The sequence below is a fragment of the Actinomycetospora chibensis genome, from assembly GCF_028737215.1.
Classification (GTDB): Bacteria; Actinomycetota; Actinomycetes; order Mycobacteriales; family Pseudonocardiaceae; genus Actinomycetospora; species Actinomycetospora chibensis.
Window position 1 is genome coordinate 111871 of record NZ_JAQZAM010000001.1, and the last position, 57671, is coordinate 169541.

A 57671-nucleotide genomic window follows, 5' to 3' on the forward strand; every position below is an offset into this window, starting at 1 on the left:
CGCATGGTGCGCGGCCGCGGAGTCGGAGAGGTGGTCGATCATCAGCGGGGCGTCGGTGAGCTGCTCGCGGACCTCGGGGCGCTTGTCGTCGAGCACGCGCAGCGGGTTGATCCGCGCCCGCTCGCGGGTGGCCTCGTCGAGGTCGAGCTTCTCGAGGAACCGCGTGAGCTCCTGGCGGTACTGCGGCCGCGTGGTGGCGTCCCCGAGGCTCGTGATCTCCAGGCGGTAGCGGCGCAGGCCCAGCGCGCGGAAGCCGGCGTCGGCGACGGCGAGGACCTCGGCGTCCAGGGCCGGGTCGTCGACGCCGATGGCCTCGACCCCGACCTGCTGGAGCTGGCGGAACCGCCCGGCCTGCGGGCGCTCGTAGCGGAAGAACGGCCCGGTGTAGCGCAGCTTCACCGGCAGCCCGCCGCGGTCGAGGCCGTGCTCGATCACGGACCGGACGACGCCCGCGGTGCCCTCGGGGCGGAGGGTCACCGAGCGTCCGCCGCGGTCGTCGAAGGAGTACATCTCCTTGCTGACGACGTCGGTGGACTCGCCGACGCCGCGCGCGTAGAGCGCGGTGTCCTCGAAGACCGGCAGCTCGATGTGGGCGTAGCCGGCGCGGTCGGCCTCGCGGACGAGGGTGTCGCGGACGCTCGTGAACTCCGGACCGACGTACTCGGGGACGCCCTTGGGCGCGCTGAAGCCCCCGGGCGGGACGGCCGCGGTCACAGGTGGCGCCCGGGCGCGTTCGTGAGGCCCTGCACGAAGGGGTTGCTGTCGCGCTCCCGGCCGACCGTCGTCATCGGCCCGTGGCCGGGCAGCACGGCGGTGTCGTCCGGCAGCATGAGGATCTTGTCGCGGAGCGAGGCCATCATCTCCTCGGTCGATCCCCCGGGCAGGTCGGTGCGCCCGATGCTGCCCTGGAACAGGGTGTCCCCCGCGATGAGGAACGGGCGGTCGTCCTCGGTGGCCGACCGGAAGACCACCGACCCGCGGGTGTGACCCGGAGTGTGGTCGACGGTGAGGCGCAGGCCGGCGAGCTCGAGATCGGCGCCGTCGGCGAGGACCTCGACCGAGCGCGGCTCGCGGAACTCCAGGCCCGGGTACATCTGCGCGAGCTGCGCGCCCATGGGCCCGACGGCCTTGAACGGGTCGGCCAGCATGAAGCGGTCCTCGGGGTGGATCCACGCCGGGATGTCGTCGCCGTCGCAGACCGGCGTCACCGACCACATGTGGTCCATGTGGCCGTGGGTGAGCAGCACGGCCACCGGGGTCAGCCTGTGGCGCGCGATCACCTCGCGCAGCCCGTCCTCGGCGTCCTGTCCGGGGTCGACCACGATGCAGGATTCCCCGGGGGCGGGCGCGACCACGTAGCAGTTGGTCTCGAACACCCCGGCCGCAAAGGCCTCGACCAGCACGTCCTCGTCCTCCTCGGACAGATCGGTTCGATTCCCCACCCTAGTCGAGCCCACACTCCGGGCCCGTCGGCGCGGTTCCTACGATGTCCGCCGTGCCGACGAACGAACAGCGCCGGAAGGCCGCCAAGAAGAAGCTGGAGCGTCAGCTCGAGCGACGCGCGGAGCGGGCGAGGCGACGTCGGCAACGCCTGACCATCATCTCGGTGGTCGCGGTCGTGGCGGTGGTCGCCGTGGCGGCGGGAATCTACTTCGTCGTGACCGCCGAGGATGACCCGGCGCCGGCGGCCGCGCCGTCGACCTGCACGTACAACCCATCGGAGCCGGCGGCCAAGCCCAACACCCCGCCCGACGCCAACCCTCCGACCACCGGCACCGTCGACGTCACCCTGGAGACCTCGCAGGGTGCGATCCCGATGACGCTCGACCGCGCGTCGGCACCTTGCGCGGTCAACGCGGTGGTCAGCCTCGCCTCGCAGGGCTTCTACGACGACACGCCCTGCCCGCGCCTGGTGACCAGCCAGGGTCTCCAGGTGCTCCAGTGCGGCGACCCGACCGGCTCCGGCTCGGGCGGCCCGGGCTACCAGTACGCCGAGGAGCCCCCGGCGGGGCTGCCGCCGTTCCCGGGCGCCGAGGGCCAGGCCTCGACCTACGCCCGCGGCCTCGTCGCGATGGCGAAGAGCTCGCAGCCGGGCTCGACGGGCAGCCAGTTCTTCCTCGTCTACGGCGACTCGGCCCTGCCGCCGGAGTACTCGGTGGTCGGGCGGATCGCGACACCCGGGCTCGCGGTGCTCGACCGCGTCGGCGCGGGCGGGGACGACGGCTCGAACCAGGCCGGCGGCGGCGCGCCGCGCATCCCGGTGCAGATCCAGCGCGCGGTCGTCGCGGCGCCGTCGGCGCCCTGACGCAGATGTCAGCGGCGTGGCGCCGCAGACGTTGAGTGTCCGAATTCAAGGGAGCACGCCGATAGGGCCACGCACTCGGCCGGAGTGGTCGCCCGAGACATCCGATTCGTCCAAGCCGCGGAGGCGAGCCTCGCCCTAGCGTTCCCGCATGGATGACGACGCTGTCGCGGGCGAGATCGTCGCGCTCGCCCGGGAATGGAACACGGCGATCGTGTCGAACGACGCCGACCGCATCGCCGAGTTCATGACCGACGACTGGGTGATCGTCTCGTGGACCGGGGTCACGGGACGGGACGACTTCCTCGGGTTCGTGCGCTCCGGCACGCTCGGGCACACGCGGATGGAGCCCGCGAGCGAGCCCCGGGTGCGCGTCCACGGGGACGTCGCGACCCTCGTCGTCCGCGTCGTGAGCACCGCCCAGTACGGCGGCGCGGACATCGACGCCGACGAGTGGACGTCGGACGTCTTCGTCCGCACCGACGGCCGCTGGCGCTGCGCGCTGACGCACATCACCCCAGTCGGCACGGCCACCTGAGTCGCGAGTGATCGAAGTACCGATACGGACACTCAACGTCTGCGACGGCACTTCGCTGACAGTTCGGCTACGCCGTCAGGGGCAGCGCGCCGGGGTGCAGGGGGGCGGGGAGGTCGGTGCTGCCCTCGAGGTAGCGGTCGACGGCCGCGGCGGCCGAGCGCCCCTCGGCGATCGCCCACACGATCAGCGACGCACCGCGGTGGGCGTCGCCGCAGACGAACACGCCCGGCGCGTCCGTCTGCCAGTCCGAGCCGCAGCCGACCGCGCCCTTGGGGTTGCGCTCGATCCCGAGGGCGGGCAGGAGCGCCCGGTCGTCGGGGCCCGTGAAGCCGATGGAGAACAGCACGAGGTCGCACGGCATCTCGTGCACCTCCTCCGAGGTCGGCACGACCTCCCGGCGCCCCTCGGCGTCCCGGCGCACCTCGACCGACGAGAGCTCGACCGCCCGGACGTGGCCGCGCTCGTCGCCCACGAAGCGGCGCACCGCGGTGGCGAACAGGCGCTCGCCGCCCTCCTCCAGCGCCGGCGGCGTCCGGAAGACGTAGGGCCAGGTCGGCCACGGCGACGACGAGTCCTGCCGGGTCTTGGGCGGCGGGGGGTACTGGTCGAGCTGGTGGACGGCCAGCGCGCCCTGGCGGGTTGCCGTGCCGTAGCAGTCCGCCCCCGTGTCGCCGCCGCCGATGATGACGACGTTCTTGCCGCGCGCGTTGATCGGCGACGGGCCGTCGCCCTCGCACTCCCGGTTGGCGGGCACCAGGTAGTCCATCGCCAGGTGCACGCCGTCGAGGTCGCGACCCTCGATCGTGCGGTCGTCGCGGCCCTCGAGTGCGCCGACGGCGAGCACCACGGCGTCGTGCTCGGCCTGCAGCCGCTCCACGGGCAGCGCCGCGGTCCCGACCTCGCAGTTCGTCACGAACCGGGTGCCCTCGGCGCGCATCTGGTCGAGCCGGCGGTCGAGCTCCCACTTCTCGAACTTGAACTCCGGGATGCCGTAGCGCATGAGCCCGCCGATGCGGTCGTCGCGCTCGAAGACGGTGACGTCGTGCCCGGCGCGCGTGAGCTGCTGGGCCGCGGCGAGCCCCGCGGGTCCCGACCCGACGACGGCGACGCGGCGCCCGGTGCGGTTGCTCGGCATCTGCGGGACCACGTGCCCGTCGGCCCAGCCGTTCTCGGCGATCGACCACTCGACGCGCTTGATCGCCACCGGACCCGGCTGGCTCGTGATCGACAGGACGCAGGCCGCCTCGCACGGCGCGGGGCACAGTGCCCCGGTGAACTCCGGGAAGTTGTTCGTGGCGTGCAGGCGCTCGCTCGCGCGGTCCCACTCGCCCCGCCGGACGAAGTCGTTCCACTCGGGGATGAGGTTGCCCAGCGGGCAGCCGGCGCCGCCGGAGTGGCAGAACGGGATGCCGCAGTCCATGCACCGCGCGGCCTGGGTCTGCGTGCCCTCACGCGTCGCCGCGTCGGTCAGCGGCGCGTAGAGCTCGCGCCAGTCGGTACGCCGCTCCTCGATCGGACGCTTGGGGTTGTCCTCACGGGAGTACGTGAGGAACCCGCGTGGGTCAGCCACCGGCCGCCACCTCCATGATCACCTCGTGGGGGTCGCGCCCCTCGGTCTGGGCCCGCTGGGTCGCGTCGAGGACGCGCTGGAAGTCGTCGGGCATCACCTTGGTGAACCGCGGGACCGCCGCCGCCCAGTCGTCGAGCAGCGCGGCCGCCCGCGGCGACCCGGTGAGGTCGCGGTGGCGTTCGACGACGCCGCGCAGCCAGTCCGCGTCCTCGTCGTCCACCTCGAGCAACGACACCATCTCCGGGTTCACCCGCACCTCGGGCAGGTCGAGCACGAAGGCGATGCCCCCGGACATCCCGGCGCCGAGGTTGCGGCCCGTCGTGCCGAGCACGACGACGCGGCCGCCGGTCATGTACTCGCACGCGTGGTCGCCGGTGCCCTCGACCACGGCGAGCGCGCCCGAGTTCCGGACGCAGAACCGCTCGCCGACCTGGCCGCGCAGGAACACCTCTCCCCCGGTGGCGCCGTAGGCGATGACGTTGCCGGCGATCACGTGCGTCTCGTCGACGGTCCCGGCGAACGGCGCGTCGTCCGAGGGCCGCACGATCACGCGCCCCCCGGACAGGCCCTTGGCCAGGTAGTCGTTGCTGTCGCCGACGAGGTCCAGCGTCATCCCGGGCGGCAGGAACGCCCCGAACGACTGCCCGGCGGACCCGGTGAACTCGACGTGGACCGTGTCGTCGGGCAGGCCGGCGTCGCCGTAGCGACGGGTGATCTCGGCGCCGGTCAGGGTCCCGACGGTGCGGTTGACGTTGCGGACCGGCATCTCGAGGCGCACCGGCGTCGCGTCGGACAGGGCGCCCTCGGCGAGCTGCATCAGGGTGCGGTCCAGCGCCCGGTCCAGCCCGTGGTCCTGGGCCCGTGTGCGGACGCGGTCGGTGGGCGCGCCCTCGGGCACGTCGGGGACGGTGAACAGCGGCGTCAGGTCGATGCCCCGGGCCTTCCAGTTGTCCACCGCCTCGGCGGCGTCGATCAGCTCGGCGTGCCCGATGGCCTCGTCCATGGTGCGGAAACCGAGCTCGGCGAGGTACTCGCGGACCTCCTCGGCGATGAACCAGAAGAAGTTCTCCACGAACTCCGGCTTGCCCGTGTAGCGCTTGCGCAGCTCCGGGTTCTGGGTCGCGACGCCCACCGGGCAGGTGTCGAGGTGGCAGACGCGCATCATGATGCAGCCGTTGACGATCAGCGGCGCCGTCGAGAACCCGTACTCCTCGGCCCCGAGCAGGGCGCCCACGATGACGTCGCGCCCGGTCTTCATCTGGCCGTCGACCTGGACGGTGATGCGGTCGCGCAGGCCGTTGATCATGAGCGTCTGCTGGGTGTCGGCCAGGCCGACCTCCCACGGCGCCCCGGCGTGCTTGAGCGAGGTCAGCGGCGCCGCCCCCGTACCGCCCTCCCACCCGGAGATCAGCACGACGTCGGAGTGCGCCTTCGCCACGCCCGCGGCCACCGTGCCGACGCCGACGGACGCCACCAGCTTGACGTGGATCCGCGCGTGCTCGTTGGCGTTCTTGAGGTCGTGGATGAGCTGCTTGAGGTCCTCGATGGAGTAGATGTCGTGGTGCGGCGGCGGCGAGATCAGGCCGACGCCGGGCGTGGAGTACCGCACCTCGGCGATCCAGGGGTAGACCTTCTGCCCCGCGAGCTGGCCGCCCTCACCGGGCTTCGCGCCCTGGGCCATCTTGATCTGGATGTCGGTGCAGTTGACGAGGTACTCGCTGGTCACGCCGAACCGGCCGGACGCCACCTGCTTGATCGCCGAGCGCTTCGACGGGTCGTGGAGCCGGACCGGGTCCTCCCCGCCCTCGCCGGTGTTCGACTTGCCACCGATGTTGTTCATCGCGATCGCGAGGTCGGTGTGCGCCTCCGCCGAGATCGACCCGTAGGACATGGCGCCGGTGGCGAAGCGCTTGACGATCTCGGTGGCCGGCTCGACCTCGTCGAGGGGGATCGGCGTGCGGTCCTCGGTGCGCAACCGGAACATCCCGCGCAGCGCGCCGCCGGAGGAGATCAGCCGGTTGACCTCGGCGGTGTAGCGCTGGAACACGTCCCACTGCTTGGTCCGCGTGGAGTGCTGCAGCAGGAACACCGTCTCGGGGCTGAACAGGTGCAGCTCGCCCTCGCGGCGGTAGGCGTACTCGCCGCCGACGTCGAGGGCGCGGTAGGCCCGCTCCCCCGGGTTCTCCGGGTACGCCTGGCGGTGGCGCTCCGCGGTCTCGCGGGCGACGACGTCGAGCCCGCCGCCCCCGAGCTTCGAGGACGTGCCGGTGAAGAACTCGTCGACGAACTCCTGCGAGAGTCCGACGGCCTCGAAGACCTGGGCCGCGGTGTAGCCCGACACCGTGGAGATGCCCATCTTCGACATCACCTTGCGGACGCCCTTGACCAGCGCCTTCACGTAGTGGTCGATGGCCTCCGGGCACTCGATGTCCTGCAGCCACCCGCTGGTGATCATGTCTTCGATCGACTCGAACGCCAGGTACGGGTTGACCGCCGCGGCGCCGTAGCCGAGCAGCAGCGCGATGTGGTGCACCTCGCGGGCGTCGCCGCACTCGACGACGAGCGCCGCCTGGGTGCGCTCGCGGGTGGCGACGAGGTGGTGGTGCACCGCCGAGACCAGCAGCAGCGCCGGGATGGGCGCCCACTGCGCGTCGGAGTCGCGGTCGGAGAGCACGAGGATGCTCTTGCCGGCGCCGATCGCCTCGGACGCCTGGCGACGCACGCGGTCGAGGGCGTCGGCCAGGGCCCGCTCGCCCCCGTCGACCTCGTACAGCCCGGAGATCACCGTCGCGGCGAACCCGTGCATGTCGCCGTCGTCGTCGATGTGGATGAGCTTGGCGAGGTCGTCGTTGTCGATCACCGGGTCGGGGAGCACGACCTGCCGGCACGAGGCGGGGCCGGGGTGGAACAGGTTCTGCTCCGGCCCGATCGCCCGCGTCATCGAGGTGACGAGCTCCTCGCGGATGGCGTCGAGCGGCGGGTTCGTCACCTGCGCGAAGAGCTGGACGAAGTAGTCGTAGAGCAGCCGGGAGCGCGCCGACAGGGCCGCCGTGGGGGTGTCGGTGCCCATCGACCCGAGCGGCTCCGCACCGGTGGTGGCCATCGGCGCGAGGAGGACCCGCAGGTCTTCCTCGGTGTAGCCGAAGGTCAGCTGCCGGCGGACGACCGAGGCGTGGGTGTGCACGATGTGCTCGCGCGGCGGCAGGTCGTCGAGGTGCACCAGCCCGGCGTACAGCCACTCGCCGTAGGGCGCCCCGGCGGCGAGCTCGCTCTTGAAGGCGTCGTCGTCGACGATGCCGGTGCCGCGCGTGTCGACCAGGAACATCCGCCCCGGCCGCAGGCGCCCCTTGGCCAGCACCCGCGACGGGTCGACGTCGAGCACCCCGGACTCGCTGGCCAGCACGACGCGGTCGTCGTCGAGATGCCACCAGCGCGCCGGTCGCAGGCCGTTGCGGTCGAGGGTGGCGCCCATGAGCGTGCCGTCGGTGAACGTCACGCACGCCGGGCCGTCCCACGGCTCCATGAGGCTCGCGTGGAACCGGTAGAAGTCGCGCTGGTCGGTCGGCATCTCGGCGTGGTTCTCCCACGCCTCGGGCATCATCATCATCACCGCGTGCGGCAGCGGCCGACCGCCGAGCTCGAGCAGCTCGAGCACCTCGTCGAAGCTCGCCGAGTCCGACACGTCCTCCGGGCACACGGGCATCGCACGCTGGAGGTCGCCGGGGAAGAGGTCGGTGGCGAGCAGCGCCTCGCGGGCCCGCATGCGGTTGCGGTTGCCGCGGATCGTGTTGATCTCGCCGTTGTGCGCCATGACCCGGTACGGGTGGGCCAGCGGCCAGCTCGGGAAGGTGTTGGTCGAGAACCGGCTGTGCACCACGGCGATGGCGCTGACCAGGCGCTCGTCGCGCAGGTCGGGGAAGAACACCGGCAGCTGGTCGGTGGTCAGCATGCCCTTGTAGGTCATCGTGCGGCTGGAGAGCGACGCGATGTAGAGCCCGCACCCCTCCTCGGCGGACTGGCGCTCCGCGCGCTTGCGCACGATCCAGGCGAGGCGGTCGAGCTCGATGCCGGCGACCTGCCGGTCGGGGGTGGCGACGACGATCTGTGCGAAGTGCGGCATCGCGGAGCGCGCGACCGACCCGACGTCGGCGCCCTCGGGGTCCACGGGGACCTCGCGCCAGCCGAGGACGTCGAGGCCCTCCTCGGCGACGATGCGCTCGAGCAGAGAGATCGCCTTGGCGCGGTCGTCGGGGTCGGCGGGCAGGAACGCGAGGCCGGTGGCGTACGCCAGGACCGGCGCGCCGCCGTCGGACGACGGCCTGGGCTCGGGCAGCGCGAAATCGACCGTGGCCCGCAGCAGGGCATCGGGCACCTGGACCATGATCCCGGCGCCGTCCCCGCTCGTCGGCTCGCTGCCGGCGGCGCCGCGGTGATCGAGGTTGTGCAGGACGACCAGCGCGTCACGCACGATCGCGTGGCCGGCCACGCCGCGGGTGTTCGCGACGGCCCCGACCCCGCAGGCGTCGTGCTCGTACGCGGGGTCGTAGAGCCCCTGCGGGCCCGGAGCGGAACCTGCCTTCGACACAGGCATCCGGTGCCTCCTCGTCGTCGCGCGGGTGGTGGAGACCCGGGGACGACGGTGGCCCAGGATGAGTGACGGCGTTGCCACCCGCCGCGCGAGCGGCGGGTCCGTGGGTCGAACCCGGTGGGAGGGGGAACGGACACGGGAACGGCGGCGCCGGACCCCGACGTCCTGCGCGGTGCGTGGCCGATCCTAGTCCGTCAGCGGGCGTGTGGCAGGCCCGCCTGTGAGGTGTGCGTCAGCTCGTGGTGCGCGACGGGGGCTCCGCCGGCGCGTCCTGCTCGCGCTCCTGCTGCGGGTCGGCGGGCGCCGCGTCGACGCTGCTGGCGTTCGACGCCCCACCCTTGCCCCCGGCCTCGGCCGCGGACGACTTCTCCTTCGAGCGCGCCTCGACCTCGTTGTCGGCGCGCTGGTCCTCGTCGGGATCCCCGGTGCTGTTGGTGCTGGCCACGGAACCGGGCGTACCCGGGTCCCCGTCGCTCGAACCGGCGCCCCGTCCGAACTCCTCGCGAGGCCGCCCCCGGAACCACCACAGGTAGAGCACGGCACCCAGGAAGACGACGGCGGACACGACGACGTTGATCCGCACGTCGCCGAACACCCGCGTCGCCGGGTCGGTGCGCAGGAGCTCGATGACGAACCGGCCCGCGGTGTAGCCCGCCACGTAGAGCGCGAACGCCCGCCCGTGCGAGAGGCGGAAGCGGCGGTCCGCCCACACGACGAGAGCGGCGACGGCGAGGTTCCACAGCAGCTCGTAGAGGAACGTCGGCTGCACGATCGCGATCGGCGTGGTGTCGACGGCGACGCCGGTGAGGTTGTCCGGCGCCCCCGTCGCGGGGTCGATCCGCCGGTAGATCTCCAGCCCCCACGGCAGCGTCGTCGGCGCCCCGTAGAGCTCCTGGTTGAACCAGTTGCCCAGGCGGCCGATGGCCTGCGCAGTGACGATGCCCGGCGCCGCGGCGTCGGCGAACGCCGTCAGCGGAATGCCGCGGCGCCGGCAGCCGATCCAGGCGCCGACCCCGCCCAGCGCGATCGCGCCCCAGATCCCGAGCCCGCCCTGCCAGATGAACAGCGCCGCGACCGGGTTCCCGCCGGGGCCGAAGTACGTCGGCCAGTCGGTGGCCACGTGGTAGAGCCGGCCGCCCACGAGGCCGAAGGGCACGGCGTACACGGCGATGTCGGTGACGGTGCCCGGCTCGCCACCGCGGGCGACGAAGCGGCGCTCGGTCCAGAGGATCGCCACGACGATGCCGGCGATGATGCAGAGCGCGTAGGCCCGCAACGGGACCGGTCCGAGCTCCCAGACGCCCTGCGGTGGGCTGGGCAGGTAGGTGGGCAGAACCGTGACCGCTGTCTGCACCGCTGGGAGCACGGCGCCACGCTATCTGCCGGCGGTCAGCGCCCCGTGTGCTGGCCCCGGACGCCGGCGGCGAGCTCGGTGGTGAGGCGGGCGACCGCCGCCCGGCCGTGCTCGGCGGCGCTCACCAGGGCGGAGCCCACGATCACACCGTCGGCGAAGGTCGCGACCTCGCCGGCCTGGGCACCGTTGCGCACCCCCAGCCCGACACCGATCGGGAGGTCGGTGTGCGCCCGCGCCCGCGCGACGAGGGTGGTGGCGGTGTCCGAGACCGCGTCCCGGGCGCCCGTGACCCCCATCGTCGAGGCGGCGTAGAGGAACCCGCGGGTGGCCGCGGTGGTGGACGCGATCCGCTCGTCCGACGACGACGGCGCGACGAGGAAGATCGGGGCGAGGCCCTCGCGGTCGGCGGCGGTGAGCCAGCTGCCGGCCTCGTCGGGCACGAGGTCCGGCGTGATCACGCCGAGTCCCCCGGCGGCCGCGAGGTCGCGCGCGAAGGCCTCGACGCCGTAGCGCAGCACCGGGTTCCAGTAGGTCATCACCACGGCCCGCCCGCCCCGCTCCGCGAGCTGCTCGACGATCGCGAGCGTGTCGCGGACCCGGACCCCGCCCTTGAGCGCGGCGTCGACGGCGTGCTGGATCACCGGGCCGTCGAGCACCGGGTCGGAGTACGGCAGCCCGACCTCGACGAGGTCCGCGCCCGCGTCGAGGGCCTGGGTGAGCAGCCCGAGCGAGCCCTTGATCGTCGGGTAGCCCGAGGGCAGGTAGGCGATCAGGGCGGCGCGGTCCTCGGCCTTCGCGGTGGTGAAGACCTCGGCGAGGCGGGTGATGCCGGTGCCGGTGGTCGTCACAGCTCCCTCTCCCCGCTGGCCGCGTCCGTGGTGTCGGGCGCCTCGGTGGGCAGAGCGGCCTCGTCGACCACCCCGAACCACCGCGCGGCGGTGTCGACGTCCTTGTCGCCCCGGCCGGAGAGGTTGACCAGGATCGTGGCCTCCGGACCCCACGTCTTCCCGAGGCGCACGGCGCCGGCGATCGCGTGGGCCGACTCGATGGCAGGGATGATCCCCTCGGTGCGGCACAGGAGCCGGAAGGCGTCCATCGCCTCGGCGTCGGTGACGGGCTCGTAGCTCGCGCGCCCGGAGTCGGCGAGGAACGCGTGCTCGGGGCCGACGCCCGGGTAGTCGAGGCCGGCCGAGATCGAGTGCGTCTCGAGGGTCTGGCCGTCGGTGTCCTGCAGCAGGTAGGACATCGCGCCGTGCAGGGCGCCCGGCGTGCCGCCGGTGATCGACGCGGCGTGCCGGCCGGTCTCGACGCCGTCGCCGGCGGCCTCGTAGCCGATCAGGCGGACGTCGGCGTCGTCGAGGAACGGGTGGAAGATCCCGATGGCGTTCGACCCGCCGCCGACGCAGGCCACGACGGCGTCGGGCAGCCGCCCGTACGCGGCGAGCACCTGCTCGCGGGCCTCGAGGCCGATCACGCGGTGGAAGTCGCGGACCATCATCGGGAACGGGTGCGGCCCGGCCGCGGTGCCCAGGATGTAGTGGGTGTGCCCGACGCTGGCCACCCAGTCGCGGTACGCCTCGTTGAGCGCGTCCTTGAGCGTGCGCGACCCGGTGGTCACCGGGACGACCTCGGCGCCGAGCAGGCGCATCCGCGCGACGTTGAGCGCCTGGCGCTCGGTGTCGACCTCGCCCATGTAGACCATGCACTCGAGACCCATGAGCGCCGCCGCGGTCGCCGTGGCCACGCCGTGCTGGCCCGCGCCGGTCTCGGCGATGACCCGGGTCTTGCCCATCCGCTTGGTGAGCAGCGCCTGACCCAGCACGTTGTTGATCTTGTGCGAGCCGGTGTGGTTGAGGTCCTCGCGCTTGAGCAGGATGCGCGCCCCGCCCGCGTGCTCGGAGAGCCGGCGCGCGTCGGTGACCGGCGAGGGACGGCCGGCGTAGTCGCGCTGGAGGCGGTCGAGCTCGGCGAGGAACGCCGGGTCGTGGCGCGCCTTCTCGTACTCCGCAGCCACCTCGTCGACCGCGGCGATGAGCGCCTCGGGCATGTAGCGCCCGCCCCAGCGCCCGAAGTGCCCGGAGTCGTCGGGGTCGTGCAGGGTCCCGGCGAGGCCCTGGCTGGCCGTGCTCGCCGTGCTGGCCGACGTCATCGTGGAGCTCTTCCTGCGGGATGTGCGGGGGTCGTCGGCGATGCTACGAGGCCGAGCCAGCGGGAGTCAGCGCGACGGCTTCGGGCACGCGGGGTGCGAGCCCGCGGTGACCAGCTGGCGCACCGCCGCCCGCGGGTCCTCCGCCGTGGCCATCGACTCGCCGACGAGCACGGCGTCGGCACCGTGGCCGGCGTAGGTCATGAGGTCGCCGGGGCCGCGCACGCCCGACTCGGCGACGCGCAGGACCTCGCCGGGCAGGCCGGGGGCGATCCGGCTGAACACCGAGCGGTCGACCTCGAGGGTGTGCAGGTCGCGGGCGTTGATGCCGACGAGCTTGGCGCCGGCACGCAGCGCCATGTCGGCCTCCTCCTCGTTGTGCACCTCGACCAGCGCCGTCATCCCGAGGGAGTGCACGCGGTCGACCAGGGCGTCGAGGGCGTTCTGCTCGAGCACCGAGCACATGAGCAGGACCAGGTCGGCGCCGTGGGCCCGCGCCTCGTGCACCTGATAGGTGCCGATCACGAAGTCCTTGCGCAGGATCGGGATGTCGACGGCGGCCCGGACGGCGTCGAGGTCGTCCAGCGAGCCGCCGAAGCGCCGCTGCTCGGTGAGCACGCTGATCACCCGCGCACCGCCGTCGACGTAGCGGCCGGCGAGCCAGGCGGGGTCGGGAATCTCGGCCATCGGGCCCTTGGACGGGCTCGCGCGCTTGATCTCCGCGATGACCCCGATGCCGGGACCCTGCAGCGCGGCGAGGGCGTCGCGTGGCGGCGGTGCGGCCGCTGCGAGGTCCTTGACGGCCGCGAAGGGAACGGCGGCTTCGCGGGCGGCGAGGTCGGCCCGAACCCCGTCGAGGATCTCCTCCAGGACGCTCACGCCGGGTCTGCCCCTTTCCCCCGTCCGAGTTCGCTCCATGTTAACCCGCTGCCCCTTCCGTGCTGCCCACCCCGTCGGGAGGGCCGGAGCCCTGCCGGCGGGAGGGGTCCGGCGCTGGTTCGCCCGAGGGATCCCGGGTCGGGTCCCGGCCGTCGTCGAGCGCCTCCCACAGCGCCCGGTCCGGGTCCGCGGGTGGCACGCGGGGCGCGTTCCGGCCGCCCGGGGCGTCGTAGCGCGCCCCCATGCGCGGCAGGACCGCGGCCCAGCGGGCGGCGAGCAGCCCGGCCGCCAGCATGAGCAGGCCGCCGACCACGCCGACGATCGGGCCCGCGGGCACCGCCTCGGCGGGCAGGGGCCGGTCGCCGGGACGCAGGCCGACGGGCAGCGCGGTGGACGCGGGCGCGACGAGCCCCGCCGCGCCCCGCAGCACCGCCCACAGGCCGGCGACGGCGACGAGAGTGCCGACGACCCGCCGGCCCCACCCCGACGTCGCGAGGAGCCCGCCGACCGCGGCGAGGCACAGGAGCGCCCACGGCACGAGGATCGGTTCGGCGCGGGCGCCCTCGGCGGTGTTCGTGCGGGGCGCCGGGAGGCCGTCGATCACCTGGCTCACCCACGTGGCGCGCGACGACCCCCACAGCACGGCGGCCGCGACCACGAGCAGCACCACGACGAGCCCGAGCAGGCGCGCCGGGGCGTGCCCGCGGGCGGGCGGCCGCGGCGCCGCCGCGCTCACGGCGCCGCCGGGAGGGGATCGGCGAGCGGGACCGCGGCGGTGCCGTTCGAGCCCGTGCCCGCCGTGCCCGACGGGGCGGCGAGGGTGTCCGCGGCCGCGACGGCGGCGAGGACCGCGCGGGCCTTGTTGACGCACTCGGTGTCCTCGGCGACCGGGTCGGAGTCCGCCACGATGCCGCCGCCGGACTGCACGTGGGCGACGCCGTCGCGCAGCAGGCCCGTGCGGATGGCGATCGCGGTGTCGGCGTCGCCGGCGAAGTCGAGGTAGCCGACGATGCCGCCGTAGAGCCCGCGCCGGGTGGGCTCGAGCTCCTCGATGATCTCCAGCGCCTTCGGCTTCGGTGCGCCCGAGAGCGTGCCGGCCGGGAAGCACGCGGCGACGGCGTCGAACGCGGTGCGCCCGGCGGCGAGGCGCCCCGTGACCGTGCTGACGAGGTGCATCACGTGGCTGTAGCGCTCGATCTCGAAGAAGCGGCGCACCGTCACCGTGCCCGGCACGCAGACGCGGCCCAGGTCGTTGCGGCCGAGGTCGACGAGCATGAGGTGCTCGGCGCGCTCCTTCTCGTCGGCGAGGAGGTCCTTCGCCAGCAGCGTGTCCTCCTCGGCGTCCGCCCCCCGCCAGCGCGTGCCCGCGATCGGGTGGGTGGTGGCGACGCCGTCCCGCACGGTGACCAGCGCCTCGGGGCTCGACCCGACGATCTCGAAGGGCCTGCCGTCGGCGTCGGCGAGCCGCAGGAGGTACATGTACGGGCTGGGATTGGTCATCCGCAGCATCCGGTAGATCTCCATCGCGTCGGCCGAGGTCTCGGTCTCGAAGCGCTGGGAGAGCACCACCTGGAACGCGTCACCCGCCCGGATGCGCTCCTTGGCGACCTCGATCGCCGCGTGGTGCTCCTCGGGCGAGCGGCGCCGGCGCACCGTCGGAGGACCGGCGGGCACATCGACCGTGGCGACCGTCGACGGCGCGGGCGCCCCGAGCTCCGCGGTCATGCGGTCGAGCCGGGCGAGGGCGTCGTCGTAGGCGGCGTCCGCCCGCTCGGGGCTGTCGTCCCAGTTCACCGCGTTGGCGATGAGCGTGACCGTGCCCTCGTGGTGGTCCAGCGCCGCGACGTCGGTGGCGAGCAGCATGACCATCTCGGGCAGCTGCAGGTCGTCGGTGGCGTGCTCCGGCACGCGCTCGAGCCGGCGGACGGCGTCGTACCCGACGTAGCCGACGAGCCCCCCGGTGAGCGGCGGCAGGCCGGGCAGCGGATCGGTGCGCAGGCGCTGCAGCGTCTCGCGCAGGACCACCAGCGGGTCGTCCGAGTGCGCCTCGTCGTCCGGGCCGCCGGGCAGACCGACCGGCACCTGCCCGGTCCACACCGCGCGGCCGTCGGCCTCGGTGAGCGTGGCGGCGCTGCGCGCCCCGACGAAGCTCCAGCGCGACCACGACTCGCCGTGCGCCGCGGACTCGAACAGGAACGTGCCGGGCCGTCGGCCCGCGAGCTTGCGGTAGAGCCCGACGGGCGTCTCCCCGTCGGCCAGCAGCCGCCGCGTCACCGGGATGACGCGGTGGTGCGCCGCCAGGGCGTGGAACCCCGCGCGATCGGGCACGACCGCGCCGAGCGGGGCGGCGGAGGGGTCGGAGACGGCCACGACCCCATTCTGGCCCCCGGCCCCGACAGCTCCCGGCAACCGGGTCCGCGGTCGCGGTGATCGGCGCGGGCGCCGCAGCTCTGTCGACGACGGGCACGTTCGGCAGGCGCGCCTGCCCGAGGTCCATGCGCAACGTGCCCGTCGCGGCGGGGTCGGACGGTCCAGCGTAGGTGGGGCCGGCCCCGTCCCCGGTGGACCGACCGTCCCGTCGCTCACCGACGAGGGGTCGCCGGGGCCTCCTGTCCGGTCACGTCGGCGTCCGGCGCGGGCTCGCCCGCCGGCGCGATCGGCGCGGCCCGGGTCCGCGCCGCCACCGCCACGGCGCCGAGGACGACCGCGCAGCCGATCAGTTGCAGCACCCCGGGCACCTCGCCGAGGATCAGCGCGCCGAGCAGGACCGCGCCGACGGGCTGCAGCAGGAGGATCGAGGCACCCGTGGAGGACGCGAGGCGCGGCAGCGCGGACGCGATGAGCACCCAGCCGACGACCTGGCCGATCACCGCCAGCACGACGAGCCACATCAGGGAGCGCGCGTCCGGCGCGAGGTCGATGCCCTGCCAGAACGAGCCCACCGCGAACGACGTCACCGCCGCCCCGACGGTGGCGATCGCGACCGGGGTGAACCGCTGGCCGGGGCCGGCGCCGAGGCGCACGAAGAGCAGATAGCCGGCGTAGGCGGCCGCGGCGATCAGTGCGGTCACCGTGCCGCGGACCGGGGCGACGCCCGTCACCGCGTCCGGGTCGCCGATGAGGCCGCCCGCCAGCGCGACCCCGACGAGCATCACCGGGACGGCGAGCACGAACGTCCGACGCACCCGCTCGCCGAGGACGAGGAAGGCGAGCAGCGGGAGGATCACGACCTGCACGTTGACCAGCACCGTCGACACCCCGGCCCCGACGGCGTGCACGGACTCGGCCCACAGGGTCATGTCGAGGCCGAGCAGCGCGCCGCCGACGAACAGCACGACCGGACGGTTGCCCGTCGTCGGCGACGACCGCAGACGGCGTCGCCGCTCGAGCAGGGCCAGCGGCACGAGCAGCGGGAGGGCGAGCACGCAGCGGAAGAACGTCGCGGTGCCCGGGCTGACGTCGGCGAGCGCGATGAAGATCGGCGAGAACGCGATGCAGAGACTGCCGGCGACGGCGACCAGACGCGGGTCGACGCGGGGGACGACCGAGGGGCCGGCCGGAGCGGGGCCGACGAGGGAGCGCGTCACGCCCTCGATCGTCGGTCCGATGACCGTTGAGAACCAGCGAGGTTTCCTGCCCCGAACTCGTTAGAGTCGCTACCGTGTTCGCCCTGGACCGGCTCCGGGCCCTCGACGCCCTCGCGACGCACCGGTCGGTGGCCGGCGCGGCGGCCGCCCTGCACCTCACGCCGTCGGCGGTGTCGCAGCAGCTGGCGAAGCTCGACCGCGAGGCGGGCGCGGTGCTCACCGAGCCGGCGGGGCGGGGTCTGCGCCTCACGCCCGCCGGCCGGATGCTCGCCGAGCACGCCGCGGACATCCTCGCGCGCGTCGCCGCCGCACGGCTCGACCTCGACCGGCTGCGCGACGAGGTGGTCGGTGAGCTGCGGATCGGCGCGATCCCGACGTCGGTGCACGCCCTCGCCCCGGCGGCGCTCGCCCGTCTCCGGGCCACCTACCCGGACCTGCGGGTCGCGCTCGCGGACGGGGAGGCCGAGGAGACCGTGCCGGCCGTCCTGGCCGGGGACCTCGACCTGGCCGTCGTCGAGAACTGGGACGGCTCGCCCGCCCCCGTCCCGGCCGGCACCTCGCGCGCCCGGCTCTGCGACGACGTCATCGACCTCCTCCTCCCGGCCGACCATCGCCTGGCCGGTCCGGGACCGGTCGACCTCGCCGAGGTCGACGACCTCGACTGGGTCGCCGACGGCGTCCACACCCGGGCGGGCGCGTGGCTGCTCCAGACCCTGCGGCGGGCCGGGCTCGAGCCGCGGGTGACGTGCCAGGTCTGCGGCTTCGGGATGCACGTCGAGCTGGTGGCCGGCATCGGGGTCGCGGGGCTGGTCCCGCGCCTGGCCCGTCCTCCGCTGCCGCCGGGGGTCGTCGCGGCGACGACCACGCCGCCGCTGCGCCGCAGCATCGACGCCGTGTGGCGCACCGACCGCGGCACCGCGTCGGTGCGGGCCGCGGTCGCGACGTTCACCGACGTCGCCGCCGAGCGCGACGCGGCCCAGGAGGGGCCGGCTCAGGCCTCGGGGCCGAGCAGCTGGTCGGCGTCGAAGCACGTGTGATCGCCGGTGTGGCAGGCGGCGCCGGACTGGTCGACCAGCACCAGGACGGTGTCGCCGTCGCAGTCGAGGCGCACCTCGACGACCTTCTGCACGTGGCCCGACGTCGCACCCTTGATCCACAGCTCGTCGCGGGAGCGGGACCAGTAGGTGCCCTCGCGCGTCGCGAGCGTGCGGGCGAGGGCCTCGTCGCTCATCCACGCGACCATGAGGACCTCGCGGGTGTCGTGCTGCTGGGCCACCGCGCAGACGAGGCCGTCGGGGGTGCGCTTGAGCCGGGCGGCGATCGCGGGGTCGAGGGTCCAGGTCTCGCTCATCGGATCTCCACCCCCTCCTCGCGCAGCGAGTCCTTGACCTCACCGATCCGCATGATCCCGAAGTGGAACACGCTCGCCGCGAGCACCGCGTCGGCCCCCGCCGCCACGGCCGGCCCGAAGTGCTCGACGGCGCCCGCTCCCCCGCTGGCGATCACCGGGACGTCGACGAGCGCGCGCACCCTGCGGATCATCTCGAGGTCGAAGCCGGCCTTCGTGCCGTCGGCGTCCATGGAGTTCAGGAGGATCTCGCCGACGCCGAGCTCCTGGCCGCGCTGCGCCCACTCCAGGGCGTCGATGCCGGTGCCGCGGCGCCCGCCGTGGGTGGTGACCTCGAAGCCCGACGGCGTCGGCTGGGAGGGCGGGAGAGCATCCGCCGGCACGCGCCGGGCGTCGACGGACAGGACGATGCACTGCGAGCCGTAGCGGCGGCTGGCCTCGCCCAGGAACTCCGGGCGGGAGATGGCGGCGGTGTTGATGCCGACCTTGTCGGCACCGGCGCGCAGGAGCTTGTCGATGTCGTCGTTCGTCCGCACGCCACCGCCGACCGTGAGCGGGATGAAGACCTGCTCGGCGGTGCGCCGCACGACGTCGTAGGTGGTCTCGCGCTCGCCCGAGGAGGCGCTGACGTCAAGGAAGGTGAGCTCGTCGGCACCCTCGGCGTCGTAGAGCCGGGCCATCTCGACGGGGTCGCCCGCGTCGCGCAGGTCGACGAAGTTGACGCCCTTGACCACCCTGCCCGCGTCGACGTCCAGGCAGGGGATCACGCGGACGGCGACACCCATGCCCCTCAGCCTAACCGCGCCCCACGTGGGTGATCTTCTCGGCTATCGCTGAGAAGATCACGCACGAACGGTCGCCAGCGCCTCCGCGAGGGTGAAGTTGCCGGCGTAGAGGGCCTTGCCCACGATCGCGCCCTCGACGCCCTGGTCCGCGAGGGCGTTGAGGGTCCGCAGGTCGTCGAGCGACGAGACGCCACCCGACGCGACGACCGGGCGGTCGGTGCGCGTGCAGACCGCCTCGAGCAGCTTGGTGTTCGGCCCGGTGAGCGTCCCGTCGCGGCCCACGTCGGTGACGACGTAGCGCGCGCAGCCCTCGGCGTCGAGGCGGGCGAGCACGCTCCAGAGGTCGCCGCCGTCGGAGACCCAACCGCGCGCCGCGAGCCGATGCCGCCCCTCGGAGATCTTGACGTCGAGGCCCACGGCCACCCGGTCGCCGAACTCCGCGATCGCCGCCGCGCACCAGGCCGGGTCCTCGAGCGCCGCGGTCCCGATGTTGACGCGCCGGCAACCGGTGTCCAGCGCCCGGCGCAGCGAGGCGTCGTCCCGGATGCCGCCGGAGAGCTCGACCTTGATGTCGATCTTCTCGACCACCGAGGCGAGCAGCTCCGCGTTGGACCCGCGCCCGAAGGCGGCGTCGAGGTCGACGAGGTGCAGCCACTCCGCCCCGTCGGCGGCCCACGCCCGGGCCGCGTCGAGGGGGTCGCCGTAGCCGGTCTCGGTGCCGGCGACACCCTGGACGAGGCGGACGGCCTGTCCGTCGACGACGTCCACGGCGGGCAGCAGGTCGATGGTCACGGCGCGCGATCGTAGCCAGCGGCCGTCAGGACCCGAGCAGAGCCGCCTTCCGGCGCTCCAGCAGCTCCCGTTCGGCGACGGTGCGGACGAGGTCGAGGGCGCGCTCGAGCTCGGCGACGGCCTCCTCGACGCGGCCCAGCGTCGTGAGCATGTCGGCGCGCACGGCCGGCAGCAGGTGGTATCCGGCGAGCGTCGGCTCGCTGCTCAGGGGCTCGAGCACCGCGAGCCCGGCCTCCGGGCCCTCGGCGCGGGCGACGGCCACGGCCCGGTTGAGCTCGATCACCGGGGACGGGGTGAGGGCCGCGAGCTCGCCGTAGAGGGCCGCGATCGCCGCCCAGTCGGTGTCGTCGGTGGACCGGGCGCGGGCGTGGCACGCGGCGATCGCCGCCTGCAGCACGTAGCGCCCGCGCCGCCCGTCGGCCTCGGCCCGGGCCAGCGCGGCGAGACCGCGCCCGAGCAGCACGCGGTCCCAGCGCGCCCGGTCCTGGTCGCCCAGCAGCACCGGCTCCCCCGACGGCCCGACCCGTGCCCGCAGGCGCGAGGCCTGCAGCTCCATGAGCGCCACGAGCCCGTGCACCTCGGGCTCCTCGGGGGCCAGGGCGGCGAGGACGCGGCCGAGGCGCATCGCCTCGACGCACAGGGACGGGCGCGTCCAGTCCACGCCGGTGGTCGCGGCGTAGCCCTCGTTGAACACGAGGTAGATCACCTCGAGCACCGCGCCGAGCCGGGCGGCGAGCTCGTCGCCGACGGGGACGGCCAGAGCGTCGGGCCCCACGCCGGCCAGCCGCTTCTTCGCCCGCGAGATCCGCTGCCCGATCGTCGGCGACGGGACGAGGAATGCGTGGGCGATCTCGTCGGTGGTCAGGCCGCCGAACAGCCGCAGGGTGAGCGCGACCCGGGACTCACGGGCGACCGCCGGGTGGCAGGTGGCGAACAGCAGCGCGAGGACGTCGTCGCCCACGGCCGCCGCCCCGTCCCCGACCGCCGCGTCCGCGGCCGGGGCGACAGTGTCGTCGCCCGCCCACCCCACCAGCAGCTCGGTCTTGCGCGCGAGGTTCTGCTCGCGGCGGATCACGTCGATCGCCCGGCGCCGCGCGGTGGCGGCGAGCCACGCGCCGGGGTTGTCCGGGACCCCGTCGCGCGGCCACTGCTCCATCGCCGCGACGAGCGCGTCGTGGGCGAGCTCCTCGGCGAGGCCGACGTCGCGCACGACCCGCGCGACGCCGGCCACGATCCGGGCGGACTCCATCCGCCACACCGTCTCGAGGACGGCATAGGGGTCCGGGGCGGTCGTCGTCATCAGCTCCCGTGCTGCTGGGCCTGCCGCGCCCGCAGCTCCTCCTCGGCGTCGAGCACCTCCTGCGGCGCGAGGCCCTCGAAGTCCTCGGCCTCGGTCACGCGGCGCACCTCGAGGCGCTCCCCTCCCCGGAACGGCGCGCGCTTCGCCCAGGACAGCGCCTCCTCCAGCGAGTCGACCTTGAGGATCCAGAACCCGCCGACCAGCTCCTTGGCCTCGGTGAAGGGCCCGTCGCTGACGGTCGGCTCCTCGCCGTCGAACGTGACCGCGGCCCCCTGGGCACTGGGGGCGAGGCCCTCCCCGGCGAGCAGCACGCCGGCGTCGACCATCGCGGTGTTGAACCGGCCCATCTCCTCGAACATCGCGGGGTCCGGCGGCGTGTCCTTCTGGGCGTTCTCGTCGTACTTGAGCAGCAGCATGAAGCGCATCGGGATCTCCTGGTGTCGTCTGGGGCGGGGTGGGTCAGACCTGCTCGCGCTCGGCCACTCGCCGGCGCAGCGTGGCCTCGGCGTCGAGCACCTCGGCCGGGGCAACGTCCTCGAGGTCGCTCATCTCGGCGATCCGGCGGACCTGGAGCGTCACGCCGGGGCCGATCGGGCAGCGCCGCGCCCACTGCACGGCCTCCTCGCGGGACGCGACCTCGAGCATCCAGAATCCCGCGATCAGTTCCTTGGCCTCGGTGAACGGGCCGTCGGTGACGCTCGGGCCCTCGCCGTCGTGGGTCACGAGGAACCCGTCGGAGCTCGGCGCCAGGCCTTCGGCGGCCAGCAGGACGCCGGCGTCCACGAGCTCGGTGTTGAAGCGGCCCATCGCCTCGAAGGCCTCCTCGGCCGGCGGGGCGTCCGGGCCGCCCAACGCCATCGACTCGGGGGCCTCCATGATCAGCATGTAGCGCATCGGTCGCTCCTCGCGGCTCGTCGGCGGGGCACTCTCCCCCACCGCTCACCCGTGCGTCGATCGGCTGCGGGGTTCTTCGACACGGTCGTTGCGAGAATTCCTAACGGAGTGCGCCGAGCCAGTTGGTCAGCAGGTCCGCGCCCGCATCGCCCGACTTCTCGGGGTGGAACTGGGTGGCCGACAGCGGCCCGTTCTCGACGGCGGCGACGAAGTCCTCACCGTGGTGGGCCCACGTGACCCGCGCCGGCCGGAAGTGCTCGGGCGCCTCCTGCTCCCAGCGGCGCACCGCGAAGGAGTGGACGAAGTAGAAGCGGGTGGCCGGGTCCATGCCGGCGAACAGCACGCTGTCCTGCGGCGCCGAGACCGTGTTCCACCCCATGTGGGGCAGCACATCGGCCTGCAGCTTCTCGACGGTCCCGGGCCACTGCCCCGCGCCCCGGGCCTCCTCGCCGAACTCGACGCCGCGGTCGAAGAGCACCTGCATGCCCACGCAGATGCCGAGCACCGGGCGTCCGCCCGCGAGGCGCTGCTCGATGAGGCGCTCGCCGGACACCGAGCGCAGGCCCGCCGCGCACGCCGCGAACGCGCCCACGCCGGGCACGACGAGGCCGTCGGCGGCGAGGGCCGCACGGTGGTCGGCGGTGACCTCGACGTCGGCGCCGACCCGCTGCAGCGCCCGCTCGGCCGACCGCAGGTTGCCCGAGCCGTAGTCGAGCACGACGACGCGCGGCGAGCGGGTGCGGGCGGGGTTCTCCGTGGTCGACGGGGACGGCGTGGTCACGATCTCCAGGCTACCGAGGCACCTGGAGCACGAGCAGGCGTCCCGGCCCGTCCGGGTCGGGGCCGTCGGCGCCCGCGACGGGGCTCGCGAACCCCTGCTCGGCGAGCCCGGCGACCTGGGCGTCGTACCCGGCGTCGTTCCAGGTGCCCTCGGGGATCGCGGCCACCACGTACCCGCCGGCGACGGCGGCCCGCGCGAAGCCGGTGAGCGCGCCCGGCCCGAGGTGACCCGGGACGAGGGCGCCGACGCAGGTGACGACGCCGAACTTGGCGCGGGCGCCCGGCACGCCGCGACCGAGGTCGGCGGGGCCCAGGTCGTGGTAGACCCGCCGCCGCCGGGCCCGGCGGATCATGCCCGGGGACAGGTCGAGACCGTCGAGCGAACCGAACCCGCGGGCGGCGAGCGCGACACCGACCAGCCCCGTCCCGCACCCGGCGTCGAGGACGTCGGTGCGCGGGTCGACGAGCTCGGCGACCCGGGCGGCGACGCGCTCGGGCCCGGCGTGCCCGAGGAGCGCCGCGACCTCCTCGCCGTCGTAGGTCGGCGCCCACTCGTCGTAGAGGCGGCGGACCTCCTCGACCTCGCCCGCCGCGAGGACGGCCGCGAGCCGCTCCTCGGCGTCGGTGGCCACCTCAGGCGCCGGGCACGAGACGCAGCACCGCGGCACCGAGCGCCAGCACCGCGAGCACGGCGCACACCACCGCGCCGACCTTGCTGCGCGACCAGAAGCTGACCACGCCACCGACGAGGAAGCCGGCGAGCGCCAGCAGCCCGACGATCAGGAGATCACTCGAGCTCACGACTCCAGGACGCCCTTGGTCGACGCGGGACCCTCGAGACGCGGGTCGGGCTCGGTCGCGGCGCGCAGGGCGCGGGCGAGCGCCTTGTACTCGGCCTCGGTGATGTGGTGGGGGTCGCGGCCGCCGGTGACCCGCACGTGCAGGGCGATGCCGGCGTGGAAGGCGATCGACTCGAAGACGTGGCGATTGAGCACCGTGGGGTAGTTGCCGCCCACGACGAACCCGGCCATGGACTCGGGCTCGCCGGTGTGCACGCAGTAGGGCCGGCCCGAGACGTCGACGACGGCCTGCGCGAGCGCCTCGTCCATCGGGATCCAGGCGTCGCCGAAGCGCCGGATGCCGGACTTGTCGCCGAGCGCCTGCTTGAGCGCCTGCCCGAGCACGATCGAGACGTCCTCGACGGTGTGGTGGGCGTCGATCTCGACGTCCCCGGTCGCCCGGACCACCAGGTCGAGCGCGCCGTGCTTGCCCAGCGCGTCGAGCATGTGGTCGAAGAAGGGCACGCCGGTGGCGACCTCCGTGTGTCCCGTGCCGTCGAGATCGATCTCGACGAGCACGCTCGACTCCTTGGTCACCCGCTCCACGCGTCCCGTTCGCCCCACGTGCCCAGGCTACGCACCCTGGTCAGGAGCACGCTGCCACCCCGAACGGCCGATCGTCTTGGTCCGCGCCGTCACCTAGCGTTGACATGGTCGCCTGACAGGGGGAGTTCACGTGACGACGACGACCTGGCTGATCGTGATCGGTGTCGTCCTCGTCGTGCTCTACGTGTGGTCGGTGTTCCACTGGCCCCGGCAGCGCTGCCGCAAGTGCTACCCCGCCGCCGGGCGGGACTTCGGGCCGCTCCCCGGGTCCTGGACGTTCCGGAGGTGCCGGCGCTGCAACGGGCGGGGCTGGCACGTGCGGCGCATGCGTCGCCTCCTCGGCGGCCCCCTCGACGACGGCGCCGGGGTCTACCAGGGCCCGTAGCTACCGACGCACGATCCGGGCGTGGACGTTGCCGCTCTCGCCCGGGACCAGCGCCTCGACCCGGTACCCCGCGGGCAGGGCGTCGAGCCCCTCGAAGAGCCGCTCCCCCGCGCCGGCGAGGATCGGGGCGATCACGAGGTGCATCTCGTCGACGAGCCCCTCGGCGAGGAACGCCCGCACGGTGGCCGCGCCGCCGCCGAGGCGGACGTCCGCCCCGCCGGCGGCCTCGGAGGCCTGCGCGAGCACCTCGGCCGGGGTGGCCTCGAGGAAGTGGAAGGTCGTCCCGCCGTCCATCGGCAGCGACGGACGCGGGTGGTGGGTCAGCACGAAGACGTCGTGGCCGTAGGGAGGGGTCTCGCCCCACCACCCGCGCCACGACTCGTCCGGCCATGCGCCCCGGATCGGGCCGAACATGTTCCGCCCGATGATCGTCGCCCCGATGTTCTCGCTGCCGGCCAGGAACGCGGCGTGGTCGGCACCGGTGCCCTCGCCGCGGAACGACGCGGACATCCACTCGTGGAGCCCGTCGACACCGTCACCGAACGGGGCGTCCGCCCGCTGGTCGGTGCCCGCGGCGAAGCCGTCGAGGGTGAGCGTGAACGCGTGCACACGCAGGCGGGCCATGGCGTCCTCCTCTGCCTCGGCAGTGATTGCACTTCACAAGCAGTGCAGAAAAGGTAGCCACTCCCGGTGGTAAGTTGCAACCAGTCTGGTGTCAGGAGGTGGGATGCGACAGGACGGGCGATCGGGCTGCCCGATCAACAGGGCCGTCGAGGCGCTCGGCGACTCGTGGACGCTGCTCGTGCTGCGCGACATCGTCTTCGGCGGGCGACGCCACTTCCGTGAGCTTCTCTCGAACTCCGAGGAGGGCATCGCCTCGAACATCCTGGCCGACCGGCTCCAGCGACTCGTCGCCGACGGCATGCTCACCCGCGACGACCCCGGCCGCGGCCGGCGCGCCACCTACAGCCTCACCGAGTCCTCGATCGCGCTCGTGCCGGTGTTCGCCGCCCTGGGCTCCTGGGGTCGCCGCCACCGCGAGACCACCGAGGAGCTCGCCGTGCGCGCCGAGCTGCTCGAGGAGGGCGGCCCGGCGATGTGGGAGGACTTCATGGCTGAGCTGCGCGTGACCCACCTGGGCGCGCCGGACCCGCCCCACCCCCGCGAGCCGGTCCTCGCCCGCCTGCGCGCCGCCCGCGAGGCGGCCCGGGAGCGCGCTGCGGGCTGATCGTCCGCCACGAGGGGCACGTTGCGCATGATCGACGGGCCCCGGCGCATACCGAACGTGCCCCTCGGCGGGAGATCTCCGGATTCAGGCGCGCAGGACTTCCGCGCTGACCTCGAGGAACCGGTCGTTCTCCTCCGGCGTCCCCACCGTGACCCGCAGCATCCCCGGGATGCCGACGTCGCGGACGAGGACGCCGGCGTCGAGGTAGGCCTGCCAGGCGGCGTGGGCGTCACCGTGCCGGGACGGGAACCCGCCGTAGAGCAGGAAGTTCGCGGTGCTGGGCACGATGTGCGCGCCGAGGTCGGCGAGCGCCGCGGCGATCCGGTCGCGCTCGCGGGACAGGGTGGCGACGAGCGCGAGGGTGTCGTCGGCGTGCTCCAGCGCCGCCAGCGCCGCGGCCTGGGTCAGGGCCGAGAGGTGGTAGGGCAGCCGGACGAGCATCAGCGCCTCGATCACCGCCGGGGCGGCCGCGAGGTAGCCCAGCCGGCCCCCGGCGAAGGCGAACGCCTTGGACATCGTGCGGCTGACCACCAGCTTGTGACCCAGGGGCTCGAGCAGCTCGACGGCCGAGGGCCCGGACGAGAACTCGACGTACGCCTCGTCGACCACCACGAGCCCGGGGGCGGCCTCGGCGATGGCCCGCAGCTCGTCGAGCTCGACCGACTGGCCCGTCGGGTTGTTCGGCGTGGTCACGAACAGCACGTCGGGCTGCTTCTCGGCGATCACGCCGACCGCCTGGTCCGCGTCGAGCGAGAAGTCGTCCCGCCGGGGCGCGGGCACCCATTCGGTGCGCGTGCCGGCGGCGAGGATCGGGTGCATCGAGTACGACGGCTCGAAGCCCAGGGCCGTGCGCCCCGGCCCCCCGAAGGCCTGCAGGAGCTGCTGGAGCACCTCGTTGGAGCCGTTGGCCGCCCAGAGGTTCTCGGTGGTGAGGCGGACGCCCGTGGCGTGCGTCAGGTAGGCGGCCAGCGCCGCGCGCAGCGCCGTGTGGTCCCGGTCGGGGTAGCGGTTCAGGCTCGCGGCGGCCTCGCGGGTCGCGACGGCCACGCTCTCGACCAGGGCCGGTGGCGGCGGGAACGGGTTCTCGTTGGTGTTCAGGGCGACCGGGACCTCGAGCTGGGGCGCGCCGTAGGGGCTGCGTCCGCGCAGGTCGTCGCGCAGGGGCAGGGCGTCGAGGGTCACCCCGGCGCCGATGACGTCGCTCACGACCGCGGCTCCCGGCGGTCGAAGCGCGCCGTCACGGCCTGCCCGTGGGCCGGCAGGTCCTCGGCGTCGGCGAGGGCCACGACGCGGTCGGCCACTTCGGCCAGCGCGTCGGCCGAGTAGTCGACGACGTGGATGCCGCGCAGGAACGTCTGCACCGACAGGCCGCTGGAGTGGCGCGCGCAGCCGCCGGTGGGCAGCACGTGGTTGGAGCCGGCGCAGTAGTCGCCGAGCGAGACCGGGCTGTGCGGCCCGACGAACACCGCGCCGGCGTTGCGCACCCGGGCGGCCACGTCGCGCGCGTCCGCGGTCTGGATCTCCAGGTGCTCGGCGGCGTAGGCGTCCACCACCCGGAGCCCGTCCTCGACGTCGCCGACCAGGATCGTGCCGGACTGGGGACCGCCGAGGGCCGTGGTGATCCGCTCGGTGTGCTTGGTGGTGGCCACCTGGGCGTCGAGCTCGGCGTCGACGGCGTCGGCGAGCGCGGGCGACGTCGTCACCAGCACCGACGCGGCCGCGGGGTCGTGCTCGGCCTGGCTGATGAGGTCGGCGGCGACGTGCACGGGGTCGGCGGTGTCGTCGGCGAGGATCGCGATCTCGGTGGTGCCGGCCTCGGAGTCGATGCCGATGCGCCCGCGCAGCACCCGCTTCGCCGCGGTGACGTAGACGTTGCCCGGCCCGGTGACCGTGTCGACCGGCTCGAGCGGCGATCCGTCGGTGTCGACACCGCCGTAGGCCAGCAGCGCGACGGCCTGCGCCCCGCCCACGGCCCACACCTCGTCCACGCCGAGCAGCGCGGCCGCGGCGAGGATCAGGGGGTGCGGGCGTCCGCCGAACTCGGCCTGCGGAGGTGAGCAGACGACGAGGCCCTCGACGCCGGCGGTCTGGGCCGGGACCACGTTCATGACGACGCTCGACGGGTAGACCGCGAGCCCGCCGGGCGCGTAGAGCCCGACGCGGGACACCGGCACCCAGCGCTCGGTGACCGTGCCGCCGGGTACCACCTGCGTCGTCGTGTCGACCCGGCGCTGGTCGGCGTGCACGGCCCGGGCACGCTCGATCGAGGTCTCCAGGGCGGCGCGGACCTCCGGGGCGGTCGCGTCGAGCGCCTCGCGCAGCGCGGCGTGGGGCACGCGGACCGACTCCGGGCGCACCCGGTCGAACTGCTCGGCGTAGTCGAGGGCCGCCTCGGCGCCGCGGTCGCGCACCGCGTCGATCACCGGGCGGACCCGCTCGACGACGGCGTCGACGTCGACCGCCGCCCGCGGGAGCAGCGCCCGCAGCTCGGTGGGGGCGGGGACGGAGGCACGCAGGTCGATCCGGGACAGCACGGCTCCAGGGTAGGTGCCCGCGGCATGTGAGCACTTTCGCGGGTTATGGCACGCGAAACTGCTCACGTGCGCGCGGCGCACCTCGCGAACACGAACCAGCGCATCGCGGCGTACATGAACACCGCCTCGCACGCCCCGGCCACGAGCCGGGCGAGCTGGTACGGGATGCCGGCGGCCGCCAGCCCGTGGGTCACGCCCAGCACGATCGCCGCGTAGTTCAGGGCGACGACCACGACGTAGCGCCCGATCTGGGTGCCGACGGGACGCTCCGGCTCGAAGTTCAGCCACCGGTTGAGCACGAAGCTCAGCGCGAACGCCGTGCCGTACGCGACGGTGATCCCCGCCCACAACGGGAGGCCGAGACCGTCGATCAGCAGGGAGAGCAGCAGCAGGTCGACGGCGAAGGTGAACCCGTTGACGACGGCGAAGCCGACCATGCTCGGCGCGACGACCGTCCGCAGGCCCCGCGGGAGAACGGCGACGACGGCCGCGCAGGCGGCGCGGAAGCGCGTTCGGGCGTCCGACTCCGTCACCCGGCCATCCCACCGGTCCACCGGTCCCCTCCGCGGAGGCCCGGCGGACGGGGGCGTGACCGTCAGATGACGATCAGACGCCGTTGCGCGTCACCGAGAACGACGAGGTCCGCAGGCCGGTGCCCCCGGTCCAGGGCTCGAACCCGGCCTGGACGCTGGTCAGGAACCAGGTCGACTTCACGACGCCGACCCGGGTGGCCTCGCGGGCGAAGTCGGTCAGCGGCAGGTTCGACACCGACGTCACGGGTGTCTTGCGGACGAACGAGATCACCGGAAGGTCGATCCGGCCGTACCAGACCTCCCAGCGGGTGCCGGCCAGCGTGATCTCGTAGCGCTTCGTCCCGATCGGCTGCACCCACGAGGTCCGGTTCAGCCAGATCATCATCTCGGCGCCGGTGTTGCGGCCCGCCTGGGTGGCGATCGGGTCGAACCAGATGTCGTAGGCGGTGTTGTACTGCTGCGTGCCGGCGCCGGTGGGGCGCGACGTGGCCCAGCTCGAGCGGAGGTTGCCGAGGTCGGAGACCCTGCGCGGGAACGGGCTCTTCACGGTGCAGTAGCCGTAGACGCAGCCGCGATAGATCGACGGATAGCCCGCCGGGCCCGTCGTGTTGGTGTGCCGGGCCGTGTCGACGGTGAAGCCGACGCCGCTGCCCGCCGCGGTGATGCACTGCTCGGTGCTCGCGCCCCAGCGGTTGTTCTGCGCGACGTACATCGCGCCGGCCAGCGGGAACGACCCGAACTGGTCGCACGTGCGCGCGGGCGCCGCCTGTCCCGCTCCCGCCCCGGCCAGGAGGCCCGTCGCCATCAGTGCCCCGATCAGCGCGCCGATCATCCAGCGATTCGCGTACCGCAGTCGTGCCAGGCCCTCGCCCACCGTCGTCCCCCCGCAGAAGTCGTCGGCGGCTCAACTGCGCGCGACACGGAAGGATGTGATCCGAACGGGTGTGTTGTGGCCCGGGCGACGGGCCACACTGTGCGGCGTGAGTGCGAAAGCCGAGATCGGCGTCAGCGGACTGGCCACCATGGGGCGCAACCTCGCCCGCAACCTCGCCCGTCACGGGCACGCCGTGGCTCTGCACAACCGGACCTACCAGAAGACGAAGGACCTGGTCGACCACTTCTCCGACGAGGGCACCTTCGTCGCCGCGGAGTCGGCGCAGGAGTTCGTCGACTCCCTCGAGCGCCCGCGCCGGATCGTGCTGATGGTGCCTGCGGGCGCCGCCACCGACGCCGTCATCGACGAGTTCACCCCGCTGCTCGAGCAGGGCGACGTGATCATCGACGCCGGCAACGCCCATTTCCTCGACACCCGCCGTCGCGAGAAGGCGCTGTCGGAGAAAGGCCTGAACTTCGTCGGCATGGGGGTGTCGGGCGGCGAGGAGGGCGCCCTCAACGGGCCGTCGATCATGCCCGGCGGGCCCAAGGAGGCCTACGACGCGTTGGGCCCGCTGCTCGAGGACATCGCGGCGAAGGTCGACGGCGAGCCGTGCTGCACCCACATCGGTGCCGACGGCGCGGGCCACTTCGTGAAGATGGTCCACAACGGCATCGAGTACGCCGACATGCAGCTCATCGCGGAGGCCTACGACCTCCTGCGCAAGGGGCTCGGCCTCGACCCCGCGGCGATCGCCGAGACGTTCCGGTCGTGGAACGCCGGGCGGCTCGACTCCTACCTCATGGAGATCTCGTCCGAGGTGCTCTCGCACGTCGACGCCGACACCGGGAAGCCGTTCGTCGACGTCGTCGCCGACGAGGCCGAGCAGAAGGGCACCGGGCGCTGGACCGTTCAGGGCGCCCTGGAGCTGGGCGTGCCGGTGACGGGCATCGGCGAGGCGGTCTTCTCCCGCTCGCTCTCGGGCCACCGCGACCTGCGTGACGCCGCCCGCGGCCTGCCCGGCACCTCGGGCGCGGTGCTCGAGGGCGCCGCCGCGGAGGGCTTCGCCGACGACATCGAGCAGGCGCTCTACGCGTCGAAGATCGTCGCGTACGCCCAGGGCTTCAACCAGATCCAGGCCGGCGCCGTCGAGTACGACTGGTCGATCGACCTGGGCGCCGTCGCCTCCATCTGGCGTGGGGGCTGCATCATCCGGGCCCGCTTCCTCGACGAGATCACCGCGGCCTACCGCCGCGACCCGGCGCTCGCGACGCTGCTCGCCGACACCTCGTTCTCCGAGGCGCTGGCGGGCGCGCAGGACTCCTGGCGCCGCGTGGTGGCCGTCGCGGCGCAGCTCGGCATCCCGGCGCCCGGCTTCTCGACGGCGCTGTCCTACTACGACGCGCTGCGCGCCGAGCGCCTGCCGGCCGCCCTCATCCAGGGCCAGCGGGACTTCTTCGGCGCCCACACCTACCGGCGCACCGACCGCGAGGGCACGTTCCACACCCTCTGGGCCGAGGAGGGGCGGCCGCAGGAGCAGCGCTGACACCCACCGAGGAGCCGACGTGACGCGGCGACCGTGCTGCTCTGCTCCCCGATGCTCAGGCCTCGGGACGCTCGAGCAGCTCGGTCGGCGCGTTCATCGCCTTCACCTTGCGGCGGTGGCGTCGGTAGCGCTTGAACAGCATGAAGGCGACCAGGGCGACGAGCAGGACCAGCACGACGACCTGGAACACACCGGAGTACCGCTCGACCAGGTACCACCGCGTGCCCAGGGCGTAGCCGCCGTAGACGAACACGGTGTTCCAGATGAGGCTCCCGAGGAGCGTCAGGACGCCGAACTCGTACCACGGCATGTGCCGGGCGCCCGCCGGAAGCGACACGAGGCTCCGGATGCCCGGCACCATCCGACCGAGGAACACCGCCCATCGGCCGTGCCGGTCGAACCAGCCCTCGGCGCGGCGCACGTCCTCGAGGTGCACCATGGGGATCTTCGAGAGCGCCTGGCGCACCCGGTGCTCCGGGGCGAGCATGCCGATGAGGTAGAGCGCGATCGCACCGACCACGGAGCCGCCGGTGGTCCAGGCGATCGCCGCGTACACCGAGAACTCCCCGCGTCCCGCGGCGAACCCCGCCAACGGCAGGATGACCTCGCTGGGGATGGGCGGGAAGACGTTCTCCAGCGCCACGATGATCCCCGCGCCGGGCGCTCCGAAGGAGGCCATCAGCTCCTGCGCCCACCCGGCGAGTCCTCCCCCACCGGATGCGGGTGCTGCTGCGTACATGATCGTCCAACGTCCGCCCACGAGCGTGGGGTTCCCGGTCGGACTGTGATCAGGCCAGCCCCTGCTTCGACCGGTTGCGGGCCTTGTGGCGCTCGTTCGAGTCGAGGATGACCTTGCGGATCCGCACCGCGCCGGGGGTGACCTCGACGCACTCGTCCTCCGAACAGAACTCCAGGGCCTGCTCGAGGGACAGGATCCGCGGCGGGGTGAGGCGCTCGAGGACGTCCTGCGAGGACTGACGCATGTTGGTCAGCTTCTTCTCGCGGACGATGTTGACCTCCATGTCCTCGGACCGGGAGTTCTCGCCGATCACCATGCCGGCGTAGACCGTGGTGGTCGGGCCGACGAAGAGGTCGCCGCGGTCGGCGAGCAGGCCGACGGCGTGGCCGGTCACCGCACCCGGACGGTCGGCGATCAGCGAGCCGGAGATGCGGGCGCGCAGCTCGCCGACCCAGGGGCCGTAGCCGTCGAAGAGCTGGTTCGCGATGCCCGTGCCCCGGGTCTCGGTGAGGAACTCGGTGCGGAAGCCGATGAGGCCCCGCGACGGCACGCGGAACTCCATCCGGACGTTCTGCGACGACGCCGAGTGCTGCATCTCGAGCAGCTCGCCCTTGCGGGCCGCGAGCAGCTGGGTGACCGCGCCGAGGTGCTCGTCAGGGACGTCCACCGAGAGGCGCTCGAACGGCTCGTGGACCTTGCCGTCGACCTCCTTGGTGACGACCTCGGGCTTGCCGACGGTGAGCTCGAAGCCCTCGCGGCGCATCTGCTCCACGAGGATGGCCAGGGCCAGCTCGCCGCGGCCCTGCACCTCCCAGGTGTCGGGGCGCTCGGTGGGCAGCACGCGCATCGACACGTTGCCGACGAGCTCGGAGTCGAGCCGGTTCTTCACCAGGCGCGCGGTGAGCTTGGAGCCGGGCTTGTCACCTGCCCCCCCACCCCGCCCGGCCATCGGCGAGGTGTTGGTGCCGATGGTCATCGCGATCGCCGGCTCGTCGACGGTGATGCGCGGCAGCGGGTGCGGGTCGTCCGGGTCGGCGAGGGTGTCGCCGATGGTGACCTCGGAGATCCCCGCCACCGCGACGATGTCGCCGGCGTCGGCGTACTCGGCCGAGACCCGCTCGAGGCCCTCGGTGCGCAGCAGCTCGGTGACCTTCACGCGGGTGACGGCGCCGTTCTCGCGGCACCAGGCGACCTGCTGGCCGCGGCGGATGCGCCCGGAGCGCACGCGGCAGAGCGCGATGCGGCCGAGGTATGCCGAGGCGTCGAGGTTGGTGACGTGGGCCTGCAGGACGCCGTTCGGGTCGTCGGCCGGGGCCGGGACCTCGGTCATCAGCGTGTCGAACAGCGGCTGGAGGTCCGGGGAGTCCGGGACGTCGCCGTCGGCGGGCCGCTCGGCCGACGCCTTGCCGGCGCGGGCGCTGGCGTAGATCACCGGCAGGTCCAGCAGGTGCGCGACGACGTCGTCGTCGAGGTCGAGGTCGGTGGCCAGCTCGAGCAGCAGCTCGAGGGACTCGTCGACGACCTCGGCGCAGCGCGCGTCGGCGCGGTCGGTCTTGTTGACCACCAGGATCACCGGCAGGTGCGCCGAGAGCGCCTTGCGCAGCACGAAGCGCGTCTGGGGCAGCGGGCCCTCGCTGGCGTCGACGAGGAGCACCACGCCGTCGACCATCGACAGGCCGCGCTCGACCTCGCCACCGAAGTCGGCGTGGCCGGGGGTGTCGATGACGTTGATCGTCACGCCGTCCCGGTGGATCGCCGTGTTCTTCGCGAGGATCGTGATGCCCTTCTCGCGCTCGAGGTCGCCCGAGTCCATGACCCGGTCGACCAGCTCGGCGCGCGCGGCGAACGCCCCGGACTGACGCAGCATGGCGTCCACCAGGGTCGTCTTGCCGTGGTCGACGTGCGCGACGATCGCGACGTTGCGCAGGTCGGCACGTCCCGTCATGGCAGGCTCGGGACGCTCGGTGGCGGTGACGGACACGCGGGGGACTCCAGCCGGAGAAGACAGTTCGACTCCTCCAGGTTACGGCCCGTGATCTCAACCACCGGCGGCGACCGGGGTGTCCCCGGACACGTCGGCCGCGAGGACCTCCCCGATCCGGGGTGCGAGCTTGGCGAGATTGTCACCCCAGACGGCGTGCACGACCCCCGATCGGGCCCGGTGCACCCCGTCGCCGAGGCCCCGGCCGGACACGCAGCGCAGCTCCGCGACCGGCGTCGGGTCGAGGCGGGGCAGGTGCCGGCGGACGTGGTCGACCACCGCCTCCCGGGACCGGCGGGCGACCTCGTCGGCGCCCAGCTCCCAGGCCGTGTCCTCGTCGGGCAGGTGCCCGCCGACGGCCCAGTGCCCCGAGCCCGTCCGGTGTTGATAGGTGCTGGCGAGCGGCCCGTCGGGGCGTCCGTCGAGGTGGCACGGCCCGTCGGCGGGCCCCTCGAACGCGAACCGGGCGTGGTGGGAGAGCGCCTCGGGCACGTCGATGTCCAGCGGCGCCACCAGGGCGGGCGTGCCGACGCCCGCGGCGACGACGACGGCGTCGGCGGCGTCGCGGCCCCCGTCGGCGTACCGGACCGTCCCGTCGGCCGCCACGCCCTCGACGGCCCGGCGCTCCGGGAGGACGGCCTCGCGCAGGAATGCCCCGGCCCCGGCGAGGTCGAGCACCCCGCCCGCCGCGTCGTGCAGGACCCCGCGCACGACCCGGTGGACCGCACCGGCCTCGGCCATCGCCGCCGCCCACGCGGGCACCCGCGGCCCGCTGACGATCGTGCCCCCGGCCCCGACGAGCGTGCGGCCCGCCCGGAACGACCACTCGTCCCAGAGCTCCGAGGCACGTCGCGCCTCGGCGACCAGCGCGGCGTCGCCGTGCGCGGTGCGGAAGATGCGGGTCTCCCCGGCCGACCGCCCGGCCATCGGCTCGCCCGCGTCGACGCACCGCACCGACGCGCCCGTGCCGCGCAGCGCGTACGCCGCCGACAGCCCGACGATCCCGGCACCGACCACCACGACCCGCATGTGCACCCCTCCCGACCCCGAGTCGGGCTCAGGGTGCACCCCGATTCGCCGGGCCGCAGGGGCGCGCAGCATCGAGGTCATGAGGATCGTGGTGTGGGTTCTGGTGGGTGTCGGTGCGCTGGTGCTGCTCGGCGGGGTGGTCCTGCCGATCGTGCAGTGGCTGCTCGGGACGCTGGTATGGCTGATCCCGGCGGCGCTGGTCGTCGGCGGCGGGGTCTGGCTCGTGAAGCGGTCGAGGGACCGCAAGGAGGTGGGCGCGCCGGGGCGCCCGCAGCAGATCCGCTGAGCCCGGCCCTGCCGCGTTCAGCCCGTCCGGGCTCAGCCCTTCGGGGCCCGCGGCGACCGGGGTGAGAAGACGCCCTCGACGGCGAAGGCCGGCAGGACGGCCTTCGAGAGCGGGCGGGAGACCTCGGCGAGGCGCGCCATGCCCTCGGTGCCGAGGTGGCGCCAGGGCCCCAGGGACATCCGGGTGGTGTGCTCCTCGATCTCCCGGCGCAGCGCGGCACCGTCCTCGGTGAGGGCGCCGTCGCCGTCGAGCAGGCCGCGCTCGGCGAGCCCGGCGGAGGCCTCGCTCCACTGCTCGGGCGACCACCCGCGGCTCTGCTGGGCGAAGCCGACGGTGAAGCCCGTGCCGGTGGCGACGTGGGTGATCAGCGCCTCGATGCCGGAGAGCCCGGCGGAGAGCAGCGCGTGCAGGTGGGCGTCCCCGCGGTGCTCGCGCAGGAGCGTCACCGCGTGCCAGAGCATGAGGTGCGGCTCGTCGGGCCAGGGCAGGTCGGCGTGGGCGGCGTAGAGGGGGCGGTCCTCGCCGGTGGCGCCCTCGCAGGCCTTGCGGGCGAGCTCGGCGGACTCGGTCACCGCGGCCGAGGACACCTGCTCGCCCAGCAGCCGCCGCAGCGACGAGTCGGCGGCACGCAGCCGGGCGTTGACGACGTCGGCGGGTGCCGCCGACGCCCAGACGCCCGGTACCGAGCGCGCGACCAGGCCTGCGTTGAAGTTGAAGAACGTGGCCGCCACGACGCCGGGCCCGACCGCGCCCATCGGGGCGGCGCGCTGGGCGAAGTACTGGGCACGCGGCTTCGTGATCCCCAGCGGCGCGAGCTCCTCGCCGACCTCCGGGACGAAGTAGATCTGCGAGTGCAGGGGCTCGAGCCGGCCGGCGAGGGCGGCGGCGTCGGCGGGGACGACGGTGTCGGTCGGTGCAGCCACGGCGATCACCGTCTCACGGGGACGCCGCGGACGCCGGGGCACACTGGGGCCCATGTCGTCCTGGCCCGCGCGGGCCCCGCTCGGCGGGCTGGCCCCGCGCCGGCGTGCCTTCGTGCTCGCGTTGCTCGGGGTCGGCGCCGTGCTCCTGGTGCTGATCGGGATCGCGGTGGCCCGCGAGTACCGGGTGCCGCCGCCCGCCGACCCCGCGGTCCCCGGCGCCGTGGTGCTCGTGCCCGGCTACGGCGGCAACCGCGCGGCGTTCATCGCGCTCACCGAGCGCCTGCGCGCCGAGGGTCGCCGCTCGGTGATCGTCGAGCTGCCCTCCGGCGGCACCGGCGACCTCGTGACCCAGGCCGCAACGATCGACGACACCGTCCGCGGGCTGCTCGACGAGGGCGCGCCGTCGGTCGACGTCGTCGGCTACTCCGCCGGCGGGGTCGCCACCCGCGTCTACCTCGACCGTGGGCGGACCACGCCGGCCGTGCGCCGCGTCGTCACCCTCGGCTCGCCGCTGCGGGGCGCCGAGCTCGCCGCCGCGGGCGGCGCGCTCGTGCCCGGGGCCTGCCCGCGCGCGTGCCAGCAGCTCGCGCCCGGCAGCGCGCTGCTCTCGGGCCTCGCGACCGCGCCGGCCGGCGTGCCCTGGCTGTCGCTGTGGACCGCCGACGACGAGACCGTCACCCCGCCCGACTCCGCCGAGCTCCCCGGCACCGACGCGGTGCGCCTCCAGGACGTCTGCTCCGACGCGACCATCCCGCACTCGCGCCTGCCGGTGGACCCGCTGGCGGTCGGGCTCGTCCTGCGGGGCCTCGGCACCGGTCCCCTGCCCACCGCCGACCCGGACGCCTGCGACGCCCTGCGCGACGAGGGCCGGAGCTGACCCATCGCTCATGATCGACGGAAGAATACGGACACTCAACGTCTGCGACGGTCCGCCGCTGACACCGAGGACTAGCTCGTCACGTCCTTCGTCGTGAAGTTCGCCCAGGCGGCGAGCATGAGCACCACGACGTAGCCCGCCTGGAGCCAGAGGCCGGACGAGATGTCGCGCAGGAAGATCGGGTCGCGGAAGAAGTCGACCCAGGCCAGCCAGTACCGCGTCGGCAGGTAGGGCGTCACGGACGAGGCCGCGTCCAGGCTGACGAGCACCTGGCTGGTGATCAGCGCGGCCAGGGCGCCGAGGGTCGCGCCGAGCGAGGACGCCGTGACCGTCGACAGGAACAGGGCGATCGCGGCCACGCCGAGCATCGAGACGACCACGTAGCCCATCGCGCCGAGCAGGCGCGCCGCGAGGTCGGCGGGCCCGAGCGCCTCGCCGGACAGCGACGACACCGACGACTGCGCCCGATCACGCGCGGCCTGATCGTCGGCGACCGCCGTGCTGTCGCCGGTGTCGGTGCCCGGCCGGGCCCCCGACTGCGACGCGTCCGAGCCGCCGACCTGCCCGCCCGCCGACGCCGGTTGCTCGCCGCCGGCCGATCCCGCGCCCGCGACCGCGTCGTCCCCGCCGGTGACCTCGGGCAGCGCGCGCACCACGGCCACCGGATCGCCCGCCCCGAACAGCGAGACCCCGACGACGTACGAGGTGCCGGCGACCGAGAGCACCGCAACGACGACGAACACCACGATCGCCACGAGCTTGGCGCCCAGCAGCGCGGTGCGGCGGACCGGTCGTACGAGCAGGTAGCGCAGGGTGCCCTGTGATGACTCGCCCGCCACGGCGTCGCCCGCGACCACGGCGACGGCGACCGGCAGGAAGATCGGCAGGACGAGCGCCAGCGCGGCGGCGGGGTAGAGCGAGCCGGACTGCAGCACCGCCGACAGGAACGCCGCGCCCTGTCCCGGCGGCGGGGAGATGCGGGTGGTCGCGAGGAAGACGGCCACCACGGCGGGCAGGAGGCACAGCAGGCCGATCGCCACCCAGGTCCGGGGACGGCCGGCGAGCTTGATCAGTTCGACGCGGATCACGCGCGATCCCTCCGGTCGCGCGCGGTGTCCGACCCGGGTCCGGTGAGTGCGACGACGACGTCCTCCAGGCTGCGGCGCTGCTCGGCGAGCCCGTCGAGGGGCACGCCGTGCTCGACGAGGTGGCGGGCCAGCGCCGACGGGCCGCCCGGCGCGGCGTCGACGACGAGCGTGTGGTCGTGGCGCTCGGCCACCGCCCGGCCGAGCAGCCGGGCCGCGCCGTCCGGATCGGGGGTGCGCACCACGAGCCGCCCCGTCGGGCCCCGCACCGCGTCGAGGGCGTCCTCGAGCACGAGCCGGCCCCGGTCGACGACGCCGACGGTGGTGCACAGCGCCTCGATCTCGGCGAGCAGGTGGCTCGAGAGGAAGACCGTGGTGCCGGCCGCGTTCAGCTCGATGAGCAGGTCCCGGACCTCGCGGATGCCGTGCGGGTCCAGCCCGTTCGTCGGCTCGTCGAGCACGAGCAGCCGGGGTCGGTTCAGCAGCGCGCCCGCCAGCCCGAGGCGCTGGCGCATGCCGAGCGAGTACGTGCGCACCGGGCGCCGGTCGACCGCGGCGAGCCCGACGCGCTCGAGGACCTCCTCGACCCGCCCGCGCCGACGTTGCCCGTCCCGGCCACGGCGCGGGCCGGACGCGTCGAGCAGCGCGAGGTTGGTCCGCCCGGACAGGTGCGGGTAGGCGGCCGGGCCCTCGACCATCGCCCCGATCTCCGGCAGCACGTCGGCCACCCGGTGGGGCACCGTGGCCCCGAGCACCGTGATCTCGCCACGCGTGGCGTACACCAGGCCGAGCAGCATCCGGACCATGGTCGTCTTGCCGGACCCGTTGGGGCCGAGGAAGCCGTAGCGGGCGCCCTCGGCGACGTGCAGGTCGACGTCGTCGACGGCGACGTGGGACCCGAAGCGCTTGGTGACGCCGCGGGTCTCGATCACGAGCCCGGACGACGGCGGCCGGGCGTCGATCCGCTGCGTCTGCCGCGTGCTCACTGACGGCCCCCCGCCAGCAGGTCCGCGGCCCCGGAGTCGAGGGCGGCGGGCGGGACCAGCCCGGCCAGCACCCAGGCCCGCGCGCCGTCCTCGCTGCGCACCACGGCGAGCGAGAGCAGCGGGGTCTCCAGTGCCGAGCCCTGCCCGTCGAGGGTCAGGGTGCGCCCGGCCCCGGCGCGGTCGATCCCGCCGAGGAGGGTCGCGGCGAAGTCGGCGGGCAGCGGCACCGCGATCAGCTGTCCGAGCGTCGTGCCGTACTGGCCGAGCGCCGGGAAGCGCCGCTCCGGCGGCACGCGCTCCCGCCCGGCGAGCACCGCGGGCAGCGTGCTGCCGTCGCCACGGCCGAGGACGCCGAACAGGTCGGACGTGGGGCTGCGCGTGACGCCGGCGCCCGGTCCGCGGCGCGGCTCGAGGGCCGTCGGGTCGGGTGGGCCCTGCTCCAGGTCGCCGAACGCCGTGCTGATCATCGGCTCGGCGACCCCCCGGGCCCGCACCTCGACGGCGACGGGCAGCCCGGTCGCCGGGTCGGCCCAGACGTCGAGCGCGTCGACCGTGGTCTCCGGGTCGGCGACCGTGACCCGGACCCCCGCGGCGTCGACACCCGCGACCCGCCGCGCGGGCAGGGCCGTCGCCGGGTCGTCCGGGGCCGTGCCGGCGAGCAGGCGCCGGGCCAGGTCGGGAGGGAGGAGGTCCTCGGAGCGGGGCAGGCGGACCTCCGGGTCGCGGGCGACGATGGTGAGCAGCTCGGCGCCGTAGTCCCAGACGGCCTGGCCTCGCGGGGTGACGTAGCGGTCGCGCTCCCCCACCGCCGAGAGCACGTCGGTGCGCGCCCGGTCCGGGCCCGCGTACCAGCCGCGCATCCGGGTCACGCCGGACAGCAGCGTGGTGACGTCGGCGAGGGCGGCGATGCGCGGCAGGCCGAGCGTCGCACGGGCCTCGGCGTAGCCGGTCCACCCGACGCCCGCGGAGGCCGCGATCCGGTCGCGGAGCTCCTGCGGGTCGGCACGCGCGTCACCCGGACGCGCCGCCAGCAGCGCGGGGACCCCCACCAGGAGCGCGCCGACCACGGCCACCACGGCCCATCGCCACAGGGCACGCCCTGCGGCCGTCCCCGACCGTCCCGCCACCGGCGTCCCGACTCCCCTCGCTCACGTCTCCGCTCGAGGGTGCCACCGAACCGCGCGGCCGGTGGCCCCCTGGTGAGGCGCTAGTCGCCGGCGCTGCGGGCGACGGTGACGGGATCGCTCGCGCCGGGCTGCCCGGACGGCTGGTCGGACGGCTCCTCCGGCGGCTGCTCGGGCTCGGGCGCCGTGAAGTACCGGACCTTCACCAGGCTCGCGACGGTCGTGATCAGCAACACACCGACGATGACGGCCAGCGAGACCTCGATCCCGATCACGGGGACGTCGAGGGGAGCGCCGTCGTTGAGGAACGGCAGCGTGTTGGTGTGCAGCGCCTCGAGGACGAGCTTCACGCCGATGAAGGCGAGGATCACGCCCAGGCCGTAGGACAGGTAGACGAGCTTCTGCAGCAGCCCGCCCAGCAGGAAGTAGAGCTGGCGCAGCCCCATGAGCGCGAACATGTTCGCGGTGAACACGATGTAGGGGTCGCGGGTCAGGCCGAAGATCGCGGGGATCGAGTCCAGCGCGAACAGCAGGTCGGTCATGCCGATCGCGATCATGACCATGAGCATCGGCGTGACCATGAGCCGCAGGCGGCCCCGCGCGTCGCGGCGCCGGACGACCGATCTGGTGCCGACGTAGTCGTCGGTCACCGGCAGCACCCGGCGCACGAGGCGCAGCGCGACGTTCTCGCGGAACTCCTCGTCCTCGTCGTTCGTCATGACGATCTTGATGGCCGTGAGCACGAGGAACGCGCCGAACAGGTAGAACACCCAGCTGAACCGCTCGATCACCGCAGCGCCGGCGAGGATGAACCCTCCGCGCAGCACCAGGGCGATGAGGATGCCGAACAGCAGCACGCGGTGCTGGTGCACCTTGGGCACGGCGAACGCGCCCATGATCAGTAGGAAGACGAAGAGGTTGTCGACCGAGAGCGAGTACTCGGTGACGTAGCCGGCCACGAACGCCGTCGCCGGCTCCTGGCCGGCCACGACGAACAGGCCGATTGCGAAGACCGCGGCCAGGGCGATGTAGACCGCCACCCAGCGCGCCGCCTCGCGGACACCCACCTCGTGGGGGCGGCGGCCGACGATCGCGAGATCGAGCGCGAGGACGGCCAGCAGGCCGACGATCGTGGCGGCCCACACCCAGAAGGGCACGTTCACGGGGTTCTCCGATCTCCGGGGGCACGTCCGGACAGACGCCATCCACCGGAGGTCTCTCCCGCCGCCGATCGGCGACCGAGGGCCCCGGGCACCGTGACGTCCGATGCCGTGCTGACGAGGCCCCCGCGTGGGGATACTCCCCTCCGCTACGGAGTGTGTCACTGATGTGAGCGCAGGGCGAAGGCGGCCCTCGGTGGCGATGCGCACCGGCCCGGACGGAATAGGTCGCTCACGACCGGTTCAGACGAGCCGGGATAACGTGCGCAGGTGATCAGCCGCCCGCTCCGGGCCCTCGGAGTCCTGTTCGCCGTCCTGCTCGTCGGGGCCGCAACGGTGGCCGCAGCCCCCGCGCCCGGCGGCTCGGTGCGCAGCGAGGACCTGCGCATCGACGTCCTCGACGGCCCGGCGCGCGACCAGCCGCAGAGCCTCGACGCCACTCTCTGGCTGCCGGCGACCTCCGGTCCGGCACCCGCGGTGCTCGTGGCGCACGGCTTCGGCGGCAGCAAGGACTCGGTCGCCGACGAGGCGCGCACCTGGGCGGAGCGCGGCTACGTCGCCCTCGCCTGGTCGGCGCGCGGTTTCGGCGAGAGCACCGGGCAGATCGCCCTGAACTCCCCGGAGTACGAGGTCACCGACGCCCGCCAGCTCGTCGACCGGCTCGCCGCCCGGCCCGAGGTCCGCCAGGACGGACCCGGCGACCCGCGGGTGGGCGTCACGGGCGCGTCGTACGGCGGGGCGCTGTCGCTGCTGCTCGCCGGCGCGGACCCGCGCATCGACGCGACGATCCCGGTCATCACCTGGAACGACCTCGGGCAGTCACTCTTCCCCAACCGTGCCGGCCCCGACCCCGCCACGACGCCCGCGGCCAGCGCCGCCGCCCCCGACGGGGTGTTCAAGCGGGCCTGGTCGGCGCTGTTCTTCGGCAGCGGCTCGCGTCCCGCACCGGGCCAGGAGCAGGCCCCGCCGCAGGTCTGCGGACGCTTCGTCCCCGAGGTGTGCGCTGGGTACGTCGCCGCCATCACCACCGGGCGCGAGCCCGCCCAGCTCGCGTCGTTCTTCGACCGGGCCTCGCCCGCGAGCGTGGCCGGCCGCATCACGGCGCCGACCCTGCTCGTCCAGGGCGAGCAGGACACGCTCTTCGGACTCGACCAGGCCGACGCCACCGCCCGCCAGATCGCCGCCGGCGGGGGCACCGTCGCGGTCAGCTGGTTCGCCGGCGGGCACGACGGCGGTGAGCCCGACCAGCGCACCACCGACCGGATGCAGGCCTGGTTCGACCACCACCTCGCCGGGACCGGCGCCGACCCCGGCGCGGCGTTCACCTACGTGGTCCCGTCCGGCGTGCAGGCCCGCCGGGCGCCCACGCAGCGCACGATCACGGCGAGCGTCTACCCCGGCCTCGACGGCGGGCCGGGCACCGTCCGCACGCCGCTGCCGCTGCGTGGCGAGGCGCAGGACGTCGTGGCGCCGGCCGGCGGGGCGCCGTCCGCGATCTCCTCGGTGCCGGGCCTCGCGGGCCTGGCCGGGGGCGGCGGCTCGGGAGGGGGCTCCGGGGACGGCTCCGGGGACGACGAGGAGGACGACGGCGGCAGCTCCGGCGGCGGTGGCGGCGCCGGCGGCGGGGGTGGCGGGGCCTCGGCCGTGCTGGGCCGGCTCGCCAACGACCTCCCGGGCCAGTCCGCGCGGTTCTCCACCGACCCGCTGCCCGCCCGCACGGTGGTCGCCGGCACGCCGGAGGTCCGGCTCACGGTGGCGTCGGTGCCGGGCGCGGTCGCCGGCGAGCCGGTGCTCTTCGCGAAGGTCTACGACGTCGCGGCCGGGGACGGCGCGCCCGGCACCCGCACGCTGCTGGGCAGCGCGGTCTCGCCGATGCGCCTGCCCGTCACCGGACCGACGCCGACCGAGGTGTCGGTGAGCCTCCCCGCCGTGGTGGCGACGCTCGCCGCCGGCCACCGCCTCGAGGTCGTCGTCTCGACCACCGACCAGGCCTACGCCGCCGCGACCGCCCCCGCGGTGCACCGGATCGGCCTGGCCGGCGCCCCGGGATCGGCCACGCTCTCGGTCCCCTCGGTGCCCGGCGACGTCCGCAGCGGGACCTCGGTGCCGATCGCCCCGCTCGTCGCGGCGGGCGTACTGCTGCTCGGCGTGCTCGTCGCCTGGCTCGTCGCGCGGGTCCTCGCGGTCCGCCGCCGTCGTCGTGACCTCGAGCCCGGCGGCACGCTCGCCCTCGAGGAGACCCTCGCCGACACCCCGCTCGTCGTCCGCGGGCTCTCGAAGTCCTGGCCCAGCGGGCTCGTGGCCGTCGACGACGTCTCGTTCACCGTCGAGCGCGGCCAGGTCCTCGGCCTGCTCGGGCCCAACGGCGCCGGCAAGACGACGACGCTGCGCATGCTGCTCGGGCTCATCGCCCCGACGGCGGGCGAGCTGCGCGTCTTCGGACGGCGCGTCGTCGCGGGGGCGCCGGTGCTCGGGCGCGTCGGCGCCTTCGTCGAGGGCGCCGGGTTCCTGCCGCACCTCACGGGGCGGGACAACCTCGAGCTCTACTGGGCGGCCACCGGGCGCCCGCGCGACGAGGCGCACCTCGAGGACGCCCTGGAGATCGCCGGTCTGGGTGCCGCCGTCGACCGCACGGTGCGCACCTACAGCCAGGGCATGCGCCAGCGCCTCGCGATCGCCCAGGCGATGCTCGGCCTGCCCGACCTGCTCGTGCTCGACGAACCCACCAACGGCCTCGATCCACCCCAGATCCACGCGATGCGCGAGGTGCTGCGGTCGTATGCCCGCGCCTCCGAGGGACGCACGGTCCTGGTCTCGAGCCACCTGTTGGCCGAGGTCGAGCAGACCTGCGACCACGTCGTCGTCATGCACCGCGGCCGTGTCGTCGCCACCGGGGAGGTGGCCGAGCTCGTCGCGAACGGGCAGGTCGCGGTGTCCGTCACCCCGAACAGGCGCGACGAGGCCGTCTCGGTCCTGCGCGGGCGCAACGGCGTGCGCGACGTCGCGGCGGACCCGGGTGACGCCGACGTGGTCCTCGTCGACCTCGGCGACGTCGACCGCGCCACCGTCGTCCGCACGCTGGTGGAGGCCGGCTTCGACGTGCGCGGCGTCGGGCCCCGGCGCCGCCTCGAGGACGCGTTCCTCGCGCTGATCGGTGAGGAGGTGCCCCGCTCGTGACCACCACCGTGGACGGGTCCCGCACGCTGCCCGTGCGCGTCGAGCTGACCCGGCAGTGGCGGCGGCGGCGCACGCAGGTGACGCTCGCGCTCTTCGCGCTGCTGCCGGTGATCCTCTGGATCGCCTTCTCCGTGGGCGATGCGCCCGACCAGGGCGCGGCGGCGACCAGCCTCACCGACCTCGCGCAGGCGTCGGGTGTGAACTTCGCGGTCTTCGCGCTGTTCTCCTCGGCGAGCTTCCTGTTCGTGGTGGTCGTGGCGCTGTTCTTCGGCGACACCGTCGCCAGCGAGGCATCGTGGTCGTCCCTGCGCTACCTGCTGGCGATCCCCGTGCCCCGGGTGCGCCTGCTGCGCCAGAAGGCGATCGTGGCCGCGCTGCTCTCGCTGGCGACGCTGCTCGTGCTGCCGCTGGTGGCCGTGGTGCTCGGCACCCTGGTGTACGGGGCGGGCGACTACCTCTCCCCCACCGGCGAGTCGCTGCCCTACGGCGCGGCGCTCGTGCGCATCGCCCTCGCCGTCGCCTACCTGGCGATCCACCTGCTCTGGGTGGCCGGCGTCGCCTCGCTGCTCTCGGTGGTCACCGACGCCCCGCTCGGCGCCGTCGGCGGCGCGGTGCTGGTGTCGATCCTGTCCCAGATCCTCGACACGGTCGACGCGCTGGGCTCGATCCGCAACCTCCTGCCCACCCATGACGTGTTCGCCTTCGCCGACCTGCTCACCCTCGACGTCGACGGCACCGACCTCGCCCGCGGCGTGCTCTCCGGCCTGGTCTGGTGCATCGCCTTCGGCGCCACGGCCGTCTGGTGGTTCCGCCGCAAGGACATCACCAGCTAGCCCGACCGGCGCACGGGCGTGCCAGCGTGGGGGCCACGCTGGCGTTCGGCGTCAGAAAATCCCCGACCTTCCCGACCCGTTCGAGACTTCGACCGGCGAGCTGCCGACCGGCGTCCACGGACCTCAGCCCGTGACCTCGATCGTCAACGGCCCCTCGGCGTCGGGCGCGTCGATGGTCGCCTTGCCGCCCGGGCGCAGGGCGCCGGCCACGATGCGCTTGGACAGCGCGCGGTCGACCTCGCGGGTGACGACGCGGCGCATCGGGCGGGCCCCCAGCGCCGGGTCGTGCCCGCGCACGACGAGGGCGTCGACGGCGGCGGGCGTCACCTCCAGCGACACCTCCTGCGCCGCCAGACGCTCGCGCGTGCCGTCCAGCAGGAGCTCCACCACCCGGCGTCGGGCCTCCGGGTCGAGCGGGGTGAACAGCACGACCTCGTCGACCCGGCCGAGGAACTCCGGGCGCAGCGCCCGGGCGAGCGCGGAGAGCACCGCCGACCGCGCCTCGTCGGGGTCACGACCCTCGGTCAGCGCGCTCGCGCCGAGGTTACTGGTGAGGATGACGACGGCGTCGGCGAACGAGACCGTGCGCCCGCGCCCGTCGGTCAGCCGGCCCGCGTCCAGCACCCCGAGCAGCAGCGCCAGCACGTCCGGGTGTGCCTTCTCGATCTCGTCGAGGAGCACCACGCACGACGGCGTGCGGCGGATCGCCTCGGTGAGCTCGCCGGGGCGGTCGTGGCCGATGTAGCCGGGCGGCGCCCCGGTGAGGCGGGCGACGGTGTGGGCCTCGCGGAACTCGCCGAGGTCGAGGCGCACGAGGCGCTCGTCGGAGCCGTGCAGGGCCTCGGCCAGGGCGCGGGCGAGCTCGGTCTTGCCGACCCCGGTCGGCCCCGCGAACAGGAACGACGCCACCGGTCGTCCCGGCGCGCCCATCCCCGCGCGTCCGGCGAGCACGGCGTCGGTGACGGCATCGAGCGCGTGGTCCTGGCCGACGACGCGCCGCCGCAGGTGGTCGGCGAGGCCGAGCAGGCGGGTCCGCTCGGAGTCGGTGAGGTGGGCGACGGGCAGGCCGGTGCGGTCGGCGACCACCTGGGCGATGTCGGAGACCGAGACCGTCCCCGAGGCGCCCGGGTCCTCCGCGCGCCGCAGCCGCACCCGGGCCGCGGCGGTGTCGAGGGCGTCGATGGCCTTGTCGGGCAGGAAGCGGTCGCGCACGTGGCGGGCGGTGAGCTCGACCGCGGCGCGGCGCGTGTCCTCGGGCAGGCGCACGCCGTGGTGGTCCTCGTAGCGGCCCTTGAGGCCGTCGAGGATCGCCACGGTCTGCTCGATCGTCGGCTCGTCGACGGTGATCGGGGCGAAACGGCGCTCCAGCGCCTGGTCGGACTCGACGTGGCGGCGGTACTCCTCGAGCGTCGTCGCACCGACGACCTGCAGCTCGCCCCGCGCCAGCGCCGGCTTCAGGATGTCCGCGGCGTCCATCGTCCCCTCGACGCCCGCGCCCGCCCCGACGACGGTGTGCAGCTCGTCGAGGAACAGCACGACGCCGCGGTCGGTGGCGGTGACCTCGTCGACGAGGCGTCGCAGCCGCTCCTCGAACTCCCCGCGGTACTTGGTGCCGGCGACGAGCCCGGCGAGGTCGATGGCCACCACGCGCCGTCCCGACGGCCCGGGCACCGTGCCGGCGGCGATGCGCGCGGCGATGCCCTCGACGATCGCGGTCTTGCCGACGCCCGGGTCGCCGACGAGCACCGGATTGTTCTTGGTGCGCCGACCCAGGATCTCGAGGACGGCGGCGACCTCCCGCTCACGTCCGACCACCGGGTCGAGCCGCCCCGCGCGGGCCTCGGCCGTGAGGTCGCGCCCGAAGCGGTCGAGCACCGGGGTGCGGGTGTCACCGCGGGGACGACCGCGCGGCGGCTCGTCCCGGCCGTCCCGCCCGTCGGGGGCACTCAGATCACCGAAGCCCTCGACGAGCTTGCCGATCAGGTCCTCGAGGGGGTTGGACCACTCCCCGGGACGGTCGGGCCCGCGGCGGGCGTCGTCGCTCACCGCTCCATCATGCGCCTACCGCGGGAGTCGGCAGCGCGAGTCAGCAGGTGGGCTCGACCGACAGGACGCCCGGCAGGGTGCGGACGCGGTCGGCGAACTCGGCGCACTCCGCACTGGTCAGCGCGACAGTGCACTGGATGCACGAGCAGCTGACGCCCTCGTGGACGTCGACCGAGAAGTCGGGGACGCGGTAGCCGAACGAGCAGAGCGCCGACGCGAGGTCCATGACGCCGGGCATCCCGCCCGTGGTGAGGATCGTGAAGGGGCGCGGCAGGCGGGAGGCGCGACGCGGGGCGGCGGTGAACGCCGTGGTGGCGGGCTGCTCGAGCGTGGTCACGGCAGTAGCTCCAGGGATCCGTGGGAGAGGTGGATCCGAGCCAGGTCTCGGCAGACCGCTCACCGGTCGTGAGCGGTGGTGCGCGCCGGGGCCCTGGCTACCCGGCGCGCCGAAGTACTACCTCGAGACGCTTCGCCTGCATGGCGGTGATGTTACCCCCGCCACTCCCGCCGCGTCGAACCGACCCGCCCGTCGGGTTCAGACCATGACGATCCCGCCGTCGATCATCACCGCCTGCCCGGTCATGTAGTCCGCGTCGCGGCTCGCGAGGTAGGAGACGAACGACGCGACGTCCTCGGGCGTCTGCACCCGGCCGAGCGCGATGAGCTGCGAGTACTGCGCGAGCGCCTCGCCCTTGCCGGTGCCGAGGTAGCCGCCGAGGCCCTCGTCGATCTCGTCCCACATCGTGGTGCCGACGATGCCCGGGCAGTAGGCGTTGACGGTGATCTGGTGCGGCGCCAGCTCCTTGGCCGACGCCTGCGTCAGCGCCCGCACCGCGAACTTCGACGCCGAGTAGTGCCCGAGGTGGTCGAAGCCCTGGTGCCCGGCGATCGACGCCGCGTTGATGATCTTTCCGCCGTGGCCCTGCTCGATCATCGCCTCGGCGGCGGCCTGCAGACACCACAGCACGCCGCCGACGTTGATCGACAGCATCCGCTGCAGGTCCTCCGGCGAGACCTCCAGCAGCTTCTTGACCTGCGCGATCCCCGCGTTGGCGACCATGACGTCGATCGACCCGAAGACCTCGCGGGTGGCGGCCACGAGCGCCTGGCACGCGTCACGGTCGGCGACATCGGTGACGGTCGACGCGGCCTGCCCGCCCTTGTCGGTGATCTCCTGCGCGACCTCGGCCGCGGTCGTCGCGTCGATGTCGGACACCATCACGGCCAGCCCGTCGGAGGCGAGCCGGCGGGCGATGGCCGCGCCGATCCCCCGTCCGGCGCCGGTGACGACGGCGACGCGGGTCCCTGCGGCGGTCACGGGTGCACCAGAATCTTCACGTTGGTCTCCTTGTGGTCGATGAGCTCGCGGAAGCCCTGGTCGACGATGTCGGCGAGGGCGATGCGGCCGGTGATGAACTGGTCGACGTCGACGACGCCGTCACGGATGAGGTCGATGACCTCGGGGTGCCGCCCGGCGTAGGCCAGCGACCCGATGAGCCGGATCTCGGAGAACACCAGCGAGTTGACGTCGAAGGTCGCCGGGTGGCCCCAGATCGAGACGTTGATGCAGGTCCCGCCCGGGCGGGTGGACGCGACGGCCTGCGCGAGGACCGGATCGAGGCCGGCGCACTCGAACGTCACGTCCGCGCCCGCGCCGTCGGTGAGCTCGCGGATCGCCTCGGGCACGTCGACCTCGGTCGGGTCGAGGACGTGGTCGGCCCCCGCGCCCGGTGCCTTGGCCTTGCGGGCGTCGGCGGGCTCGACCACGACGATCTGACCGGCGCCCGCCGCCCGCAGCGCGGCCGCGGTGACCAGCCCGATCGGACCGGAGCCGAAGACCGCGGCGGTCTGCCCCTTCTCGATCCCCGAGAGCTTGGTGGCGTGGTAGCCGACGGCCAGGGGCTCGACGAGCGCGCCCTGTTCGGCGGTGAGACCGGCGATCGGGTGCACCCACCGCTGGTCGATCACCATCTTCTCGGCGAAGCCGCCCTGATCGCCGTCGAGGCCGACGAACCCGAGCTGGCGGCAGACGTTGTAGCGCCCGGCCCGGCAGGCCACGCACGTCCCGCACACGTCGTAGGGCTCGACGACGACCCGGTCGCCCTCGGACACGCCCGTGACGCCCTCGCCCACACCCGAGACGAGGCCGGAGAACTCGTGGCCCAGCGTGATCGGGATGGCCCCGCCGGTCAGCGGGTGCGGGGACTGCGGCGTCGGCGTGAAGATCGGCCCGTCGAGGTACTCGTGCAGGTCGGTGCCGCAGATGCCGCACCACTCGACGGCGACCTGTACCTGCCCGGGCCCGGGCCGGGGTTCCGGGACGTCCTCCACGCGGACGTCACCGCGACCGTGGAAGCGAGCGGCCTTCATGGGTCCTCCTGGGGTGGGCGAAGCCCCATCCCACGGGAGTGACCCCGATCACGGCCAGGGTTGCAACGGTGTTGCGTTCCCGGGGCCGAAGAGGCGCGCCTCGTCCTGCGGCGTCGGCGCGAGCACCTCGACGCCGGGGGCGATCCGGTACGGGCGGGCGGCGATGAGCCCGCCGAGCACGCGCCGCAGCCGCGAGAGCTCGGCGCGGACGGTGACGAGGTGGGCGCCGTCGTCGTAGAGGACGCGGCTGATCGCCGCAGCGTCCATCCCGTGACTCCCGGCACGCATGAGCAGCGCGAGGATCTGAAGGTGGCGGCGGCTCAGGGCGTGGCGCCACACCTCGGTGCCCTCGACCACCGCGCCCGCGGGCTCGGCGTCGAGATCGAGACGCAGGCGCGTCCGGCCCGGTCCGGCGGCGTCGGACGGGCGCAGCAGCCAGCCGCCGGGGACGCGGTCGGGCAGGCAGGCGCCCAGACCGTGGACGAGCATCGCCTCGCCCGCCCGGGGCACGCCGACGCGCTCGCGCGGGGCGAGTCCGGTCGCCGCGGCGACCCAGCCGTGGTCGTCGACGACGAGCGCGGGCCCGGCGGTGCGCGCGAGCATCGGGGCCGCGACGGCCCGGAGGCCCTCGAGGCGGGACTCGTGCGCGCCCCACAGGCCGGTCTCGGCGAGGCGCACTGCGGTGTGCACCAGGGCCACCGTCGTCGGGTGCACGGTCGGCGCCGGCCCGGAGAGGTCGACGACGCCGAGCATCTCCCCGGTGCGCGGGTCGTGGATGGGGCTGGCCGTGCAGGTCCACGGATGCTGGGCGCGCACGAAGTGCTCGGCGGAGAACAGCTGCACGGACGCGTGCTCGGCCAGCGCGGTGCCGATGGCGTTCGTGCCGACGGAGGCCTCGGTCCAGTCCGCGCCCGGCATGAAGCCGAGGGAGTCGGCGAGCCGGCCGACCCGTACCGCGCCCTCACGCCAGAGCACGAAGCCGTCGGCGGCGGTGACGACCATGATGTGCTCGGCGTCCTCGGCGACCGCCGTGAGGCTCGCCCGCAGCTGGGGCAGCACGCTCGCGATGGGCGATTCGGCCCGACGCCGTTCGACGACGTCCGGCGCGGCCGGGTCCTCGAGGGACCGCCCGTCGGGGGCGACGCCGTAGGAGAGCACGCGGTCCCAGGAGCGGGTCACCACCCGGCGCAGCGGCGTCGTGGGCCGGGTGCCCTGCAGGCGCGCGTCGTGGGCCTGGTGGAGCAGGCGGGCGTGCTGACGCAGGTCGGTGCTGCGCGTGACCGCGCAGACCCCGTCGTCCGCCCCGTCCGCTCGCACCACGCGCGACCGCCCTCCCCGCCCGCCCCACCTCGGGCAGGCCCTCCTTCCGCACTCTAGGCAGGGTGTGTGAGGGGCGCCATAGACCAGCCGTCCTTCCCCGCCCGCGGAACCTCCCGGCGAGGCGGACCGCACCTGTCCGCCATCGATGCGAGCCTGCCGGCATGAGCCGCGACATCCAGGTCACCGTCGACTGCGCCGACCCGGGAAAGCTGGCGACGTTCTGGGCCGAGGCGCTCGGGTACCGCGTCCAGGACCCGCCCGAGGGCTTCGCCACCTGGGACGACGCCCTCGAGGCGTTCGGCGTCCCGCCCGAGCACCGCAACGACGCCTCGGCGGTCAACGACCCCGAGGGCTCGGGTCCGCGGGTGTTCTTCCAGAAGGTGCCCGAGGGCAAGCAGGTCAAGAACCGCGTGCACCTCGACCTGCGGGCGGCGCCCGGACTCGAGGGCGAGGAGCGCATGGCGGCCCTGGAGGCGGAGGCCGCGCGTCTCGTCGGGCACGGCGCCACCCGCCTCGCCCGCCACGAACCCTCGCCGCCGCTGCAGGGCGGGCACATCATCCTGGCCGACCCGGAGGGCAACGAGTTCTGCCTCGACTGACACCGGGCATCCCGCCGGAGTGACCGAGCCGCTGGATCTCTTCCCCGACGAGGCCGCCGAGGCCACCCCGGCCCCGGACCTCGAGACGCTGCGCGAGCGCGCCGCCGCGTGCACCGCCTGCGAGCTGCACCACGACACCACCGGGACGGTCTTCGGCTCCGGTCCCCCGCAGGCGCGACTGGTGATGGTCGGCGAGCAGCCCGGTGACCAGGAGGACCGTCAGGGCGCGCCGTTCGTCGGACCGGCGGGACGCCTCCTCGACGAGGCCCTCGAGAGCGCCGGTATCGCCCGCGACGACGCGTACGTCACCAACGCCGTCAAGCACTTCAACTTCCGCTATCAAGGCAAGCGGCGCATCCACGAGACACCGAAGGCCGGCCACATCAAGGCCTGCCGGCCGTGGCTCGACGCCGAGCTGGCGCTCGTGCGCCCCCAGGTGCTGCTGACCCTCGGCGCCACCGCGGGCAAGGCCCTGCTCGGCTCGTCGTTCCGCATCACCGCCGAGCGCGGCGAGCCCCGCCCGTGGAACGACCTGACCCTGGTGCCGACGATCCACCCGTCGGCGATCCTGCGCGCCGACCCCGGCCGCGGGCAGGACCGCGACGAGATGATGGAGGGCTTCGTCGCCGACCTGCGCCGGGCGGGCGAGCTGCTGCACGCCTGACGACACCGCCTGACTACAACGGCAGCCCCAGGCCCCGGGCGATGAGCATGCGCTGGACCTCCGACGTGCCCTCGCCGATCGTGAGGATGCGGGCGTCCTGGTAGTGCCGGGTGACGGCGGTGTCCTGCATGAAGCCGTAGCCGCCCGCGACCTCGGTCGCCAGGTACGCCGCCTTGTTCGCCGCCTCCGAGGCCACGAGCTTCGCGGTGGCGGCCTCCTTCGCGATCGGCCGGCCGTGGTCGTACTTCCACGCTCCGTCGTAGGTCATCACACGCGCGGTGGCGGCCAGCGCGGCGATGTCGGCGACCTGGAAGGCCACCCCCTGATGACCCCCCAGCGGCGTGCCGAACGAGGTGCGGTCGGCGACGAAGCGCCGGGTGTCGTCCAGACAGCCGAGGGCGAGCCCCGTGCTCATCGCGGCGATCGGGAACCGGGCCCAGGTGAGGAACCCGAGTGCCTCGCGGTACCCGCGGCCCTCCTCGCCGAGCAGGGCGGAGCCCGGGACCCGGACCTCGTCGAAGAAGAGCGGGTGGGTGTCGGACGACCGCCACCCGAGCTTCGCGTAGGGCGCGCCGACGGTGACGCCGGGTGCGTCGAGCGGCACGAGGAACGCCGAGACCGGACGCCGGGACCGGCCGTTCGCGCCCGGCGCGGCGTCGCCCGTGGCGGCGAAGAGGATGACGTAGCGGGAGAACGGGGTGCCCGAGTTCGTGATGAACTGCTTCGACCCGGAGATCACCCAGTCGCCGCCGTCGCGGCGCGCCGTCGTGGCGATGTTGCCGGCGTCGGAGCCGCCGGTGGGCTCGGTGAGCCCGAAGGACACGAAGGTCTCCCCGGTGCAGGCCCCGGGCAGCACCTCGGCCAGCAGGTCCTCGCGGCCGGCGGCGAGGTGGGCGAGCAGGGCGATGCTGATGGCCTGGACGTGGACGGTCACGGACAGGGAGGAGTCGACCCGGGCGAGCTCCTCGGCGGTGAGGCAGAGCGTGCGCAGGTCGGCGCCACCGCCGCCGTACCGCTCGTCGGCGAGCAGCCCGTAGGCGCCGAGCCGGCCGGCCGCGCGGGCGAGGTCGGCGTCGAAGACCCCCGCGATGCTGCGCTCCGCCGCGCCCGGGGCGACCTCGCGCTCGCAGAACCCCCGCAAGGTCGACTGCCACTCCCGGTGGTGGTCCTCGAGCGCCCAGGGCACCCCGTAGTCCTGGTCGTCGAGCGTGTCGGGCTCGAGCTCGGGGTCGATACCGCTGGGACGGTCGGACGTCTGTGTCATCGCGGGCTCCTGGTCGTGGAGGTCAGGCGCCGGCCACCCGACTGGCCTGCCCCGCCCAGTGCGGTTCGCGCAGGGCCTTGCGCAGCAGCTTGCCGACGACGTTCTTGGGCAGGGGGTCGTGGGTGAACTCGACGGCACCGGGCTTCTTGTAGGAGCCCAGGGCTCCGCGCACGAGCTCGGTGATCTCCGCGGCGGTGACGGTCGCGTCGGGCGCCACGCGGCAGACGGCCATCGGGGTCTCGCCCCAGCGCTCGTCCGGCACCGCGAACACGGCCACCTCGACGATCTCGGGGTGGTCGGCGATCGCGGACTCGAGCTCGGCGGGCCAGATGTTGAAGCCGCCGGAGACGATCATGTCGTCCGCCCGGTCGAGGACGTAGACGTAGCCGTTCCCGTCGATCCGACCGATGTCCCGGGTGCGGACCCACCCGTCGACGAGGCGGGTCGCGGTCAGCTCGTCGTCGTCCCAGAAGCCGCGCATCTGGCCCTCGACCTGCGCCCAGAGCTCGCCCTCCGCGCCGAGGGGCAGCACGGTGCCCTCCTCGTCACGGACCTCGATCCGCGCGAACGGCAGGACCTTGCCCGCGGCCCGCAGCGGGGACGACCCGGGGACGTCGGAGAACCACTCCTGCGGGGTCATCACGGTCAGCGGGACGGCCTCGGTCTGGCCGAACACCTGGTGCAGGACGTCGCCGAACGCCGCCCGTCCGGCCAACGCGGTGGCGTCGGTGATCGGCGCCCCGCCGACCAGCAGGCACTCCAGCGCCCCGAGGTCACGTCCGGCCCGCGAGGGATCGCCGGTGAGCATCTGCACCATCGAGGGCGGCGCGAACATGTGCGTGACGCGGTGGCGCTCCATCATCGCGAGCACCTTGGCGGGCTCGAACGCCCCGAAGAGCAGGTTGGCGCTGCCGTGCAGCCACGCCGGCAGGAACAGGTACCCCGACGCGTGCGAGATCGGCCCGGCGTGGCCGACGACGCTGTGAGTCTGCAGGTTCGGCAGGCGGTAGTACCAGTTGCGGCAGTTCACGAGCCAGTCGTGCTGGGTGTAGCCGACGCCCTTGGGTCGGCCGGTCGTGCCCGCGGAGTGCCGGATGACGTACCAGTCGTCGGCCCCGACCCGGGTCTCCGGATCGACGGCCGACTGCGCCGCCAGCCACTCCTCGTAGCCCTCGCCCCGCACGAGCAGGTGCTCCAGGCCGGCCGCGCCGTCGGTGGGGTCGTCGAGACCCTTGACCTCGTCGGCGTGCGTCGCGTCGACGACCAGCACCCGGGTCTGCGTCTGCTCGATCATCTGCTGGTGCGCCCGGCGGGCGTTGCGCGCGTAGAGCGGGACGCGGACCGCCCCGGCGATCGCGGCACCGAGGAACAGGTCCGCCGCGCCCAGGTCGTTGTCCTCGACGCTCGCGACGCGGTCGCCCGGCCGGACCCCGAGCGCCCGCAGCCCGTTGGCGGTGCGCACCCCTCGGTCCCAGGCCTCGCCGAACGTCAGGCTCCGGCTGTCGGTGACGAGGGCCGTGCGGTCACGGTGCAGCGCCATGGCCTGGCGCATCAGGCTGGGCACGTCCACGGGCCGCTCCTCGTCGTCCGACCGGGTCCGACGCGGCGGACGTTAGGGGGAGCGTCCTGCCCCCACTACCCACGAACGAGGGGACGCCTCAGGGCAGCAGGCCGCCCGCGCGGGCCCGGTGGACGGCCTCCCCCCGCGTCCGGCTGCCCAACTTGGCCATCGCGGACTTGAGGTAGGACTTGACCGTCTCGACGGTGAGCCCGAGGCGCGCACCGACCTCGCCGTTCGCGTGGCCCACCGCCACGAGGGCGAGGACGTCGAGCTCCCGGGCCGAGAGGTGCACCGCCGGCGGGGACGCCACCCCGGGCTGGTGCAGCCGCGAGGCGAGGACGTCGAGCCGGGACCGGGCGGCCGGGTCGGTGGTGCCCGCGCGCGCCGAGCGGAGGACGGCGTGCAGCTCCCGGGCCTCCTCGCGGGAGAGCAGGACGTCGCACCCGTCGGGTTCCGGCGCGGCGTGGGGTCTCGACGGGGCCGGCCGGACGGCGGCCCGCACCGTCGCGGCCATGCGGGCGAGGAACCGCTCGCCGAACTCGACCGGGCGCCGCATCGCGCCGTACACGGCGCCGTGGAGCGTGCCGTCGACCCGGACGGGCAGCGCGAAGACCGCGCGCAGTCCCTCGGCCGACACGGCCTGGTCGAACTGGTGGGTGATGCCCGGGGCGCGGGCGTAGTCGGCGACGGCGAGGGGCCGCTCGACCGCCAGGACCTTGCCGCCGAGCCCCTGCCCGACGGCGGTGACCAGGCCGTCCATGCTCCCGGCGCGCGCGCCGCTCATGTGCCCGAGGCGGAAGGTGCCGTCCCGGGCGTCGAGCGACGCGGCGAACGCCATGTCGAGGGTCTCGACCTCCGCCAGCGCCCGCACGGCGCTCGCGAGGGGTGGGCTCGCCGCGGGACCGGGCACGGCGGGGACAGCAGCCACACACACCTCCCCGAGCCCGGACCGGGCACATCGATGCTAGGTCATCGATGTGGTCCCGGTCACGAAGCCGGCGCCGGTGCTCAGCTGACCCCGGCCGCGTCCATCCCCCGCATCTCCTTCTTGAGATCGGCGATCTCGTCACGCAGGCGTCCGGCCAGCTCGAACTGCAGGTCGCGCGCCGCCGCCATCATCTGGTCGGTGAGCTGCTGGATGAGGTCGGCCAGCTCCGCGCGCGCCATGCCCTCGGTGCTGCGGTGCTCGACGATGCCCGAGCTGCCGCGGCCGCCGGCCTCGCCCGCCGCGCGCCGGCCGCGGGAGCTGTTGCGGGCGGACCCGCCGACCTCCACCGACTCCTCGGTGTCCTCGGCCTCGCGGTACACGCGGTCGAGGATGTCGGCGATGTTCTTGCGCAGCGGCTGGGGATCGACACCGCGCTCGGTGTTGTAGGCGACCTGCTTCTCGCGACGCCGGTTGGTCTCGTCGATCGCGTAGCGCATGGAGTCGGTGATCTTGTCCGCGTACATGTGCACCTGGCCCGACACGTTGCGGGCTGCGCGACCGATCGTCTGGATCAGCGAGCGCTCGCTGCGCAGGAAGCCCTCCTTGTCGGCGTCGAGGATGGCGACCAGCGACACCTCCGGGAGGTCGAGCCCCTCGCGCAGCAGGTTGATCCCGACCAGGACGTCGTACTCCCCCGAGCGCAGCTGGCGCAGCAGCTCGACGCGCCGCAGGGTGTCGACCTCGGAGTGCAGGTAGCGGACCTTGATGCCGAGCTCGAGCAGGTAGTCGGTGAGGTCCTCGGCCATCTTCTTGGTCAGCGTGGTGACCAGGACGCGCTCGTCCTTCTCGACCCGCGTGCGGATCTCGCCGACGAGGTCGTCGATCTGGCCCTTGGTCGGCTTGACCACGACCTCGGGGTCGATCAGGCCGGTGGGGCGGATGACCTGCTCGACGAACTCGCCGCCGGCCATCCGCATCTCGTAGTCGCCCGGGGTCGCCGAGAGGTAGACCGTCTGCCCGATGCGGTCGGCGAACTCCTCCCAGGTCAGCGGCCGGTTGTCGGTGGCCGACGGGAGCCGGAAGCCGTACTCGACGAGGTTGCGCTTGCGGGACATGTCGCCCTCGTACATGCCGCCGATCTGCGGCACGGTCACGTGCGACTCGTCGATGACCAGCAGGAAGTCCTGCGGGAAGTAGTCGATCAGCGTGGCCGGCGCGGTGCCGGGGCCGCGACCGTCGATGTGACGCGAGTAGTTCTCGATGCCGGAGCAGAAGCCGACCTGGCGCATCATCTCGACGTCGTAGCTGGTGCGCATGCGCAGCCGCTGGGCCTCGAGCATCTTGCCCTGGCGCTCGAGCTCGGCCAGGCGC

Annotated in this window: 55 protein-coding genes (2 of these 55 only partly in view); 12 read left to right on the top strand and 43 right to left on the bottom strand. The window is 74.2% G+C overall.

The features are described 5' to 3' along the window. On the bottom strand, nt 1–714 hold the 5' portion of the coding sequence (hisS, locus tag PH189_RS00570; protein ID WP_274186784.1) for a histidine--tRNA ligase. It extends 561 nt beyond the left edge of the window; the window shows 714 of its 1275 coding nt (coding positions 1–714); it begins with the start codon at nt 712–714; its stop codon lies beyond the left edge, outside the window. Then, nucleotides 711–1403, bottom strand: coding sequence for an MBL fold metallo-hydrolase (locus PH189_RS00575; RefSeq protein ID WP_274187155.1), 693 nt, complete (start codon nt 1401–1403; stop codon nt 711–713). The genes hisS and PH189_RS00575 overlap by 4 nt, the downstream gene beginning before the upstream one ends. A gap of 92 nt (nt 1404–1495) precedes the next feature. On the opposite strand from PH189_RS00575, the gene PH189_RS00580 reads away from it, so the two are divergent. Both PH189_RS00580 and PH189_RS00585 read left to right on the top strand, forming a co-directional pair. Then, on the top strand, nt 1496–2305 hold the full coding sequence (locus tag PH189_RS00580; protein ID WP_274186785.1) for a peptidylprolyl isomerase: 810 nt from the start codon (nt 1496–1498) through the stop codon (nt 2303–2305). A 148-nt stretch (nt 2306–2453) separates the two neighbouring features. Continuing rightward, nucleotides 2454–2840 (top strand): nuclear transport factor 2 family protein, encoded by a 387-nt coding sequence (locus PH189_RS00585; protein ID WP_274186786.1) that lies wholly within the window; start codon nt 2454–2456, stop codon nt 2838–2840. A 67-nt stretch (nt 2841–2907) separates the two neighbouring features. Here the strand turns inward: PH189_RS00585 and PH189_RS00590 are convergent, their stop codons facing one another. The 9 genes from PH189_RS00590 to PH189_RS00630 form a co-directional block, all read right to left on the bottom strand. Continuing rightward, entirely contained in the window at nt 2908–4410 is a 1503-nt protein-coding gene (locus tag PH189_RS00590) for a glutamate synthase subunit beta (RefSeq protein WP_274186787.1), read from the bottom strand. Further along, the gene (gene gltB, locus PH189_RS00595; RefSeq protein ID WP_274186788.1) at nt 4403–9001 is read right to left on the bottom strand and encodes a glutamate synthase large subunit; all 4599 of its coding nucleotides are present in this window, start codon (nt 8999–9001) and stop codon (nt 4403–4405) included. Before gltB ends, PH189_RS00590 begins: the two co-directional genes overlap by 8 nt. 229 nt (nt 9002–9230) lie before the next feature. After that, on the bottom strand, nt 9231–10364 hold the full coding sequence (gene lgt, locus PH189_RS00600; protein WP_378014883.1) for a prolipoprotein diacylglyceryl transferase: 1134 nt from the start codon (nt 10362–10364) through the stop codon (nt 9231–9233). A gap of 23 nt (nt 10365–10387) precedes the next feature. Beyond that, the gene (gene trpA, locus PH189_RS00605; protein WP_274187157.1) at nt 10388–11179 is read right to left on the bottom strand and encodes a tryptophan synthase subunit alpha; all 792 of its coding nucleotides are present in this window, start codon (nt 11177–11179) and stop codon (nt 10388–10390) included. A 17-nt stretch (nt 11180–11196) separates the two neighbouring features. Then, complete coding sequence (gene trpB / locus PH189_RS00610) at nt 11197–12501, bottom strand: tryptophan synthase subunit beta (RefSeq protein WP_274186789.1); 1305 nt, start codon at nt 12499–12501, stop codon at nt 11197–11199. Nucleotides 12502–12567: 66 nt separating this feature from the next. Further along, nucleotides 12568–13377, bottom strand: coding sequence for an indole-3-glycerol phosphate synthase TrpC (trpC, locus tag PH189_RS00615; RefSeq protein ID WP_274186790.1), 810 nt, complete (start codon nt 13375–13377; stop codon nt 12568–12570). 40 nt (nt 13378–13417) lie between these two features. Continuing rightward, on the bottom strand, nt 13418–14113 hold the full coding sequence (locus PH189_RS00620; RefSeq protein WP_274186791.1) for a Trp biosynthesis-associated membrane protein: 696 nt from the start codon (nt 14111–14113) through the stop codon (nt 13418–13420). Then, nucleotides 14110–15747: an anthranilate synthase component I gene (locus tag PH189_RS00625; RefSeq protein ID WP_274186792.1), complete on the bottom strand. Its 1638-nt coding sequence runs from the start codon at nt 15745–15747 to the stop codon at nt 14110–14112. The genes PH189_RS00620 and PH189_RS00625 overlap by 4 nt, the downstream gene beginning before the upstream one ends. Before the next feature lie 212 nt (nt 15748–15959). Continuing rightward, a complete protein-coding gene (locus tag PH189_RS00630) occupies nt 15960–16964 on the bottom strand; it encodes a DMT family transporter (RefSeq protein WP_274186793.1) in 1005 nt (334 codons plus the stop codon). A 74-nt stretch (nt 16965–17038) separates the two neighbouring features. On the opposite strand from PH189_RS00630, the gene PH189_RS00635 reads away from it, so the two are divergent. Continuing rightward, on the top strand, nt 17039–18001 hold the full coding sequence (locus PH189_RS00635; protein ID WP_274186794.1) for a LysR family transcriptional regulator: 963 nt from the start codon (nt 17039–17041) through the stop codon (nt 17999–18001). On the opposite strand, the gene hisI is transcribed toward PH189_RS00635, so the two are convergent. From hisI to hisB, 10 genes are all read right to left on the bottom strand, one after another. Then, on the bottom strand, nt 17956–18315 hold the full coding sequence (hisI, locus tag PH189_RS00640) for a phosphoribosyl-AMP cyclohydrolase (RefSeq protein ID WP_274186795.1): 360 nt from the start codon (nt 18313–18315) through the stop codon (nt 17956–17958). The two genes, PH189_RS00635 and hisI, sit on opposite strands and share 46 nt — an antisense overlap. Beyond that, nucleotides 18312–19097 carry an imidazole glycerol phosphate synthase subunit HisF gene (hisF, locus tag PH189_RS00645; RefSeq protein ID WP_274186796.1) on the bottom strand — a complete coding sequence of 262 codons (786 nt, stop codon included), beginning with the start codon at nt 19095–19097 and terminating at the stop codon, nt 18312–18314. Before hisF ends, hisI begins: the two co-directional genes overlap by 4 nt. A gap of 57 nt (nt 19098–19154) precedes the next feature. Next, the gene (gene priA / locus PH189_RS00650) at nt 19155–19889 is read right to left on the bottom strand and encodes a bifunctional 1-(5-phosphoribosyl)-5-((5-phosphoribosylamino)methylideneamino)imidazole-4-carboxamide isomerase/phosphoribosylanthranilate isomerase PriA (RefSeq protein ID WP_274186797.1); all 735 of its coding nucleotides are present in this window, start codon (nt 19887–19889) and stop codon (nt 19155–19157) included. Nucleotides 19890–19914: 25 nt separating this feature from the next. Beyond that, nucleotides 19915–21189 (bottom strand): RNA polymerase sigma factor, encoded by a 1275-nt coding sequence (locus tag PH189_RS00655; RefSeq protein ID WP_274186798.1) that lies wholly within the window; start codon nt 21187–21189, stop codon nt 19915–19917. Then, on the bottom strand, nt 21189–21614 hold the full coding sequence (locus tag PH189_RS00660) for a YciI family protein (protein ID WP_274186799.1): 426 nt from the start codon (nt 21612–21614) through the stop codon (nt 21189–21191). The genes PH189_RS00655 and PH189_RS00660 overlap by 1 nt, the downstream gene beginning before the upstream one ends. A gap of 34 nt (nt 21615–21648) precedes the next feature. Beyond that, entirely contained in the window at nt 21649–22083 is a 435-nt protein-coding gene (locus tag PH189_RS00665) for a YciI family protein (RefSeq protein WP_274186800.1), read from the bottom strand. Nucleotides 22084–22183: 100 nt separating this feature from the next. Continuing rightward, nucleotides 22184–22864 carry an imidazole glycerol phosphate synthase subunit HisH gene (hisH, locus tag PH189_RS00670; RefSeq protein WP_274186801.1) on the bottom strand — a complete coding sequence of 227 codons (681 nt, stop codon included), beginning with the start codon at nt 22862–22864 and terminating at the stop codon, nt 22184–22186. A gap of 10 nt (nt 22865–22874) precedes the next feature. Then, nucleotides 22875–23495 (bottom strand): class I SAM-dependent DNA methyltransferase, encoded by a 621-nt coding sequence (locus PH189_RS00675; protein ID WP_274186802.1) that lies wholly within the window; start codon nt 23493–23495, stop codon nt 22875–22877. Nucleotide 23496: 1 nt separating this feature from the next. Beyond that, nucleotides 23497–23664 carry a hypothetical protein gene (locus PH189_RS00680; RefSeq protein WP_274186803.1) on the bottom strand — a complete coding sequence of 56 codons (168 nt, stop codon included), beginning with the start codon at nt 23662–23664 and terminating at the stop codon, nt 23497–23499. After that, on the bottom strand, nt 23661–24266 hold the full coding sequence (gene hisB / locus PH189_RS00685) for an imidazoleglycerol-phosphate dehydratase HisB (RefSeq protein WP_274186804.1): 606 nt from the start codon (nt 24264–24266) through the stop codon (nt 23661–23663). Before hisB ends, PH189_RS00680 begins: the two co-directional genes overlap by 4 nt. A gap of 112 nt (nt 24267–24378) precedes the next feature. Between hisB and PH189_RS00690 the strand changes: the two genes are divergently transcribed. Further along, nucleotides 24379–24633: a hypothetical protein gene (locus PH189_RS00690; RefSeq protein ID WP_274186805.1), complete on the top strand. Its 255-nt coding sequence runs from the start codon at nt 24379–24381 to the stop codon at nt 24631–24633. Here PH189_RS00690 and PH189_RS00695 read toward each other — a convergent pair whose 3' ends face one another. After that, nucleotides 24634–25257 (bottom strand): dihydrofolate reductase family protein, encoded by a 624-nt coding sequence (locus PH189_RS00695; protein ID WP_274186806.1) that lies wholly within the window; start codon nt 25255–25257, stop codon nt 24634–24636. Between the two features lie 103 nt (nt 25258–25360). On the opposite strand from PH189_RS00695, the gene PH189_RS00700 reads away from it, so the two are divergent. Then, nucleotides 25361–25861: a winged helix-turn-helix transcriptional regulator gene (locus PH189_RS00700; protein ID WP_274186807.1), complete on the top strand. Its 501-nt coding sequence runs from the start codon at nt 25361–25363 to the stop codon at nt 25859–25861. A gap of 84 nt (nt 25862–25945) precedes the next feature. On the opposite strand, the gene PH189_RS00705 is transcribed toward PH189_RS00700, so the two are convergent. The 4 genes from PH189_RS00705 to PH189_RS00720 all read right to left on the bottom strand — a co-directional run bounded on the left by PH189_RS00705 (nt 25946) and on the right by PH189_RS00720 (nt 29802). Then, nucleotides 25946–27067: a histidinol-phosphate transaminase gene (locus PH189_RS00705; RefSeq protein ID WP_274186808.1), complete on the bottom strand. Its 1122-nt coding sequence runs from the start codon at nt 27065–27067 to the stop codon at nt 25946–25948. Continuing rightward, nucleotides 27064–28395, bottom strand: coding sequence for a histidinol dehydrogenase (hisD, locus tag PH189_RS00710; RefSeq protein ID WP_274186809.1), 1332 nt, complete (start codon nt 28393–28395; stop codon nt 27064–27066). The genes PH189_RS00705 and hisD overlap by 4 nt, the downstream gene beginning before the upstream one ends. 62 nt (nt 28396–28457) lie before the next feature. Continuing rightward, complete coding sequence (locus PH189_RS00715) at nt 28458–28928, bottom strand: GtrA family protein (protein WP_274186810.1); 471 nt, start codon at nt 28926–28928, stop codon at nt 28458–28460. 73 nt (nt 28929–29001) lie between these two features. Next, nucleotides 29002–29802, bottom strand: coding sequence for a GH12 family glycosyl hydrolase domain-containing protein (locus tag PH189_RS00720; RefSeq protein ID WP_274186811.1), 801 nt, complete (start codon nt 29800–29802; stop codon nt 29002–29004). Between the two features lie 106 nt (nt 29803–29908). Here PH189_RS00720 and gndA point away from each other — a divergent pair, with 106 nt between their 5' ends. Further along, a complete protein-coding gene (gene gndA / locus PH189_RS00725; RefSeq protein ID WP_274186812.1) occupies nt 29909–31348 on the top strand; it encodes an NADP-dependent phosphogluconate dehydrogenase in 1440 nt (479 codons plus the stop codon). A 55-nt stretch (nt 31349–31403) separates the two neighbouring features. Here the strand turns inward: gndA and PH189_RS00730 are convergent, their stop codons facing one another. From PH189_RS00730 to PH189_RS00740, 3 genes are all read right to left on the bottom strand, one after another. Then, a complete protein-coding gene (locus PH189_RS00730; protein WP_274186813.1) occupies nt 31404–32027 on the bottom strand; it encodes a DedA family protein in 624 nt (207 codons plus the stop codon). A 109-nt stretch (nt 32028–32136) separates the two neighbouring features. Beyond that, entirely contained in the window at nt 32137–34032 is a 1896-nt protein-coding gene (gene typA, locus PH189_RS00735; RefSeq protein WP_274187158.1) for a translational GTPase TypA, read from the bottom strand. A gap of 93 nt (nt 34033–34125) precedes the next feature. Next, a complete protein-coding gene (locus PH189_RS00740; RefSeq protein WP_274186814.1) occupies nt 34126–35097 on the bottom strand; it encodes an FAD-dependent oxidoreductase in 972 nt (323 codons plus the stop codon). Between the two features lie 79 nt (nt 35098–35176). Between PH189_RS00740 and PH189_RS00745 the strand changes: the two genes are divergently transcribed. After that, nucleotides 35177–35383, top strand: a complete 207-nt coding sequence (locus tag PH189_RS00745; protein ID WP_274186815.1) for a hypothetical protein — start codon at nt 35177–35179, stop codon at nt 35381–35383. A gap of 32 nt (nt 35384–35415) precedes the next feature. Here the strand turns inward: PH189_RS00745 and PH189_RS00750 are convergent, their stop codons facing one another. Next, on the bottom strand, nt 35416–36306 hold the full coding sequence (locus tag PH189_RS00750) for an SCO6745 family protein (RefSeq protein ID WP_274186816.1): 891 nt from the start codon (nt 36304–36306) through the stop codon (nt 35416–35418). Between the two features lie 52 nt (nt 36307–36358). On the opposite strand from PH189_RS00750, the gene PH189_RS00755 reads away from it, so the two are divergent. Beyond that, nucleotides 36359–37183, top strand: coding sequence for an esterase/lipase family protein (locus PH189_RS00755; RefSeq protein WP_274186817.1), 825 nt, complete (start codon nt 36359–36361; stop codon nt 37181–37183). A 71-nt stretch (nt 37184–37254) separates the two neighbouring features. On the opposite strand, the gene PH189_RS00760 is transcribed toward PH189_RS00755, so the two are convergent. The 4 genes from PH189_RS00760 to PH189_RS00775 form a co-directional block, all read right to left on the bottom strand. After that, nucleotides 37255–38271 carry an ABC transporter permease gene (locus tag PH189_RS00760; protein ID WP_274186818.1) on the bottom strand — a complete coding sequence of 339 codons (1017 nt, stop codon included), beginning with the start codon at nt 38269–38271 and terminating at the stop codon, nt 37255–37257. After that, nucleotides 38268–39254: an ABC transporter ATP-binding protein gene (locus PH189_RS00765; RefSeq protein WP_274186819.1), complete on the bottom strand. Its 987-nt coding sequence runs from the start codon at nt 39252–39254 to the stop codon at nt 38268–38270. Before PH189_RS00765 ends, PH189_RS00760 begins: the two co-directional genes overlap by 4 nt. Further along, the gene (locus PH189_RS00770) at nt 39251–40381 is read right to left on the bottom strand and encodes a hypothetical protein (protein ID WP_274186820.1); all 1131 of its coding nucleotides are present in this window, start codon (nt 40379–40381) and stop codon (nt 39251–39253) included. The genes PH189_RS00765 and PH189_RS00770 overlap by 4 nt, the downstream gene beginning before the upstream one ends. 80 nt (nt 40382–40461) lie before the next feature. Next, complete coding sequence (locus tag PH189_RS00775; protein ID WP_274186821.1) at nt 40462–41541, bottom strand: TerC family protein; 1080 nt, start codon at nt 41539–41541, stop codon at nt 40462–40464. A 267-nt stretch (nt 41542–41808) separates the two neighbouring features. Here PH189_RS00775 and PH189_RS00780 point away from each other — a divergent pair, with 267 nt between their 5' ends. Both PH189_RS00780 and PH189_RS00785 read left to right on the top strand, forming a co-directional pair. Further along, the gene (locus PH189_RS00780) at nt 41809–44715 is read left to right on the top strand and encodes an alpha/beta fold hydrolase (RefSeq protein ID WP_274186822.1); all 2907 of its coding nucleotides are present in this window, start codon (nt 41809–41811) and stop codon (nt 44713–44715) included. After that, complete coding sequence (locus PH189_RS00785; RefSeq protein WP_274186823.1) at nt 44712–45548, top strand: ABC transporter permease; 837 nt, start codon at nt 44712–44714, stop codon at nt 45546–45548. The genes PH189_RS00780 and PH189_RS00785 overlap by 4 nt, the downstream gene beginning before the upstream one ends. A 123-nt stretch (nt 45549–45671) precedes the next feature. Here PH189_RS00785 and PH189_RS00790 read toward each other — a convergent pair whose 3' ends face one another. From PH189_RS00790 to PH189_RS00810, 5 genes are all read right to left on the bottom strand, one after another. Further along, the gene (locus tag PH189_RS00790; protein WP_274186824.1) at nt 45672–47594 is read right to left on the bottom strand and encodes an ATP-dependent Clp protease ATP-binding subunit; all 1923 of its coding nucleotides are present in this window, start codon (nt 47592–47594) and stop codon (nt 45672–45674) included. 40 nt (nt 47595–47634) lie between these two features. Next, entirely contained in the window at nt 47635–47931 is a 297-nt protein-coding gene (locus PH189_RS00795; protein ID WP_274186825.1) for a hypothetical protein, read from the bottom strand. 198 nt (nt 47932–48129) lie between these two features. Next, nucleotides 48130–48912 carry an acetoin reductase gene (locus tag PH189_RS00800; RefSeq protein WP_274186826.1) on the bottom strand — a complete coding sequence of 261 codons (783 nt, stop codon included), beginning with the start codon at nt 48910–48912 and terminating at the stop codon, nt 48130–48132. After that, nucleotides 48909–49964: a 2,3-butanediol dehydrogenase gene (locus PH189_RS00805; RefSeq protein WP_274186827.1), complete on the bottom strand. Its 1056-nt coding sequence runs from the start codon at nt 49962–49964 to the stop codon at nt 48909–48911. Before PH189_RS00805 ends, PH189_RS00800 begins: the two co-directional genes overlap by 4 nt. Nucleotides 49965–50012: 48 nt before the next feature. Further along, a complete protein-coding gene (locus tag PH189_RS00810; RefSeq protein WP_274186828.1) occupies nt 50013–51284 on the bottom strand; it encodes a GAF domain-containing protein in 1272 nt (423 codons plus the stop codon). Between the two features lie 161 nt (nt 51285–51445). On the opposite strand from PH189_RS00810, the gene PH189_RS00815 reads away from it, so the two are divergent. Next, nucleotides 51446–51883 (top strand): VOC family protein, encoded by a 438-nt coding sequence (locus PH189_RS00815; protein WP_274186829.1) that lies wholly within the window; start codon nt 51446–51448, stop codon nt 51881–51883. Between the two features lie 19 nt (nt 51884–51902). Then, on the top strand, nt 51903–52547 hold the full coding sequence (locus PH189_RS00820) for a UdgX family uracil-DNA binding protein (RefSeq protein ID WP_274186830.1): 645 nt from the start codon (nt 51903–51905) through the stop codon (nt 52545–52547). Nucleotides 52548–52560: 13 nt separating this feature from the next. Here PH189_RS00820 and PH189_RS00825 read toward each other — a convergent pair whose 3' ends face one another. The 4 genes from PH189_RS00825 to uvrB form a co-directional block, all read right to left on the bottom strand. Continuing rightward, nucleotides 52561–53811: an acyl-CoA dehydrogenase family protein gene (locus tag PH189_RS00825; protein ID WP_274186831.1), complete on the bottom strand. Its 1251-nt coding sequence runs from the start codon at nt 53809–53811 to the stop codon at nt 52561–52563. Between the two features lie 22 nt (nt 53812–53833). Next, a complete protein-coding gene (locus PH189_RS00830; protein ID WP_274186832.1) occupies nt 53834–55381 on the bottom strand; it encodes a class I adenylate-forming enzyme family protein in 1548 nt (515 codons plus the stop codon). Nucleotides 55382–55469: 88 nt separating this feature from the next. Then, entirely contained in the window at nt 55470–56300 is an 831-nt protein-coding gene (locus PH189_RS00835; protein WP_274186833.1) for a LuxR C-terminal-related transcriptional regulator, read from the bottom strand. A gap of 80 nt (nt 56301–56380) precedes the next feature. Then, nucleotides 56381–57671, bottom strand: the 3' portion of a protein-coding gene (gene uvrB, locus PH189_RS00840) for an excinuclease ABC subunit UvrB (protein ID WP_274186834.1). 917 nt of this gene lie beyond the right edge of the window; only the last 1291 of its 2208 coding nucleotides appear in the window; its start codon lies off the right edge, out of view — the gene reads right to left on this strand; its stop codon occupies nt 56381–56383.

Coding starts and splice junctions, on each gene's coding strand:
- hisI (WP_274186795.1), bottom strand. CDS start 18,315: ATGAGCGAGACCTGGACCCTCGACCCCGCGATCGCCGCCCGGCTCAAG.
- PH189_RS00665 (WP_274186800.1), bottom strand. CDS start 22,083: ATGCGCTACATGCTGATCATGGAGGCCCCCGAGTCGATGGCGTTGGGC.
- gltB (WP_274186788.1), bottom strand. CDS start 9,001: ATGCCTGTGTCGAAGGCAGGTTCCGCTCCGGGCCCGCAGGGGCTCTAC.
- PH189_RS00825 (WP_274186831.1), bottom strand. CDS start 53,811: ATGACACAGACGTCCGACCGTCCCAGCGGTATCGACCCCGAGCTCGAG.
- PH189_RS00745 (WP_274186815.1), top strand. CDS start 35,177: ATGAGGATCGTGGTGTGGGTTCTGGTGGGTGTCGGTGCGCTGGTGCTG.
- PH189_RS00815 (WP_274186829.1), top strand. CDS start 51,446: ATGAGCCGCGACATCCAGGTCACCGTCGACTGCGCCGACCCGGGAAAG.
- PH189_RS00660 (WP_274186799.1), bottom strand. CDS start 21,614: ATGCGCTTCATGCTGCTGCTCAAGTACGACGAGAACGCCCAGAAGGAC.
- PH189_RS00700 (WP_274186807.1), top strand. CDS start 25,361: ATGCGACAGGACGGGCGATCGGGCTGCCCGATCAACAGGGCCGTCGAG.
- PH189_RS00585 (WP_274186786.1), top strand. CDS start 2,454: ATGGATGACGACGCTGTCGCGGGCGAGATCGTCGCGCTCGCCCGGGAA.
- PH189_RS00695 (WP_274186806.1), bottom strand. CDS start 25,257: ATGGCCCGCCTGCGTGTGCACGCGTTCACGCTCACCCTCGACGGCTTC.
- PH189_RS00730 (WP_274186813.1), bottom strand. CDS start 32,027: ATGGCCTCCTTCGGAGCGCCCGGCGCGGGGATCATCGTGGCGCTGGAG.
- typA (WP_274187158.1), bottom strand. CDS start 34,032: ATGACGGGACGTGCCGACCTGCGCAACGTCGCGATCGTCGCGCACGTC.
- PH189_RS00805 (WP_274186827.1), bottom strand. CDS start 49,964: ATGAAGGCCGCTCGCTTCCACGGTCGCGGTGACGTCCGCGTGGAGGAC.
- PH189_RS00655 (WP_274186798.1), bottom strand. CDS start 21,189: ATGACGACGACCGCCCCGGACCCCTATGCCGTCCTCGAGACGGTGTGG.
- PH189_RS00755 (WP_274186817.1), top strand. CDS start 36,359: ATGTCGTCCTGGCCCGCGCGGGCCCCGCTCGGCGGGCTGGCCCCGCGC.
- trpB (WP_274186789.1), bottom strand. CDS start 12,501: ATGACGTCGGCCAGCACGGCGAGCACGGCCAGCCAGGGCCTCGCCGGG.
- PH189_RS00740 (WP_274186814.1), bottom strand. CDS start 35,097: ATGCGGGTCGTGGTGGTCGGTGCCGGGATCGTCGGGCTGTCGGCGGCG.
- hisF (WP_274186796.1), bottom strand. CDS start 19,097: ATGGGTGTCGCCGTCCGCGTGATCCCCTGCCTGGACGTCGACGCGGGC.